The sequence below is a fragment of the Flectobacillus sp. BAB-3569 genome, assembly GCF_002270355.1.
GTDB classification, from domain to species: domain Bacteria; phylum Bacteroidota; class Bacteroidia; order Cytophagales; family Spirosomataceae; genus Flectobacillus; species Flectobacillus roseus.
The window spans coordinates 1-57,671 of the sequence record NZ_NJFZ01000008.1 but is presented as its reverse complement, the minus strand read 5'-3'; the positions used below and the strand labels follow the sequence as shown (position 1 = coordinate 57,671).

The following is a 57,671-nucleotide window of genomic DNA, read 5'->3' as shown; positions in this document are numbered from 1 at the left end:
ACTGAATTTTCCTACTTTCAAATCTACCAAAATATGACATCGTAGGATACGGTGATAAAAAACTAGGTCGATGTAATAATGTTCATTATCAAAAGTGATGCGTTTTTGTCGTGCTTCAAAACAGAAACCTCTTCCCATTTCAATCAAAAAATCTTGTAAATGGTTAATAATAGCTGTTTCCAACTGATTCTCAGAAATCTTTTTAGATTGATTTAACCCCATAAACTCTAAAATAAATGGGCTTCTGATTAAATCTCCTGCTGTCTCTGTCTTGGGATTTTTATGACTTTCAATCATACCTCTCTTATCTGACGACAATCCTGTTCTTTCAAACAGAAGAGTATTGATTGCTCTTTCGAGAGTTCTAACTGACCATGAGTTTTGAATAACTTGTACTTCGTAAAAGCGTCTTTTAATATCAGAATCTAACTGAATTAGTGCTACAAAATGAGAAAAGCTCAAGTGGGAAAGTAACGTTTCTGGAGGATAAGACTCTATGGACTCCAATTGTCCAGACAGTGTCTGGACAATTGGAGGAGTGAATTGAATAGGAGAGTTTTCTAATTGTGCAGATAATATCTGTACAATTTGTGGATAAGTCTGGTAAAAACTTTTAAACATCAGCAAGTTACTTCTTGAAAACCCTTTGATATGCTTCATTTTTTTCACTAATGTCGGAACAGTTTTATTGCCGTAAATAGCCCTATCTTGACCTCTCTGTTCAAATTCTACCAGATAATAGCCAATTAACCAATTCCGAAGACTGAGATTTAAGTCAATTTGCTTACTAGCACGTAATTGAAAGTAATTATGGGTGTTTTCTATATTGAGAACCAGTTGTTCAAAATCAATTATATTCATCATGTTACAGTAAATTTAAAGTAGCCTCATATAGTTCATCATTTTCGAATGAATCGAGGTAAACCTTTGTCACCTTCTCTGATTCATGTCCCATCAGTTCGCTAATCTTACTAATTTCGACCCCACTTCTCTTCAAAACGGTTGCGAACGTGTGTCTCGCTACGTAGGTTGTTAAGTTAGCTTCTATTCCTGCCATTTCTGCTAGCACTTTCAAATCTTGGTTTATCTGTTTTGTGACTTTCTTAATACGATTAGTAATTTGAGGAATTGTTTTATGTTTCGACTTATCAAGATACGGGAATATATAGTCTCCTAAGCTATATTTTTGATAGTATGCGAGTATTTCTTTAGCGGGTGGTAAGAGTTGTACCACTTGACGTTGGTGTGTTTTGTTTCGCTCGTACTCCATCAAACCATCTGGGGATATATTCGTCCATTCGAGCTCGATAATGTCACTAATGTTGATTCCAGAACAATAATAGCTAAAAAGAAAAGTGTTTTGAGAATCATATAGTCTAGTTCCTTTTTCAATTTTGATAGAAGCTATTTTGACAATATCCTCCTTTTTGATAGCTCTTTTCTGCGTTTTAGTGTTGAATTTAGAGATTTTGTAATCAACAAAAGGGTCTGCTTCCTTCTTGGCAAAATCTTCTACTACTGCTCTATTGTACAAGGCTCTCAAAGTACGAAAGTGTACACTCATAGAAACCTCAGAAACACCTCTTTCCCTGAAATCTTGCTCAAACCTTCGCAAAAAAGAACCGTCTAATTCGGAAAAAGTGAAGTCTTTTTGATTTCTAAAGCGCTCAAGTACTTTCTTTAAATTTTTATGAACGTTTGCATTGCCTACCTTATCCGCTTTCATCAGGTCAGTTATTACCTCATCGAGAAACTGAAGTACTGTTATACGTTTACTTTGGTTTTTAAGTTTCTTGGTGAATTCTTCAGCAGTAAAACTTGCCTTTTCATCTTCTAACTGCATCAAAAGTCGTCTTGCATCTGTTTTTGTTTTTTCAATTTTAATAATCATTTCAGTGGCAAGAGGATGTTTTTTAACAGGTAAATTTTTCTTATCATCCCACATTGCTTTGGAGCAACTCATACCCACAGAGATATATTTAGGTTTTCGGTCTTTAATCAATCGAACCATAATAGGATGTTCCCCATTTTTTAATACTTTGGAGGTGTACAAAAGCACATCAATAGAAGCCATTTACAAATTTTGATTTATATGGTTTAAACATAGTTTAAACAAATGTAGCAAAAAAATACAATTAAATACAAATAACCAAAAGAATAAACGCATATAAACGTTTAAAAATCAGATATTTAAAATATATCAATACAAATAAAAAACAAACAATACATGCCTGCCACGCATGGGGTCGCGGGTTCGAGTCCCGTCCAGACCGCAAAAGCTCAGAAAGAAATTTCTGAGCTTTTTTTGTTTTACTTTTTATTGAATATTTTCAACTATAAACACTTATATTCTACGTACTTTATTTTTATTCTATTATTCTTTTTTTTCAAATTAGATTTTAATAATTTTAATCTACACAATACAGTAAAAATCACTTTTTATTCTTGTACTTCATCAAGATAAAACGTCCTTTTGATTCCCTCTTTCAATCAGGACATTGCTATTTCACTTTACACAACATTGATTCATTTGATAAAACAATCGCAATAAACTGCTTATTGTCGTTTGTTGGTATTTTATCTTTCTTCACTTTGGCATAATTTGTACCGCCAGTACACTATGCTTTTATAGTTGTGTAATATATGAATAACAATGCTTACCTCCTCATTAACCCGCTCAAGGAGTCGTCACTTGACCTAGCGAACAAAATCAAAGAACTTACCTCAGGAAAGGTAGTTATGGCGCCAAATATCGCAGTAGCTCAATTGTACCTTCAACAAGAATTGTACAACGCGATTTTTCTTACTTTACAACCAGATCAAGATATTCAATCTTTGATTTATCAGTTGCCGTCCAGTATTCCGATTGTGGTAGTTAGCCCAATCAAAGAATTGGCGTCAATAGCTTATGAGTATGAAAATATCGTCGACTTTATGCTTTACCCTTCTAGCGAAGCGCGTGTATGGAGAGCTTTGAATAGAGCTCAATACACTCCTATTCTTTCAAACACACGTATAGAGGATAGCTATGCTTTCATGAGAGCCGAAGCTCAAATGTTAAAATTCAACTTTAATGAAATTGAATATTTCTCTGCATTTGGTAGCTATTCAAAAATACATACAAAAGACAGTGTTCTGGTTATTAACGAGCCTCTCGATGTCTTGATGAATATTCTGCCTAGTGGTGTGTTTAGACGAGTTCATGATGCTTATCTTATCAATATCTATAAAATAACGGCTGTGGATTCGAAAAGCTTTTTTGTTCATGATAGAGATATTCCCATTGGAAAATCTTATCAAAAATCCATTAATTTCCTTTTTAATGTGAAAGCCCAATTTGTATAAATTACGATTGCGTTATTATACTTTAGGCAGAAAAGCTTCTGTGAATTTATTGGAAATATTTTTACCGAAAGCGCACAACTGAGAGCCGAATGCCATAAGCCAAAAGTATAAAGGTGTGCTTGACTAAGGCCTACGGATTATAGGCTAGAACGTATTAATCGTTAATACTTAAAAATGGTTAGGAGTACTTCGATTTGAAGGTATTCCTAACCATTTTTAGTATTTCACAATTGTATTATTTAATCATAAACACTTTAAGTCAAGGCTTAATTAGCCGTAATTTTAGTTTCTACAATATTGTTATCTACACGACCTTCTCCACCCGAGCCATACAGAATAGTTACTGTGATGTTTTGACTAGTATTGGAAGGAATACCTCCTTTTCGAGTGACAGTAAACCCAATTTTCTTAAAACTATTTTGGGGAATACTAACCCCAGGTTTTGCCATCACGGTGATAAAGTTTGTGTTTTCCGAAAATGTCCAATCACTGTTACTATTGGTGGATCCTCCCAATACATTGGATGTTCCTGTGTTGATAGAATAAGTAATATCAAACCCTGAGATTTTGGTAATTCTAAATCCTGTGATATTGCCTGATACGTTTTGTACATTATTTTTTTCAAAAACATTTACCACAATATCCCTTGCGTTGGAAGCACCTGTGAACTCTAAGCTATTTATTTCGGTAGTTGGGGTCAAATCTGGAATTGGCGCATCCTTCCAGTCGCTCGACGAACCATCAGATACATTTGGCACACCATCACCATCGGTATCACAATTTCCAGTACAATCTATTTTGCCATCCTCGTCCAAATCCCAGTTCGGATTTAGACCAGCCTCCAATATATCCGAAATTCCATTATTATCGCTATCTAGGTCATAAGGATTAGGCTTACCATCAAGATCCGTGTCGGGAGGTGCAAGTCCCAAACCCGCTGCTGCTGCCAGCGGTACACCCTGTAGGTTAACGGGGCCATCAACCATTCCGTCCTCATTCAAATCTATGCCCAAAGTTTCAGCCACATCTCTGATACCGTCATTATCGCTATCCAAATCTATTCTATTGGGAGTTCCATCTCCATCGGTATCAGCACTAAGTTGGGCATTTTCAACAGTATCTAAAATTCCATCATTATCGTCATCCAAATCTGTTACATCCGCCAAGCCATCTTTGTCTGTATCCAAAGGACAACCACTTGGTGCAATACCTGCTACTAATGGGCAAGTATCTATTTTATCGTTATAGGTATCACCATCAGTATCTGGATTTTTGGGGTCTGTGGTAGTCAAGTCTGGAATACCGTCGTTGTTGGGATCTATTTCTTCTTTGTTGGTAAGTCCATCGCCATCACAATCCAAAGCTTTCCACGCCAATGTGGTGGAAGCATATACTTGGTCGACAGTATTGTAGCTACAACCATCTTTCGGATTGGTATTGTCGAGTGGTGTTAATGCATTATTATCTGTACCTGTAAGCTCTTTGTAATTGTTTACACCATCTCCATCACAGTCGGCATTTCGCCATAATGTGGAGGTATTGGCTAATATTTGATTGGTAGCATTGTAGCTACAGCCATCTGTATAGTTTGTTCCATCTGTTATTTCTTGAGAATTTGAAACACCATCACCATCCATATCAGGATTAGATTCACGGTAGTCTGGTGTACCTGAGCTATTGAGGTCTGGAGGAGTTGGACTATTGGCATCACCATAACTGGTGGAACCATCGACGGAGGCAATAATTCCGTCGGCATCGAGGTCGAGGATACTATCTATTTTGCCATCACCATTTATATCCAGAGTTGCAGGATTACTAATGCCACTCTCGAGCAAATCAGATATACCATCATTATCGCTGTCTAAGTCGAGGTAATCTGCTCCTGTTGCGCTGTCGCTATTGAGAGGTACAGGATCGCTAGTATCGCCCCAGTTGGCACTTCCATCGGCGCTACTCATTATACCATCGAGGTCACTGTCGGTTCCATCAACGATTCCGTCACCATTGGCATCAATCAATGCAGCATTCCCACTTTCTATAATATCATTGATTCCATCGTTATCGCTATCTAAGTCATAGGGATTTTTGCGGGTATCTAAATCGGTGTCGGACAATACCAAGCCAGCACCAGCACTTGCGGGTATCCCTGTTCCTCCAATGATACCATCAGCAATTCCATCAAAATCAATATCGATACCACCACCTTCTATTACATCATTGATGCCATCGTTATCACTATCTAAGTCGATACGGTTTGGAACACCATCTCCATCAGTGTCAACACTGGCTTGTGCATTTTCTACAGTATCCAAAATACCATCGTTATCATCATCCAAATCGATACTATCTCCAACTCCATCGTTATCAGTATCAAGAAATACTGTAAGCGAAGTGGTGCTGTTGTCATTCCCAGATAAATTACCTGTCGTTTGTGGACCATTAAATCCTAGTGTACCAGTGATGGTTAGCGGACCACCGACGTTGACACCAGTATAACCAATCTCAATTTGACTACATGTTGCAGGGGCAATCGGTAGCGTATTTTCGAGACGAATATTCGACCCTTCGGTGGAAAGTACTGTCCAACCTACGATATTCACAGGTACGATCGAGGACCCAACCAGTGAGCTTGGAAGGCTAATGAGGGGTCTTAACTTATTGGCCGCAGCCGTTCGGATACCACCATCGTTGTTACAAATATCTATTATGACTCGACCAGTACTAGAGCCTTTGGCTACAGCAGCAGGTTGATTCAAAATATTTATACTAACATCTTGGGCGGCCGCTATCCCAGCAATACAGCTGAAAATAGCACAGAATAATACTACTCTTGGCAAAATGTACATAGTATAGATTGTGTTTGTTAAAAAATAAACGGATGTGAATTTTCCTTTACGAGATAGTTCCAAACAAGGATACTTATGCGGCTAACGTGCGCAGATGATTGCGAGAGAGATTCTAAACAATTGGATAATCCAATAACAATATCTACTTAGTGCGATTCGTGTTTTCTTGTTTTGATACTAGAACATCTATTTATTCAACTGCCATTTCTGATTGTTTTTTATAACTTTCTGTAAATAGCAATAAGCTCAGTAAAATTAATGTGCGGTTAAGTCTACTGAACAGTTTCAAAATTTGATGTAAGGATAAAGGAAGATTACACTAGATATTCTTCATTGATACCAATAAAGAACATGATTATCTATACAATATTCGTGCCGTAGTTATCTGGCTTATTTAAAAACCTTTATAGCTATACGTAATTACCGATACCCTGCATCAAACCTTAGCATTAGTGATTTTTGTCTATATTCATCATTGAGTACTTTTCTAGATTCAACGCGATTCATCTGAGCAATTTTCTATCAATGGAGCATCTGAAGCGTCTTTTATTTCAAACAATTTTCTAATTATTGGCTTACATCATCTATCTTCACGGCAAAAAACGATTAAAATATGTCCGTTAATTCTTTCATTGAAAAAATAAAAACTAATCCCGAGGCTATCGAGTTTCAGGAAGTGATTGCGGTAATTGATGCTTCTTATCAATTTCAACCAACAAAATTTCGTAATGGAAATACCGTTAATGAAGCAGGTCAAAACTCAGGCTCATGCAAGGTATTTTCATTTGCTAAGCTCAATGGTTTGAGCAAAGAAGAAACGTTGGCTTGTTTTGGCGCTTTTTATCGTAACGATGTGTTGCAAAATCCAGAAGGTACAGACCACCAGAATATCCGTAATTTTATCGAGTTCGGTTGGGATGGTATCGAGTTTGAAGGACAAGCCTTGCAATAACTCAGAGCTGTCGGATAGCGACTTTCGCTGCTTCATCTATGAGCACAAAGCTGGTAGCCGACAGCCAAATACATCATGAGCTTTTCGACGAAAATCCTTAAATTTGTGAATTAACGACGACTATAAGAAATGTTTGCAGAATTAGAAAATCCTTTGTTTATCGATCCCCACGAACTTGACCAATATTTGGCCGACGGGTGGTTTAGAATGGGGCAAAGTGTTTTTACGACAAACTTTCTCAAGTTCAACCACGTATTCTACAGTGCACTTTGGCTTAGAATTAATCTTCTTGAAGCTGAATTTCCTACTACCAAAAGTAAACTCCAAAAGCTCAACAGCAAATTTGAAGTAGAAATACAGCCTGCTCAAATCAAACCCATTCAGGAAACTTTATTTGATAAATATCGTAGCCATATTACCTTCGAAACCTCCAATTCGTTGGAGCAATTACTTTTTAACAATACACAAAGAGATATTTTCAATGCCTACGAGGTAAATGTTTATGACAAAGAAAAACTGATCGCTACTGGTTTTTTTGACTTAGGTCATGATAGCGGCGCGGGTATTTCTTGTTTTTATGACCCTGATTACAAAAAACATAGTCTAGGCAAATATTTGATGTTTTTGAAAATGGATTTTTGTATCAAGCGTGGACTAACATTCTTTTACCCAGGCTATTTTGCACCAGGCTATCGCTTATTTGACTATAAACTTGACCTTACCAAATCTGCGATGGAATTTCTTGATTTTCGCGATAATCAGTGGTATCCTATGTCAACATTTTCTGCAGACAATACCCCCTTGATTGAAATTCAAGAACGTTTGAATGAACTACAAATGCTGATTGAAAACGCAGGTCAAATTAGCAAAGTATATCATTATGAGTATTTTGACGCTAATCTTGTCCCTTCGCTTAATGGCTTAGGATTGCTGGACCATCCTGTCATGTTGGTATGTTTTGAAAGACAACCCAATCAAATTAATCCTATTGTACTGTTTGATATTCGCAAAAAACACTATCAACTTTGGCTTTGCAATAGTGTGTATGGTATGACCTATGAGAGCGAATATGATAATTTTTACGGAGAACATTTATTACATCCTTTTCGTCATCTTGTTAGCTGCGATACGGCTGAGGCCATGGCACAGGTAGTGACCACAGCACTAGTCAAGGTCGATGACTAAATCATATTTAACCCAATACAATTCCTTCATTAATATTTTTAAAAAGTATCCTTGTAGATTTATAAAGCCAATTTTAGCCCAAGAGAAATTATTGGCACATAATTAGCTTATTTCAGACAAACGACGTATTTTACAATACAATTGCAGAAATTAAGGGGGCATTTTTACCTATCGATTGACAATTACATTATAAAGCGTATCCCTTAAGACATCGAGAAAACAATCTAACCAAGCGACTATGAGGTTCTTGAGTGGAACAACTAAGCACATCCATCTCTTAAGACGATTGGTGCTTATCATAAGTTTACTGACTACTTTTGATACAGTTTACGCTACTAATTCGGGACAAATAGATTTGAGAAGTGTAAATTTGGAGGAACATGCTCCCATCTCTTTAGATGGAGAGTGGGCCTTTTATTGGAAAAAACTTTTTACACTTCAACAAGTTCAGCAACATCAACCCGACTTCTTTATCCATTTCACCAAAGTTTGGAATAAAGTCCCTCAACTCAAAGAGACTGCCAAAGCATACGGCTATGCAACGTATCATTTGAGATTGCTTATCGATGCAAAAAAGACGCCAGTTTTGGCCTTTTCTATACCCTCCATATATACCAGTTATCGTTTTTGGGTCAATAACACAGAACTAGCCCACAATGGGATAGTTGCCAAAGATAAGGATCATTATAAGCCTCAATGGCTTCCTCTGGTTCAGTCATTGGCTGTACAAAAAGATACCCTAGACTTGGTCATTCAAATCGCTAACTTTGATCATTATAAAGGTGGAGCCTCTCGCTCCATAAAAATAGGAGCGCCTAGTCGTGTATACCACGAGCGTGAGCTAGAATTAGCATCTGATATGTTGCTCACAGGGATTTTGGTGATGGGCGGTCTGCTGTTTTTTGGATTGTATCTGATGGGACAACACGAAAAGGAAGTACTCTATTTTGGCATATTCTGTTTGCTTTTTGTATACCGAGTAATTGGCGTAGACAATCTCTATTTTTTCATTATTTATTTCCTAGTCTTGACTGGCATTTGACCATCCATCTCGAATATGGTGCTATGTTTCTGAGCATATTCATTTACAGTTTATTTTTAAGAAAACTTTATCCATACGAAACCGACGGCCTTTTTATCTATTTTATGGCAGGAGTAAGCTTAGCATTTTTCATTATGATGCTTGCCGCTCCTGTTCATGTGTTTACTTACAGCGCTAACCTTTTCTATTATTTAGTATTAGTTTTTGTTGGATATAATTTCCTTACGGTCATAAGGGCTTATATCAACAAACGCCAAGGCACCCTTTATGCCATGTTGAGTATGGTTTTCTTCGGACTAGCTATCAGCTTGAGTATTCTAGGACATTATCAAATCATAAACTACTATCCTATTTATTTCTCGATGGGATATCTAGGATTTATCTTTTTCCAAAACCTTATTTTAACATATCGCTTTGCCTTTTCATTACGTAACTCCAAAGAATTGGCAGAACAAGGAGCGAGAGCAAAATCTGAGTTTTTGGCCAATATGAGTCATGAAATCAGAACTCCCCTGAATGGTATCATTGGGTTTACAGACTTGTTGATGAAAACCAAACTTGAGGAAACTCAACGCAAGTATATGTCGACAGTTTCGCAATCGGCACATTCGTTATTGGATATTATCAACGATATTCTGGATTTCTCGAAAATAGAAGCTGGTAAATTGGAGCTATCCATTGAAAAAACAGACATTTTCGACTTAGGTAATCAGATTATCAGCATGATAGCGTTTCAGGCAGATAGCAAAAAACTAGAAGTTCTTCTTAATATTTCTCATGATACCCCTAGGTTTGTCTGGACAGACCCTGTTCGTTTAAGGCAAATTTTGGTCAACCTATTGGGCAATGCCGTAAAGTTTACAGCGCAAGGAGAAGTAGAGTTGAAGATTGAGGCCTCTCAGAGCTACAACGAAGGAGAATGGCATTTGAAATTTTCGGTAAGAGATACAGGTATCGGGATTGACGAGGCCAATCAGGCCAAGATTTTTAATGCTTTTTCACAGGAAGACGAATCCACAACACGGAGGTTTGGTGGTACAGGCTTAGGCTTGACTATTTCAAACAAACTTTTGGGCTTGATGAAAAGTACCCTTCAACTCAAGAGTAAAAAAGGTCTTGGTAGTACGTTTTATTTTGAAATCACTGTTAAAGCCGAAGAAGGCGACCCATTGCAATGGGATAATTTGGAAAAATTACAAAAGGTATTAATCGTAGATGACAATGCCAATAACCGACATATTTTGAAAGAAATGTTGGCGATTAAATCTATTGCCTCTGATGAAGCGGAAAATGGCATTCAGGCCTTAGATTTTATGAAGGAAGGCCGTCAATATGATTTGGTGTTGATGGACTACCACATGCCATACATGGATGGTCTCGAAAGTATCAAACACATACGAAAACTACCTGACTATACTCCAGAGAAACAAGATATCCTTTTGTTGTGTAGCTCGTCCGACAATCAAGAAATCATTGATGCATGCCGAACCTATTCGGTGAAGCAAAGATTAATGAAACCAATTGGGTTAAATACGTTATTTAATGCCCTGTCACAGTTGGATTCGCTTCATGCAGGAGAGAATCTAATACTAGAAGCTCCACAATGGCTGAGTGCAGAAAAAGTCAATATCATGATTGTGGAAGACAACCCAGTAAACATGATGCTTGCCCGAACGATTGTAAAAGGTCTTTTGCCACAAGCCAAACTTTTAGAGGCAGAAAATGGCAAAGTTGCTGTAGATTTATTTAAGATTAACTGGGTGGATATTATCTTAATGGATGTTCAAATGCCTATTATGAGTGGTTACGAAGCAACCCGTTTGATTCGTGAGCATGAAAATGGCAAAACGAAGACACCAATTATCGCATTAACTGCTGGAACCGTAAAAGGAGAACGAGATAAATGTTTGGAAGCAGGAATGAATGATTATATCACCAAACCCATTGTGAAAGGAGCTTTGGAAAAAGCCCTTCAAGAATGGCTCAATCTTGAACCCAACTTGGCACCAATAACGGTTGTAGAAGATCGTGTATCTTCTACCAATAAAAAAATACACTTCAATAAAGAGGATTTGTCTCATAGACTAGGTAACGATACTACCTTTATGAGTCAATTACTCGAAATAGCCGATAGACAATTACAAGAGTTTTTGGTAGAGTTACATGAATTATTTGCCAAGCAAAATCTCAATGGTATCAAGTCCCTAGCACACAAACTCAAGGGGACTGCCTTATCGAGTGGGTTTGATGAGTTAGCCCATTTAGCCGAAAAACTAGAGAAACGAGAAGAATTTGACCTTGATTATTTTGAGCAATTAATCAAGGAGTTAGAGCAAGAAGTTCTTATTACAAGAGGGATTATTGCGAAGGAGATGTAGGATGTAAATACTTGGTATTATTCAAGTAAATCAGCCTTTCTAAGTTTAATTACTTCAGAAAGGCTGATTTTTATTTACTATTGAGCTGATAAATCTGACTTGGAGGGAATAATAAACTTAGTGCATTGGGTTTTATTTTAAACAGTGGCCCTTTTTCCACGACCTTACCTGATACAGTTTTTTTTATTAAATGATCAAGAGTTATGATGCCTTGTTCCAATAATATATCAAATTGGGAAACTATTGGTTTTTGTGTATGCTCAACTTTTTTATAGAGAAAATGTTCCCTGCCATCTATCAATATCGAATCTGCACTTATCCAAAAAGTTTCATTATGTTTTTCCAATAAACGAGAATGAAGAGTCTCAAGGCCCCAGACGACGAAGTCCCCAACTGTAACTTTCTCTGAAGTTTCAATTAAGTGTCCAATATCTGTATTTAGCTTCAACTTTAAGCCTTGCGAATTTTTTACTATTGCAGAGACAGTACAATATAGTTTCAAATCTTCTCCACGTTGATAACCAAACTCATTAAGTATCTCCCCAGAGCTCTTAAATTTACTTAGATTCCAATCAGGAACTTGTGCAAAAAGGTTTTTCCGATTTCCTCTTTTGTCTCTAAATGATTTCAATTCAATACCTTTATAATCAGGTTTTTTTGATGAATTAATATCAATTCCCAACAATGTCTCCAATGTTCTACCTACTGCTGTATCAGCTTGAAGCATTGCAGGAATAGCACCTCTTGATGCAACTTTATGCAACAAATCTAGCAACTCGTCTGCAATAAGTCGAGAACTAGCATTTATCTCTTCAATTAACTCTTTAACAGGATTGTTTGAATCGGATTCTATTAGCTGCACTAAATCCAGACTTGTAAGATTCAGGACATATAGTTCCCTTCGAAATGCTATAATTGCCAAAATATCATTAGCATTTGCATAAGTCCCTAACCCTTTAAACCAAACTCTTGGGTCTCCTTTTTTGGTATTCGGTCTGTACAATGAAGCTATCGAATCCGTGATAGAATTATTACCTACCAGATATGATTTTATCTGAATTTTATTTTCAGGGCCTTGTCCTTGAGAATCAAAATCGTGAATCGATTTCCTCTTTAGGTAATTTCTTACAGAACCTGTAGCATCCATAATTGATTTTTCGAGTCCAGTTGCAGTTGGTTCAATTAATGTAATTTCTACAGATTTTTCTGTCAAAATCTCGATATGCTTAATTTCAAATTCGGTTAAAGGCCTCATTTAGTCAATATTTTTCAAGATTTCTAATGCTACAGCTCTCGCCATTAGCGGAGGTACAGCATTACCTACAAGTGTAAATTGTGGCACTTCAAATTTTCGTTTATTTCCCCCAGTTGAACGCTTTCCTTGAAATACAAAACTATCATCAAATGACTGCAATCTAGCCATTTCTCTAACAGTCAAAGCTCTTGGACTTGAAAAGTGTACATAGTCATCAGGAATTGTCATTACTGTCGGGCTTTGGCCTTCTGCTTTTAATACATTATAGTTCCTTTTTTCAGAATCAAGCCCTATCTCCTTTAATTCCTGCTTGGCTTCGTCATAATTACCTGTACTAAGTATTACATCAAGCCTTTTTATTACTTCAGCATTTTGCTTACTCGTTTTATGATTCTGCAACGGAGCAACTACATGTGTTAAAATATTTTCTAATTCTTCAGCATTACGTACGTAAAAAGGGTTTTTAGCATTACTAAATCTCTCACTCAATCTGCCTTTCCTCGACCATTCTGCGTAGGTTAATCCTAACTTATTATTCGGCTTTCCATCCACAGTGCGTTGCTTTAATAAAGCTTTCATTTTTTCAGTTTGACCGTTATATTTTGATTTAAGGTCTACAGGTTCATAGTTAAACTTTTCCTCGTCATTTCCAATAAAATCCAAATCATAAAGTGCTTCAAAAACGGTAACTTTCTCTTCTGCCGATACTGTAGCAGGAATTATTTGAATCATTTTTTGGTCTTTGCGACATCCTATAAAAAGAACTCTTTCTCTATTTTGAGGAACACCATAATCCGAGGCTAATGCCACAAAAGGTTGTTCAATGTTATATAGGCGTATGTGACTCAATATTTCTTGAAACTCCTTTTCTACATTTTGACTTTCTGCTATCTCCGACAAATCTCTTACACATTCATCAAATGAGTAATCATAAATCTCCAAAGCAAGAATAATATCAGATATATCCTTTTTATATTCCTCTTTAGGATTCAATCCTTTAAATGCTTCATGAATACTTGCAATGATTGCACTTGGCTCAATCGAAATTAGAAAATCATCGAATTTTGAAGCGAAAAAGTCGTTATCTAAATCACTATGATTTTTTTCTTGAATTACTTTTTTTCTAATATACGCAAGTTCGTTGGTACGTTTCAACAGATTAAAGCCATGTCTAATGGTATTGAAATTCACGTCTGTCTTACTTGTTTTATAATCTGCGATTTTGGGAGCAAGCACTCTAAATTTGCTTTCTATTGATTGGATATAACTCTCACGGAGCGCATCCAATTCCTTTTCTATTGCTTTCTCAAAATTTAATCTTTGTAAATAGCAGTCTAAAATAAATGTATTATATGTTACGTTCCGCTTCAATGTTGCTACAAAATGTATTAACTGATGAAACTCTTGCAAGTCGATGATTGAACGGATTTCCTGTAATATCATTTCCTTGATTTTACCACCTTCTTTTGTAAGGATGCCTTTTACGTTTTCCATTACAAAATATTTTGGTCGTAGAACCTTGATGACATTTAGATAATTGGCGAATAAATCATCTTTTTTATCAAACTTTTTTCTTTTTCCCGCCAAGCTAAAACTTTGACAAGGAGGGCCTCCACACACTACATCTATTGTTTGACCTTTAAGTTTTTTGTTAAGATTATTTAGAAAATCTGGCTCTGTAATATCCTGTCTTAAAAATTCAGCATCTAAGCCTAGTTGATAATTATAACGGGCTAAATGCGTTAATTCACAATTATCATTAATATCACTTGCTAGACGAAAGTCATATAGTTTATCTCCAAACTCTGCTTGTAAAAAACCTTCGCTAAATCCGCCTGCTCCAGCAAATAAATCAACAAATGTAATTTTCTGTTTATTTTGATATTGTATATCATCTTCGCAAACCATAGTAATATCTGTATTGAATTTTCGACTACTTACCAATGAAGCTATCATTTCTTTTACTTTTTTATCAGTAAAATGAGAATGTGGAGCAGTCTCGAAGTATTTTTCAACCTCTAATTTTAAAAAACTTAAGAATTTGTTGATTGATTTGTATCTAAAATCGGAATTCCTAACCTGTTGATTTACATTATCCCAATCATTTTTAAGTACTTTTTCACCAGTTGCAACTTTAATGTTGACACCTTTTTGTCTCAATACTAGGTGTATTGGATAATAAGTACTTTTATCTGCCTTATCTAAATAAAATTTTACATTAATCATATTGCGGACATTTTTACGGACACGGACAAATTTACGGACATTTATTAAATAAACAACAGGTAATATTCCAAAATACATCCAAACATTTATCAATCCCCCCATAAAACAAATAAGGTTGACGAAAATTTCGTCAACCTTAAACCTCAACTTTATTTTGTAATCAATATTTCTTTTGTAATACCAACAATGGAATTTGCGAACTGAGCGTCAAGTGCTTGATAATGCTTTCGTGGAAAAGTTTTTCGACAAAACCTTTTGGGCGTTGAGCCAAAATCACAGCATCTGGCTTCTGATTTCGAATGTATTTGTCGATACCTACGATGGTGTCGTCTCGATACAAATTACGGAAAATGATTTTTTCGCCTCCGAATTCCTCTTCCAACAAATCAATGATTTCACTTGACGGGAATATCTCTGGACTCAAGTATTCCTTTACATGAATCAATTTGGTATGATCTATTCCCAATAGCGCTCCAATGTTGATAATTTTGTTGATACAGCCCACTTCATCTCCTTCTAAATCACTGGCATATATCACTTCTTTAATAGCCTGAATCGTAGATTGTTGCGGAATAACCCATACAGGAATCTTACTTTTCTGGGCAATACTCAATGCTGTTGACCCAAACAGATTGGCCAATACACCTCCTTCTCCTAAACTTCCTATTACCAAAAAATCTGCTCGAACTTCGGCTGCCGCCTCCAAAATATTGTCAACAGGATTGCCAAAAACCAATTTTGTTTCAAGCTTATTGGCTAGCACATCTCCATATTTTGCCAGCATATCGTCCTTGGTTTGTGCCAACAAAGTACGTGTTTCTTCCAAAGCTTCTTGCATCAAACCTTGCTGAGGCAAAGGCAGTACAAAGGGAGTCGTAGAAACAGGCGATTCGTAAGCATGTAACAAGATAATCTTTGCATCGATAAGCCCCGCCAGCGATACAGCAAAGTCAGCAGCATGTTTGGCATTGAGACTAAAATCTGTTGGCAACAAGATAGTTTTCATAGCTTTATCTGTTTTGTTGAGCACAAATCTCCTTCAAAACTGCTATAACTTATATGAGTTCAGTTAGCTGATTTTGTGACCTTTATCAGTAACTCAGCTACTGATTAAAGTCATTATTTGTACCCTTTAAACTCATTCTATTGGGCTATTTCTTCTTGAATATTTGCTATCAAAACAGGGGATAAAATTTGAAATATTTATGGCAAGTCACACACAAACACCAGTCCTTATGTTGTTCTACGAAACTCATAAGGAAGAGTTGGAGGTTTTTGAGAGACTCAAAAAAAACAATCCAGCTATTGCAAGCTACCTTGCGGTTAGTGTAAAAAACAACCCAGAGGTAGCCAAAACTTTCAAGGTGACTCAATTGCCGACCTATTTAATTTTATACAATGGGAAGGAGTGTTGGCGTCATGTTGGAAATGCAAATATCGATTTACTGAAAAACAATCTAGCCTTGATTGAACCCATCAATCGTGAAGCATTCATATAATACAGTGCCTTTTGTCTATCATGACAAAAGGCCTGTAGCATTTGAACAATTATCAACAAACGACTTGCACTTCTACCATTAAGCACATTGTCCTCAGGCAAACCTACCGAGACCCTTCTACAACTATCGCTATTTTTAGTAATACCCCCTTGATTGAAAGGCTTGGTACAAAAGGCATTTCCAAGCATTTATCCTTTGCCTAACCTAAATCAATAAACAGCATGAAATCGCAATTTTACCTTCAAAAACTATTAACACTTTGTCTCATTATTGGAATCGTATGGAGTAATCCTTCTATTGCTCAATCACAAGAAGATTTAAAATCTTTTATCCAAAAATTACACACTGACCAAGCTTACACGAAAGAGTTACAAATAGAAAATCCTGCCGATGTAGTAGCATTTTACCAAAATTTAGCTTACAAAACGATTTGGCTAGAAGGTACATCAGATTATAAAAAAGAGTATCTTGATGTACTCAAACACGCTTCTGACTATGGACTCAATCGTACCAAATATCATTATAGTTATTTATCCACTAAGCATCTTCCTACGTTAGAGTATGAGCTTATCATGACACACTCCATCATGGAGTTTTATAAAGATATTGCCAACGGCATTACGTCGGTAGATTGGTCCTACAACGGTTTGGGATATAATAATCATTGTCTCAACCCTACTGCAATGCTCCTCAACACTTACGCCAAAGGAAGTGTCAAGGATGTGATCTCTTTTTTGCAACCGCAATCTTTGGGCTATCAGGCAACGCAAAACCTTTTGACTCGCTTGAATACTTTTGTCGAAAATGACAACTTTCAAGAACCTCTTGTCAGTCAGACTGCAACGCTATTAGAAAACAAGGAGCTCATCAAAAAGCTCTATTTTCTAGGCTTTTTACCTACAATGACCGACGCTAGTATTATCAAAGAAGGGATGATTACAAATGCGCTGAAAGGCTTTCAGTCATTATATAACATTGTACCAGACGGTATTCTTGGCCCAATTACCTTGTCAAAATTGTCGATTCCTTTAGTCAAACTACGTGCGCAGCTCATTCTTAATCTCAATCGTTGGCGAGTAATCAATTGCCTTGATAATCAGCGATATATTCAAATCAATATTCCTTCTGCTACTTTGGCGCTCTATGATCGAGATAGCTTGGTGATGCGCATGAAAACGATTGTGGGCAAACCTATTACCCCAACGCCAACGCTTTGTTCTGAAATCAATAAGATTACCTTTTTCCCTTACTACGAAGTTCCTAAAAATGTAGCCATCAACGAGCTATTGCCTGTGCAGCAAAAAGAACCTAGTTTTTTTGAGAACAATGGCTATCAATTAATCGATGAAAAAGGGTTTGTGCTAGAGGCCAATAGTATTGATTGGAGCACGGTGTCGAAAGACTATTTTCCTTACAATGTCCGTCAGGTAGCTGGCTGTGATAATTCATTAGGCTTACTCAAATTTGACTTTGAGAGTCCGTATGCGCTGTATTTGCATGATACCAATCGTAAAGATTTGTTTAGTAAAAATAAGCGCTATCTAAGCAATGCCTGTATTCGTCTTGAAAAACCTTATGAATTAGCAACCATGATTTTTCAAGATAGAAATCTGGTAGATGAGTTTGTCAAAAAGCGCTTTGAGCCACATTTGAGTCCCACAAGCTTTGGTTTAGAGAACCCAGTAAAAGTATTTATCACCTATATCACCGCCGATGTTGACGATTTTGGTAGTTTGGTGATTTATGACGATATCTATAAAAAGGATATTTTAAAATAGGGGAATAGGAATCATCACAATTGCAGATTGAAGATTCCTGATTGCGGAATTTTGTTTCTTACAAAAGGAGGATATATATCCAACATTAGGGTTGTACGAAGGATTTTATTTTGTTCAAAAGAGTTGTTATGACTAGTATTGATGTAGTGGCAACCATTACAATCGCCATTTTGAAGGTGGCAACTGCAAGAGTTGCCACTACATCAATTTTATTTTAGAGGCAACTCTAATCCGACATTGAAAATCATTAGTATCGCCTTGCCTACGTGCTCAACTCTTTCCAACAAAAATCATATATCCTAATGACTTTACTCTTAGTTTAGGGATGTACAATAAACCAAATTTGTACTGTAATCAATTGCTAATCAAGCAAGTCAGATTACATTCTTAGTATAAAACCGACCAAGTCTTTTTTATTTTTCTATAACAAAACAAAACCTTTATCATCATGAGTACTATCGAAAACCTGGAAGTTGATCGTTCATTTAAGTATCAATTCTATCACCGTGAAAACAGCGAATGGCTCAAATCTTTGGATTTTTTCAAAGAAGAAATTAAATATCTAAAAGGGCTTATTGCGAATGTTAACAAGAAAAACACTTCGCATGAAGTACAAAATGAAACCTTTATTTTCAATCGTGAATTAGATAGCCTTGCTGGCGATATTGACGCTGTCAATCAGTCTATCGTTGAAGAAGAATGGGGATTTGACGACGATGCCATGGGAAAAGATTTTTTGCTAGGCGAAGAAATCTATAATCGTCATATTGTTATCCGCGAGAATTTCCAAAAAGCTGAAAAAGCTTTCTATGATATCAAACACCGTTTATACAGATTTTTGTGTAAATCGTTGTAAAACCAACTGTTCGTTTTGTGCAGTAAAAAAAGCACATTTCTTACAAAATATTATTACTTGTTAGTTTGGGATGGCGAACGGTTTTCTTGGTTGAGGAAACCGTTTTTTTAGGTTCTCCGCCATTGTTGGAGTTATCTCCAGCAATCCCACAAGCTGCTTTTTTCACTTTGACTTTTATCAGTATTACTTATGACGAATGTTCTATGATAGGTTCCTAAAATGCAGGAACTTTGACATATCAAAAATGACAAACGCTATGGAAAATGTTCTATTTGAGCCAAAAACAAGTTCGTTAAAGTTTGAACTTTATCACAGAGAAAACCAGCAATGGTTATCTAATTTGAGCTTTATCCGTGACGAAATTCAGTACTTCGAAACTTGGATGGAACATTTGCAAGAATTGAACCTATCAAGAACATTACAAAATGAATGGATTGCTTTGGAGGAACAATTTGCGCAAGAAAGAGTAGAGACTCAAGCCTTGCTCAAAGCCATCGAACATGAAGAATTTCTTTTTGGATTGGAAACTCAACAGAAGGACTTTCAACTAGGCGAAGAACATTATCTAAAGCACCGCAACTTACGAGTTCGCTTTAGGGCTATCGAAAAAGATTTTCATACAAGTAAGCACTCATTTTATGAATTTATGACCGACATAATGAACTAGTTATGGAAACTTTAAAATTTGAGTTATGTCATTTTGAAAACACCAAATGGGCAGAAAGCTTGACTTTTTATGCTGATGAAATTAAGTTTTTTGTCAAGTTGCTCAATGATGTTTTGCAACACAATACGGCTGAAAACATTACCACAAAGGCAGAAGACTTTCTGGCATTATTCAAGCATAGCGAATCAGAGATAGAAGCTCTAGCTATTGCGATTTTGGCACAAGAAAAATCCTTCGCCGAATACGCTCAAGGCAAACAATTTTTGTTTGACCAGCAGGTACAAATGATTCATGAGCGTCGTCGCTCAGCGTTTCAAACACTCGAAAAAGACTTTATTTTACACAAGCATCAATTGTATCAGTTCTTGTCGAATGTGTTGTAATTGAAGTTATTAGTTAATCGTCTATCTGTTATTTGGAGTGTACGAAGGATTCTAAAACTGTCTATTTCAGATATCGGATGTGGGATTTCGGAAATGTAATCTTTTATTTTTTGAAAAAAATAGAGGTATTTTACTTTATTTCCGAAATCAGAAATCCCAAATCCGAAATTATTGGAAATCCTTCGTACAACCCTAATCTGTTATTCGAAAACAGATTCGTCATTAAAAGTAATGATACGGATAAGACGAAAACTTGATAACTTATTTAATGAGAAATAACAAGTGGTTTAGAGATAGATTTGAATGGCTCCCTTCTTTAAAGGAAGCCATTTTTGTTTGTGTAAAGAGCTTTAAAAATCGCTTAATTTAGTGAATTGAGATTGAGTGAATGAGTGATTATTTTTATTTGAAATTTACCAGTAGAGACGCAATGATTGTGTCCTAAGCCGAATAATATCTAGCTATGATAGTATCAAAAAAAGCGGTCGAAAAATAATTCCCGACCGCTTTTTCCGATTAGTGTGCGACTTAAGTCGCACACTAATCGGAGAAGAAATTCGCTACTATTTTAAATTCATCACTCAAAACTCCGCACTCTACACTCCATTATAACTCTACACTCTATTGTAATTCTTCAAGCGGATGTATTTTCCCTACTTTTGCATTACATTCTTCAGGAGTACCCAACTGCCATTCGTCGAGATTTTGAATAGTTTTATCTGCAATATTTGTCAGTGCTTCATTGGTCAAAAATGCTTGGTGTCCTGTGATAATAACGTTGTTGAAATTCAACAAATCAGTTAATAACTCATCACGACCTTCCGTTTCAAAATGATTTTTGAAGAAAATACCTCTTTCATTTTCGTAAACGTCCAACCCTAAATAACCAATTTTCCCCTCACGTAATCCTTGCAAGACATCTTCAGTTTTGATCAAACCTCCACGACTCGTATTAATTAGCATCACTCCCATTTTCATTTTGGCAATTTGCTCTTGGGTAATCATATATTTGGTTTCCTCAGTCAGGGGTGCATGAAGCGTGATAATATCAGACGTTACGAGTAATTCATTGAGTGTCACAAAAGTTACCCCTTCGTAGTCGTCGGCCTCCTCAGCGTATTTATCATACACCAACAACTTACAACCAAAGCCTTTCAGAATATCTGCCACCACTTTTCCAATAGTCCCCAAACCAATAATTCCGACAGTTTTTTGGTACATATCAAACCCAATCAAGCTACTCAAATCGAACTGGTAGTTATGAGCCTTCGTATCGGCCATGATGAGCTTTCTATTCAGCGCCATCATTAATGCCACCGTATGCTCTGCAACAGAATTTGGCGAATAATGCGGAACATTAGCCACTCGAATACCCAACTCGGCTGCTACTTTAAGATTGATATGGTCAACACCCACCGAACGGGTGGCTACATATTTCACGCCCAAATCATTTAAGGCACGAAGTACAGGCTCTGAGGCGTCGTCGTTGGTAAAAAGCACTACCACATCAAAGCCTTCTGCCATTTTCACGGTATCCATATTCAAGGGTTTGCCAGTGATAGTAATATCGTGTTTTTGTTGGTTAGCGTTTTGTAAAGAGGCTTTTTCAAACTCTTTAGTACTATAAATCAGCGCTTTCATACGGGATAGAATTTTGGTTAATAAAAGAAGGTTTAGCCTTTTTGATATTTCAAAATTATCTCCCTATCTCATTTTTACCCATGACATTTATCAGTCTATTAGCTACTTATGCTCATCCACACAACATCATGGCAGCTTTTAAATAAAAAACACATTTCTCTTTTTTCTTTCAAAAACGTCCTTTAAGTTTGTAGCAGACTTTAGGGGTGCCTTAATATACGGGCTGAGATTATACCCTTTGAACCTGAACAGCGTAATGGTTGCGAAGGAAAAAGCAGAGCAAAATACTTTTCGTAGAATAGCCATTGGTGGGCTATCTCCAAAATATTTCAAGCTGAAGTTTTTGATTAATGATGTAGGAAATTGTTGGGATAATTTGTCCTTTACAACTCTATTGTTTTGGGCTGTATCTGATAAATGTCGCTTCAATCCTAAACGGAGCAAAGTAGCATTCGCTCGCAAAATCATTTAAGCAAAAACCGTTCTGTCTAATCCACTCCTAAGGGTCGCGTTGGTATTTAATATTTTACAAACATGACCGTATTTATCAATTCAGAAGCTACAGACGTAGCATCCAGCTTCAAAGTCGAAGACTTACTCGAACAATTTCATTTGGCTCAAGTCAAAGGTTTGGCCATTGCGGTCAATGATATGGTTTTGCCCAAATCCGAATGGCAAAACCATGTTTTCGAAGAAAATGATCATGTAACGCTTATTCGAGCAAGTCAGGGAGGATAAAATTCCTTACTCCAATCCTATTGTAACATCATGTATTTTAACTCATCATTCTCCTATGAAAAAAAGTAATGAGGTAGCGCCTTCGACAGAAGCTATCAGCCGTAGTCCTTTTCCAAATTCTCGTAAGATTTATGTGCCAGGCGCATTGCACAATATTCAGGTGGCTATGCGTGAAATCAGTTTGACGGATACCAAAATTTCTGGTAACATTTTTACTAAAAATCCTTCGGTAGCAGTTTATGATACCTCAGGTCCTTATACCGACCCGAATATTGAAATCGACGTAAGAAAAGGTCTTCCAAAGCTTCGTGAAGAATGGATTATTGCTCGTGGTGATACTGAGCAGTTAGATGCCATTAGTTCAGAATATGGACAAGAGCGCTTGAATATGCAATCTTTAGATGAGCTAAGATTCAACTATTTGGCTAAACCAAGAAGAGCAAAAGCTGGACAAAATGTAACGCAATTGCACTATGCCAAGAAGGGCATTATTACTCCAGAAATGGAATACATTGCGATTCGTGAAAATCAAAAAATAGAATCTTTACAAAGCTTAGGTCATCAGCACGAAGGCTACAGCTTTGGAGCTAATACACCAAAAGGCGCAATTACGCCTGAGTTTGTACGTGAAGAAATCGCTGCTGGACGTGCCATTATTCCTGCCAATATCAATCACCCAGAGAGTGAGCCAATGATTATTGGACGTAATTTCTTGGTAAAAATCAATGCTAATATTGGTAACTCAGCCGTAAGCTCAAGTATCGAGGAAGAAGTAGAAAAAGCCGTTTGGGCTTGTCGTTGGGGCGCAGATACTATCATGGATTTATCGACAGGTAAGAACATCCATGAAACCCGTGAGTGGATTATCCGAAATTCTCCAGTACCGATTGGCACAGTACCAATTTATCAAGCACTCGAAAAAGTTGGTGGAAAAGCCGAAGATTTGACTTGGGAGCTATTTAGAGATACGCTTATCGAACAAGCTGAGCAAGGAGTTGACTATTTTACAATACACGCAGGCGTACTTTTACGCTATGTGCCACTTACCGCCAAACGTGTGACAGGAATTGTGTCTCGTGGAGGCAGTATCATGGCAAAATGGTGTTTGGCGCATCACAAAGAAAACTTCTTGTACACCCATTTTGAGGAAATCTGTGAAATTATGAAAGCGTACGACGTGAGCTTCTCATTGGGCGACGGACTTCGTCCGGGAAGTATTGCCGATGCTAATGATGCTGCACAATTTGCCGAACTTGAAACACTTGGCGAGTTGACAAAAATCGCTTGGAAACATGATATTCAGGTCATGATTGAAGGGCCTGGGCACGTACCAATGCACATGATTAAAGAAAATATGGACAAGCAATTGAAAGAATGTCATGAAGCCCCATTCTACACGCTTGGCCCATTGACGACCGACATTGCCCCGGGCTATGATCATATTACCTCAGGTATTGGCGCCGCAATGATTGGTTGGTTTGGTTGTGCCATGTTATGTTATGTAACACCAAAAGAACACTTGGGTTTACCTAACAAAAAGGATGTGAAAGACGGAGTAATTACCTATAAAATTGCAGCCCATGCCGCCGACTTGGCGAAAGGACATCCAGGAGCACAAGTGCGTGACAATGCCCTGAGCAAGGCACGTTTTGAATTCCGTTGGGAAGACCAGTTTAACCTTTCGCTCGACCCAGATACAGCACGTGAATTTCATGACGAAACCTTGCCTGCTGATGGCGCTAAAATTGCCCATTTCTGTTCAATGTGTGGACCAAGTTTTTGTTCTATGAAAATCACACAAGAAGTTCGTGATTATGCCGAAGCTCAGGGTATTTCCGAAGCAGAAGCTATTGACTTAGGCATGCAAGCACAAGCCAAACAATTCGTTGAAAAAGGCGCAGAGGTATATTTGTAAGTGATGTGTTGGGAGTTGTTCTTGCCTAAAATAGGTTGCCCTCAAGTTGACAAAAGAAAGGAGAACATGCTTTTGATTTTCTATGGTTGAAATACCAGTAAAAGTCGACGATAGAAATGAGATTTTATCTTTAAGGAAACAATAAAAGGCTTATTTTGACGATTTTAGGACAATAAAAACTTCATAATAATTCCATTAATCGGAAACATTTTTTTCTGAAAAGTATTGTATATTTTGAAGTTATCAATCATTGCTTTGCCTCGGTGTACTGCTATCTGAGGGCAACGTATTTTAGGCATTGATACAAAAATCTTATTGCTCAAAACTTATCACCCAACACTTAACATCATGTTTATACTCCTGCTCACACCCCCAGAATTTATCCCTGATGAAGTACAGCTATTAGAACAACTTTTTGAAGCTGGTCTATCGACTTTACATGTGCGTAAGCCCAATGCCTCTTTGGAACAAATTGAAGATTTTATTCGACAATTTAAACCCCAGTATATGAAGCGATTGGTGCTACATAGTCAATATCAATTGATGGCAAAATACAATATCAAGGGGATTCATCTTACTACGCACGTTTGGGAGGAATTACAAGAGCAGGGGCAAATGAAAGAATATATCCGACCTATACAGCGAAGAGGCCTAACGGTGAGCGCTTCGGTACATAAGTTTGAAGAAATACTGAAAATGCCTTCAAAACTCGACTATGTATTTCTCAGTCCCTTTTTTGACAGTATTTCAAAGCCGGGCTACAAAGCTGCTATTTCGCCAGAAGCGGTGGAGGATTTTGTATTTAACAATAGTAAAGTCCCTCCTATTGTAGCCTTAGGTGGTATTGAGTTAAACAATATTCATTTGCTAAAAAATAAAAATATCACTGGAGTAGCCTTATTGGGTAGCGTGTGGCAAGCACCCTCACCCATAGAGGCTTTTTCCGAAATACAAACAGCTTTGAGTTCTTAGAACCAAAGCTCAAAATTTAACAACACGATGATTTCAAGACTTCATTATATAACCCAAGATCTCACCCATATTCCTCACTGGGAGCAAGCACAACGTGCCTGTGAAGGTAGTGCAGACTGGGTGCAGTTGAGAGTAAAAACTCAAGAAGAATCACAATGGCTCGAAACAGCTTTACGCACCCAAGAAGTATGTAAAAGTTTTGGGGCAAAATTGATTGTAAATGACAATCCTCATATAGCAGCGAAAATACAATCGGAAGGTTTGCATTTGGGCAAACAAGATATGTCGCCTTTAGAAGCTCGCCAGATTGTAGGTGAAAAAATGATTATTGGTGGAACAGCCAATACACTCCAAGATATGCTTAAGCATGTGGCTAGTGGGACAGTGCAATACATTGGATTAGGACCTTTGAGATTTACGGATACCAAGAAAAACCTAAGTCCCATCGTAGGATTAGAGGGATATAAGCGTATTCTTTCTCAATTTAGAACTTTAGGCCACAATCTACCTGTAGTTGGTATTGGTGGCGTAAAAGCAGACGATATTGAAGCTTTATTGGAAGTAGGTTTACACGGTGTAGCGGTATCTTCCTTGGTAAATCTTGCCGAAAATCCTTCAGCAGTCACACAAGAGTTATTGAGTTTGTTAAACTTAGCGGTGAGCGAGAAATGAGCAGATTTGGAATTTCTGATTTCGACAATGTAATTAAAAAGTAGATTATACGTCCGAAATCCAACATCCGATATCCGAAACACGGCTAGTTTAATATCTAATATCTGAAATCCTCTTTCTCATTACTCAGCTATGTCTTTACAAATTGCAGATAAAACCTTTCAGTCAAGGTTATTTACGGGAACTGGAAAATTTAGTAGTGCTTCTCTTATGGAAGAAAGCATTTTGGCATCAGGTTCAGAATTGGTAACTGTTGCCCTCAAACGAGTTAGTCTGACAGAAAAGGAAGATGATATTCTGTCATATCTTCAGCACGATTGCATCAATTTACTGCCCAATACCTCTGGCGTCCGCAATGCCAAAGAAGCCATTTTTGCGGCGCAAGTTGCCCGTGAAGCCTTGGAAACCAACTGGCTTAAACTCGAAATTCATCCTGACCCAAAATACCTCATGCCCGACCCTATCGAGACGCTAAAAGCGGCCGAGGAATTGGTCAAACTGGGTTTTGTGGTATTACCCTATATTCATGCCGATCCTGTTTTGTGTAAAAGACTCGAAGAGGTTGGCGTAGCCGCAGTTATGCCTTTAGGATCGCCGATTGGCAGTAATAAAGGCTTGAAAACGATTGATTTTCTAGAAATTATTATCGAGCAAAGCCGCGTACCTGTAGTCGTGGATGCTGGAATTGGAGCACCTTCGGATGCAGCCAAGGCGATGGAATTAGGTGCTGATGCGGTCTTGGTCAACACAGCTATTGCCGTTTCTGAAAATCCTGTTCAAATGGGCTTGGCATTCAAATATGCAGTTGAAGCTGGACGCATGGCGTATGAGGCCAAATTGGCGCCTATGCAACAACAAGCGGTGTCAAGTAGCCCATTAACGACATTTTTGAATTAGTGGAAAATATGGACTTTTATCAAGTTTTTCAACAATATACTTGGGACGAAATTCGTGAGAGTATTTATCAAAAAACACCTCAGGATGTCATACGAGCACTCCAAAAATCAGGCAAACGAGATTTGGAAGACTTCAAGGCTTTGATTTCACCCGCTGCTACAGGTTTTCTGGAAGAAATGGCTCAACTAAGCCATAGGCTGACTCAAAAGCGTTTTGGCAAAACTATTCAGATGTATGTTCCGCTATATCTCTCAAATGAGTGTCAGAATATCTGTACCTATTGTGGGTTTAGTTTTGACAACAAAATCAGAAGAAAAACGCTCACCGAAGAAGAGATTTTACAAGAAGTTGCCGTGCTCAAACACATGGGTTATGAGCATGTTCTTTTGGTCACTGGTGAGGCTAATCAGACAGTTGGTGTGCCCTATTTGCAAAAAGTAATTCGATTGATAAAGCCTTACTTTTCGCAAATATCTATCGAAATACAGCCCCTCGACCAAGACGAATATGAAATTTTGGTCGCTGAAGGTGTACATGCAGTTTTGGTATATCAAGAAACCTATCATGAGGAGGATTACAAAAAACATCATCCCAAAGGTAAAAAATCGAATTTTCAGTACAGAATCCAAACCCCTGACAGATTAGGTAAAGCAGGGATTCACAAAATGGGTCTGGGAGTACTTATAGGCTTGGAAGATTGGCGGGTTGACTGCTTTTTCACGGCTTTGCACTTACGCTATCTAGAAAAACGCTATTGGCAAAGTACTTATTCGATTTCTTTTCCACGACTTCGACCATTTTCGGGTGGTTTAGAACCCAAAGTCGAAATGTCAGATAAAGAGTTAGTGCAGCTGATTTGTGCCTATCGTATTTTTGATGAAGAGGTAGAACTCTCTATTTCTACCCGAGAAAATGAGATTTTTAGAGACAATATTATCAAACTAGGTATTACGTCGATGAGCGCTGGCTCTAAAACCAATCCGGGTGGCTATGTCGTCGAACCCGAATCTTTGGAACAATTTGAAATCAGTGATGAGCGCTCACCACAAGCAATTGCCTCTGTTATTCAGGCTCAGGGGTATGAAGCCGTTTGGAAGAATTGGGATAGACTTTTGCAATGAGATAAATGTTGAATTGTGAGTTTGAATATGTCCTTGCCTAAAATAGGTTGCCTTATCTTCAGTAAATTTTCAACATTATTCAATTCTTTTGAAGAGAAAGATGTATTGACTCAGAAAATCGTAAGGAAAACTAACACCATTTACTTTAGCTCCGTAGGAGCGACAGTTTGGTAGTTGAGTAATACTTCATGAACCAAGAAAAAGAGCGCCGTAGGTGCAAAAGAACACCAACTATCGTGAAGTCTTTCGCACCTACGGCGCTCTAAAGGAACTTTTATTTCTATATATTCTACCAAACTGTCGCTCCTACGGAGCTTTTCTCAGCAATAATAATACTATTCACTAAATCTAAAAAGCAACCTATTTTAGGCAAGGACAAAGGACAAAGCACAACTCAAAACTCTCAACTTATAATTCAGCATTTATACTTACTTATCATTCATCAAAACCAAAAAAGCTTAAGGCAGAACCTTAAGCTTTTCTTCATTACACCAATATAAAAAATCCTAACGGACTTCTTGTCTTTTAGTACTCAGTAGTTTGAGGATTGAAATTCGTCCATTTTTGAGTCCAATCATTTGAGCCATCAAATGCACCTCTGAAACTCGCTGAATCGAAACCTGTTGGCAATACTACGCCATCAGCTAATATTCTTGAACCTTTTTGTGGGCTGAATTTTGGAGCACCCAAAAGGTTGAAATCTGCTTGTAAACCCAAATCAGTTAATGACCAGCTAATAGCATTTTTGCGATTAGCATCATTAAACATGGTTGTCTCCACATTCAAAATTGGAGTAGTTGCACCTGTAATTACAACACCTCTATAATCTGACTTACCATTTTTGAAATTCTCTTGCGACAACGTTCCTTCCAATTCTAATCCAGCTTTAGGGAAAGCACCGTTTACCACTGAATTGTAGATACTCAAAGCGGAGTTACGTCTGATACGGAAAGCTGAACGGTATTTTTTGTCAACTGTGCCGTTGGCGATATAGATACTCACGTTTGCAAATTTGGCAGAAGTTTGTGGCAATGCCGTCGAACCTGAACCGTCGTTATCTGATTCAAAACCGTTTGAGTCAGAACAACTACACTGGTCAGCTACTAATGGGTCACGAAGTGCTACTGCATATTGCACATTTCCTGAGAATCCATTATCTGTATCAAAATCATCATCCAACGTACGGTACGAAATCAAGTGTTTTGCATTTACAGCACCACCAAACCATTCGTAAGCGTCATCGCCAGAATGAGAAACTTGAACATAGTCGATTTTGGTTCCGTAACCTACACCACCCAATGTCAAACCATTAATTTCTTTATCAGTTTCGAAAGCAACACCTGCAAATTCGATACGTACATATTTCAAAATACCTGAGTTATCAGCATCGTTGGTGCCACCAAAAGTTGTTACGTTTTCACCTTCAATGGTGATAGGCGTCTTATTTACTTTAGCTTTACCTAAAATAATTACACCACCCCAGTCACCTGCTTTACGTTGTCCGATTGCTTGGTTAGAGGTAAAAACGATGGGTTTATCTTCTGTACCTTCAGCCAAAATTTTGGCACCAGGTTTGATAATCAAAGTACCTTTTGTTGGCAAATCACCCTTGATAATTGTTCCTGGCTGAATCGTTAGGGTTACGCCTTCTTCTACATACACAAAACCATTTAAAAGGTATTTCTTATCGGCAGTCCAAGTGGTATTTGATGTAATAGAACCTCTTACTACCACCATTTCGCGACTTGCTACTGGTGTTGGTTCCTGAAAATCGTTTTCCAATTTACCACATGAAGTAGTTGCTAAAGCAATGGCAGCAATGTAAAGAAGTTTATGTATATTTTTCATGATTTCTGATATTGGCTTTTGACAAAATAGTTAAGCTATGGCTTCTGTTTATTCTGTTAAAAAAGTTTGTGTACGGTTTTACAAAACTGAGTTTAGTTTCACTCCTGAAGCTATCACTCAACTAATGGATTTTGATAATTTACTGATAACTGATATACAATTAACCAATCTTCTTACTGGATTAGAACTTGTAGCTGATACCGATAGTTGATGTTGTACCACGTTTGTATGTTCTAAACACATCATCTTTACCAGTTTCAATTTTCTTATCGTTGTTGGTATCATTGTAGAATCTAAATGGTTGATTCAACAAATCTTGGATACCTACTTTCACTTCGATATGCTTTCCAAAACCTTTTGTAAGGTTTAAGTCAATTACATTTCTTGGCATTTCGTATACAGTTGGGAATACTACGCCATCACCTACCAAGAAAATACGCGAACCTACTACGTTGTAAAGAATGTTGGCAGATAAATTACTTTCGTTATCGTTGTAATAAACCCCAGCGTTAATCAAGTACGGAGACTGACCTTGTAAGAAGCGACTGTCTGAAGATTGTCCGCTAAAGCCTGTTTTTACATCAGAATCAATAATTGAAGCGTTCAATAAAAGTGTTAGGTTATCTACAAACTTTGAACTTGCTAAGCCTTTCAATGATTTACGCATTTCTAATTCCAAACCTCTACTGAATGCTTTTTCTGCATTTCCAACACCGAAGGCAATACCCGAACCTGCGTTCAAAATTCTTGCTTCGATTGGGTTAGTAAATTGCTTGTAGAATGCAGCAAGTGAGATTACTTCACCTTCAGACGGATAGAATTCGTAACGTAAATCGTAGTTTGCAATAGTTGCTGTTTTCAACTCAGAGTTACCTACACGTGTTACGTCATAGTTAAAGTCATAATAAGGGAATGGCGCTAACTCACGGAACTCAGGACGGTTTACTGTTTGACTATAGGCTGCACGAATCTGGTTTTTCTCGTTCAATACATAAGAAAGTGTTACAGAAGGCAACCAGCTTAATAATGGTCTGTCAACATTTAATTTTTCACCACTACCACGTTTCAGCGTTACTAACTGCTGACGGTTTTGTTCTACTCTTACTCCAAACGAAGCATTGAATTTGCTTGAGAAAGGAACATAAGCGTTTACATAACCAGCATACAATTCGTTACGAGCTTTGTAAGCATCTTCGTATCCAGTTCCTTCGTTATAAAACAATCCAGTTGTAGACAAGTTAGCTGGGTCGAAGAATTTTTCAGGTGATTGTGTCAAAATTGCATCACCAACATTGTTAGCATTTACGATACCAAACCAACGAGCAGCGAAATTACGGTCTTTCTTCTCCAAATATGTACCAGCACGAAGCTTAATCAATTCTTTTTCAGTGGCATCTGCTTTACCAATACGATGCTCTAAATCGATACGTCCAGATACTACATTTTCAGTTAATGCTGAGTAAAAACGTGCCGCTTGTTGCAAGGTTGGACTTTGCGATTGTTGAATATTGATGGTAAATGGATCGTTGCTACCCAATGTACGGCTCGAGGTAAAACGACGGTTGTCTGGTTCTTGACGGTTTGTGTATCCGTAACCACCTGTCCAAGTCAACTTAGTCATATCCGACAATTCATGCGTACCGCTCAACTGACCTGAATAGATACTCTTTTGTTCGTAAGTCATCGAGTAGTTTTTCAACTCAATATTATTGTTGTTATAACCATTTCTCAAAACAGTTTCTTTTGAACCTAATTGGTTAAACAAATTACGGAATTCGATTTTGTTGGCAGGATTAATAATCAACGCCCAGTTTGACATTACGCCTACTCTAACGTTTTCAGCATAAGCATTATCGTTGTAAGCAAACTCCTTTTCACTAGTAGTATTACCCGCATCAGCATTGTAAGCGTAACGATAAAATTCAACATTTGGCGTTCTTTGATGCGTTAAGCTGTAGTTGATGGCATTGATAGTCGCTAATTCAAAATTTCCTACATTAAAACGACGTGTCATTCCTAAGTTACCTCTAAAGTCTGGCAATACCGACAGTGAGCTTTGGTTGAAATAACTTGGCAAAGATTTGAACGCATTTACAACAGCAGGAGTATTAGCACCCGATAGGATAGTACTTGTGCTAGGGATAGACGAAGGCAAACCTCTTAAACCATTATCAAAACCTAAAAAGTCAGTACCGCTTCCTTTATACGAAGTAGCTGTTTGAAAAGTAGTATTGCTACGATGTCCTAATGAAAAACCAGCTGTGAAAGAATTTCCATCAGGGATAGTTTTAGTATAAATCTTGATTACACCACCACCAAATTCACCAGGAAGGTCAGCCGAACCCGATTTGAAAATCAACATACGGTCGATAGCAGAAGAAGGAATCAAGTCGAAAGAGAAAGCTTTTGTATCTACTTCAGTAGAAGGCGTAATGGCATCGTTGAGCAATACTGTATTGTAACGTTCGTTCAAACCACGCACAATCACAAAACGGTCATCTTGAATAGATACCCCAGGCACACGACGTACAACCGCCGAAGCGTCACGGTCTTGTGTTTTTTGGATTTGCTGTGCAGAAATACCAACGGCAATTTGTTCTACTTTTTTAATTTCTGTAATAACTGAAACCTCAGTTCCTTTATTTTTAGTACCACGTACTACAACAGCATCGAGTGTAGTGTTGGCCTCAGCAATCGTTGTGTTGATTAGGGTTGTTTTTCCTGCTTCAACTCTTACATTTGAAATTACTTTGTTTTCGTAACCTACAAATGAAAAAACTACAGTGTGAACTCCAGCAGGTACACGCGATAATTCAAATTCGCCTTGCATATTTGTTTGTGTACCGATTTGCGTACCATCAATTCTTACCGCAGTTCCTAACATAGGCTCGTTAGATTTTGCATCTTTAAGGCTACCCTTGATACTACCCGTCTGAGCGTAAGACGCAATGGTTATGAATAAAAGTACGATTGTGCTGAGTAAAAATTTGCGTTGCATGTGTATGTGTATTAAATAGAAATATCTCTATGTTTTCGACGCAACAAAATTATTACTTGAATATTACCTCTGTGTTTGTGAATTTTAAACAAACTGTTAAGGATAATATCCATTTGATAACATTCTATTAACATTGGAAATATTGGCTTAACAAAAGGTACTATATGAGTATTTTATTTAACTATTTATAGCAAAAAGTACTTAGGTGCTCTATTAATGAAAAATTAACTGTGTTAAGTTGGTGGGTAAAATAAAATTTAAGATTGAGCTTTGGGCTTTCGGCTCTGGGCATTCGGCAAAATATATCTATCGTTACTGAAAAACATTTTAACACTCTTTGCCTCTTGCCTAGTGCCTCTTGCCTAGTGCCTCTTCCAGATAAGCTAAAGTCGGTAGGTTTGTATCAGACAAAATATGATGCAATCAAATCTTGTCCAATACCATTTGCTTTAGCATGGTTCTTGCTCAAATATTTTACTATTATTATATCGTAGTAAAAGTTAAATTTGTAAGAACAAAGAGGGGCATAACCTCAGCATTAGCCTGCCTTTTTACCTTTTTCAAAAAATGTCAAAGAAAAATAAATCGCCAAAAGTAGAAACACAGTCACCCAAAGAGACTTCAGAAACGGTTATAACAACTCCTTCGGGTACTTCAAAAAATACCATTTTAACCATCATCGTATTTGCAGTTGTTGTATTGCTTGGATTTAGCGGTGGTTTTAGCAATCAATTTGTAGATTGGGACGACCACGTATATGTAGTCGAAAATATCCTAGTTACCCATCCATCAGGACATTGGCTCGAAGCTTGGCAAAGCCATGTAGCCAGTAATTATCATCCTTTAACGATGTGGTCATTAATGCTCAATGCCGCTATGTCAGGAGCAGAATCGGCACGGGCATTTATCGTAACCAACACTTTTATTCATTTTCTAAATGTAATTCTTGTCTGGGTGTTGGCTCAGAAGCTTCTTGAAAGTTATGAGACAGGCGAACGTCAAAAGAAATTTATTGCCATTCTTACCGCTCTACTTTTTGCCATTCATCCCATGCGTGTCGAGTCGGTTATTTGGGTGTCGGAACGCAAAGACGTTTTATATGTATTTTTCTTATTGTTGGGTAGCTTGCAGTATTTTAAATATGTGGATAAAGGTCAAAAATTGATTCATTTGATATTTTCATTCTTACTATATCTAGCTTCATGTTTGTCGAAAGGACAAGCTGTTATTTTTCCATTAGTCCTCTTACTTTTTGATTATTGGCGAAATAGAGAGTTTTCGTTAAAAGTTTTTGTGGAAAAAATCCCGTTTTTCGTGGTATCGGTTGTATTCGGTCTAATAGCCATCAATATACAAGGAGGAGGAAATTTGGGAGGAATGATTCACCCAATTGCGGCAACAGGCGTGGCTTTCAAACCAGAAGATATTAGCTATTTCAAAACGATTACCTACGCAGGATACGGTTTTATGATGTATTGGGTGCACTTAGTGGCACCAATTGGTTTGCGCTCGATGTATATGTACGAAGACCCAACACTTTTTCATTCTGAATATTATTTGGGATTGGTCGTAATGCTTGGCATTTTGGGCTGGGGAATATTTAATATCAAGCGAAATAAACTCATCGCCTTTGGGATTGGCTTTTTTACGGTAACTATCATTCTAGTACTTCAAATTTTGCAAGTGGGTGGTGCTATTATGGCCGACCGATATACTTATTTGCCCTATATAGGTTTGTTTTTTATGCTAGCAGTAGGTATTTCAAAACTAATAGAAAATCCCAAAATGCAGCAGGCTGTATGGGCAGGCTGTATCGTTTGGTTAGGAATTTTGCTTGTCATTACTAGAAAACAAGTAGGAACATGGCGAAACTCAGGAACATTATTTTCTCGTAGAATAGAACTCGCACCAGAAAAAGACGACAGAGCCTACAGTGCCGCAGGACAATATTATGGTGCAAAAGAGAACAATTTAGACTTGGCGATTGCCTACAGCGAAAAGGCCATTCAGTTGGGTTACAAAATTGATGTTACACCATTGGGCAATCTAGCTTCGGCTTATGAACGTAAAGGCGACTATCCTAAAGCAATCGAATATTTGACCAAAGCTATTCAGCAATTTCCATCAGCGGATACCTATCTGAATCGAGGAAATACGTATCTCAATGCCCAGATGCCAGACAAGGCACTTCCTGATTTAGAAAAAGCACTCACGATGCCCGAAAACAAGCGTATTGGTGTAAACTACGGTTCTTTGGCGACCGCACAACTTAATACCAACAGAACAGAAGAAGCCCTCAAAAACTTCAACATAGCCATAGACCAATACGGAAGTCAAAACCCTGAGCATTTTTATAATAGAGGTGTAACTCATCATAAATTAGGTCATTTAGAGGCGGCAATTATTGACATTAAAAGATGTTTACAATTAAAACCAGACCATCCACAAGCTACTCAAGCATTGAGTCTTTTGGGAGTGAAGCGTTAGACTTTAGTTTAGTGAATGTTGACATTGGGGTGATTCCCTAACTATTCATCAAACATGAGTCATCCCGAATTTAGCGATTTAGTGAATGAGTGGTTGAGTGATTATGTAAAAATTTGTTTTCCATCAGTAGAGACGCAATGATTGCGTCTTAGGTCATATCTAGCATAGTAGCATCAAAAAAGCGGTCGAAAACATATTTTTCGACCGCTTTTTTGATAAAAATTTGGAGAATAATCCTAATCCTAAAAATTAGGGATGACTCATGTTTGATACTATATTTCAAAATGACACCTCTTTGGACGCAAAGCATTGCGTCTCTACTAGTTAAAAATAATCACTCATTCGCTAAATTTATACAATCTCAACCCTCTCAATCTTCGGAATCAGCAATTTCAATAGCGTGAAGGCTATCATATAGGCACTGGCGGCGTAGGCAAATAGAGGGGTGTAACTACCTGTTTTTTCTAATACCCAACCTATAACCATCGAAAATAAGACGCCTCCTAAAGCGCCTGCCATACTGCCAAATCCTACTACCGTAGCTACGGCATTGCTCGGAAATATATCTGACACAAGGGTATAGGCATTGGAAGACCATGCTTGTTGTGCTGCCAAGGCAATTCCTACCATGATGACTGCAAACCATAAATTGGTAAAATAACTTCCGAAAAACATGGGCAATACTGCACATGCACATACCAAAAATGCAGTTTTGCGGGCGCTGTCGATACTATATGATTTCTTCTGAATCAGCCATGTCGGGAACCAGCCCCCTATTACACTACCCGCATCGGATAATAGATAAACGGTCATCAATGGCAAACTGAGTTTGCCAAGGGGAATACCAAAGGTTTTGTCCAAAAATTTAGGTAACCAATACAGATAAAAATACCATACTGGGTCAATCAAAAACTTCATGATAGTAAAAGTCCAAAGGGCTTTATAATTCAAAAGTTCTCGCCAAGCAATGGGCTTTACGGCTTGTTGTTCTGACTGAATATACTTGAGCTCCTCCTCGCTTACACTTGCGTGCTGGTCGGGCGTGCGATAATAGCTCCACATCCAAATGACTACCAAAAACCCCAATGCACCTGTCATAATAAAGGTGGCTTGCCAACCAAACTGTATGGTCAATAAAGGAACCAATAAAGCTGCTACGATTACGCCCATGTTCGAGCCAGCATTGATAATACCTGCCACAATCGAGCGCTCATGTGCAGGAAACCATTCCGAAGTAGCCTTGATGGCCGCAGGAAAATTTCCCGATTCTGATAAGCCTAAAAATACTCTAGCTAGACCAAATCCCATGGGTGTGCCCACAAAAGCATGTGCCATCGATGCCAAACTCCACAACAAAATGGTAAGTGTGTAGCCCAATCGTGTGCCTATGCTATCCAAAATACGCCCTACAACGGCCATTCCAATCGCATAAGATAACTGAAATGCACTCACGATATAGCCGTACTGAATTTCGTTCCAGCCAATCTTTTTTTGTAAGTCACTTGCCAAAATACCCAATACCTGTCGGTCAAGTAAATTGATAGTGGTAGCAGCAAAAATCATCGCACAGATTGTCCAACGTATTTTACCTTGTGGTTTGGTATTCATAGTTTTAGTTTAGGAATATAAGAATTAAGGCTGAATGACGAGTTAGGGTTGTGAATTGTGAGTACTTTCAAATAACAGATATACCATTAACTGATAACCTATTCTCCCATTTCACTAAGGTATTTGCTGTACCAATTCAAGCACTACACTTGGGTCGTGTTCAATACCAAAATAATCTAAATATAGCGAAACTTGGTAGTCAAGTGTATGATGTCCGTGATGGATTTGATAGCCCATAGATGCTGCTTTTTGTAGAAGAGCGGTCTCTTTAGGTTTCATGATAATGTCTGCAATGACGGTATGTTTCCCAAACGATTCTGGTTCGAATGGCAAAGGGTCATTAGGTTGTAATCCGCTATTACTAGCATTAATCGCCAAATCTATATCACTTGGAGGGGTATGCTGTGCCAGTATTTTGACTTCGGGATAATAAGAACGTAATCTTTCGGCAAGTGCTTCTGCTTTTTCAGGAAAAATATCATTCAAATACAAAGTCGAAATTCCAGCATCGCAAAGCGCCACCGCCAAAGCACAACCTGCTCCTCCTGTACCCACCAAATACACGCTTTTACCTTTACAAATAACTCCTTTGGCTTCAAGGCCAACTACAAAGCCTAGACCGTCGACGGTATCGCCGTATGAGCGACCTTTTTCGTCAAATCGAATCAGATTGACACTTCCCGAACGTTTTGCTCGTTCGGTAGCTTCATCGACCAAATCTACCAAAGGATTTTTATATGGAATCGCAATCGTCATTCCTTTGAAATTATTAAAATGTCTAAAAGCCGTAAAAATGCTAGAAAGATTGGCAGGTTCAACTTCTATAGGAATCCAGATGGCGTTGATACCTAAGGCAGGAAAAACCTGATTCATCAAAATAGGTAAGCGAATCTGTTTGACAGGGAAACCTGGCGTCGCAAATACCAAAGTTTTACCGTCTATTTCGGGGGTAAATATTGTTGTATTCATAAGTAATTTAGTAGAAAAACGCCAAAGTTTTTCGCCTATCCTTTATTCAAAGGATTAATTGCTAGTTGAGATGGATAACAGTTTTACCGCTAAAATTACAAGATAATCCCTTCTTGATAGAATCTTTTCCACAAATAATATCATGAAATCGATTTAATAAATCAAAATGATACATTATGAGGTTTGGAAGGATGAGCTACTAGTGAGGAGTTTTGGGATGTCTTTATAAAATACTTTGGAGATAAAATAAGTTTTTAAAAAGTCCAAAATCAATTATCCAACCTTCTTGCAGACAATCGCATGAGTGATTTCAAAGGCCGCATAGGTTGGGTTATCACTAAATGTAAGTTCTTTTAATACTACCGAATCGTCAATAATCGGTAAAGACGAACTGACCAAAGCTACGCCCATTCCCATGCCTACCAAACCTACAAGTAGCTCAATACTAGACACTTCTTGAACAATTTGTGGCTCACGATGAAAGCCCGCAGTCTTGCAACGGCGTTCAATTTCGTCATAAAGCGTATATAAATTGCGCTGAACTTCTATCCAACGTTCGTTACGTAACTGTCCGATTTTGATTTTCTTGTAGTTGGCTAAGGGATGTTTGCTCGATAAGAGCACTTTCAAACAATTTGACTCGGTATATCTAGGAAAAAGATTTGGGAAAAGAAGAGGAAAATGAGTCATTCCCAAGGTTATATCATCACGTATCAATCCTTCTTGTACAGCCTCAGCCGTAGAATACTCCACCAATTTTATGAGAGAATCGGGATACCATTCTTGTACTTTTTGGGTAAACTCAATGACTTTCGTTTTTGGGAAAAGTCGGTAATATCCTAAGCTAATATGCTTTGCTTTTGTACCCAACTTTTTGGTATTCTCTAACATACGGTCAAATTGCTCCGTAAATCTTGAGGCATCTTTTAGGAGAAAAAATCCTGCTTCGGTTAATTCTACTTTTTTATGTAGTTGTCTTTTGTTTTTATCAAACAACTCAATACCTAGTTCTTGCTCAATAAGATTGATTTGTTTGGTCAATGCAGGTTGTGAAATACAAAGGTTTTCAGCTGCTCGACCAAAATGCAACTCTCGTGCTACCTCAAGAAAATATTTGAGTTGTCGTAACTCCATGTGGATGCTTATTGAGTGATAGGAAGGGACACTTCTATTTTGGATTGCGGATTTGAGATTGCGGATTTCGGAGTTAGAAATGCACCTCTATCTTGTATAAAAAACAGGATAAAATCCGAAATCAAATATCCGAAATCCAAAATCATAATGAGCCTCTCATATTCAAGTAAAAAGGATTTTCGATATGTTCTTTTGAAGAGTTAAGTACCAATTTGGCAGCGGTCACACCCATAGCCTCAAAGTCAGTAGAAATGGTTGTTAAGCCTTTCATAATAAACTTTTTGAGTGGTGTTTCGTTGTAAGAAATTATCCCTACATGCTCGCCAACAGTCAGATTTAATACGATAATTTTTTCCAATAACTGCACCAAATCATCTTCCATTAAACTAATGAAAACCTCTCCTTCGTTGACAGGTTCCTCAGCCAAATCATGCACAATGTGATGGTTGAAGGCATAATTGCTACAAAAAGTTTTGAAGCCTTTCAAGATTTCCTGAGGATAATAACTATGCTCAGGAAAGACTAATTTAATGGTATGATATTTACTCAAAGCATCCAAAGCTTGACTCAATGAGTTAAAAATATCTTTTTCAAAGTTTTCATACACAGCCCCATAATTCCCCTGAATCTCTTTGACTTTTTTATCAATAATTATCAGTTTGTCTTTGGGGAGCTGATCTAGCAATTTATACGCTTTTTCTTCCTCATCAATAAAATGCGGAATCACAACATAATGTGTATAATTGCTTTTTTGTTGTCCCAGTAGTTTACTAAAAAGTACGTAATCGTTGTTGTAAATATAAAAGTCAATAGCCGCTTTGTCGCCCAATGTTTTGACAAAAGCATCATAAATAATTTTCTTGTGTGGACTCAACTTATTGAATACCAAGAAAATCTTGAGTTCTTGTGACAAAAAAGTACTTGCCACAAAATAGCCTTTTCCTGGCGACGACGTCAATACGCCCAACTTACGAAGTTCGTTATAGCCTTTTTCGACAGTAATACGTGAAATATCGAACTCGATACTTAGTTCGTTTATCGAGGGCAATAAATCCCCAGTAGTGAGGATACCCTGTCTAATAGCACTAAGTACCGAGTTGACAAGTTGCTGATATTTCGGAGTTGCCGAAAATTCATCAATATTCAAATGTTCTAAAAAACGCTCTTTTTTCATAGAGAATTACCAATACCGACAATAATCACCGATAAAAGGATAATACCAATACCTGTTAAAATAGTACGGAAAATTGATTTTGAAACACCTTTCCATTCACCCAATACGATACCCCAGCAGTTAGAAGTTAGGATAATAGTTGCCATGTGCAAAATCCATGAACTAGCGCCATTACCTAATTTGCTTTCGCCCATTCCATAGAAGAAAAACTGCAAAAACCATGTTGTACCAGCAACCGCTGCAAAAGCATAGTTTTTCTTCAAAGGAGCTTTTGAGTTTAAATAGTCACCAAATGTTTTGTTACGTGTGTTAAGATACATACACCATACAAAATTGGTTACAAATCCGCCCCAGAGTACCACTACAAAGATAACATTGTTTTGGAATAATGGATTACAGCCTTTTGCTACTGCTGTTTCAGCCATGGCCTTTCCCGCTTCAATACCAAAGTTAAAACAAGCACTCATCATACCAGAAATCGTAGCTACGATAAGTCCTTTGGTAAGGTTAAATTCTTTAATCGTTTCTGTTTTTTGTTCTTCGGTAAGTTCTCTTTCTTTCATCATTCCAGCCTTACCACAAACCATGATACCGCCCAAACAAACCAAAATACCTAATAATACGACCTGCCCACCAGTATGACTGATCATGTATGAGAAAGTTCCCTCAACATCATTGGTAAATACATCACGATAGACAGCAGGCAGTAAAGAACCAAATGTAGAACATAAACTCAAGGCGATAGACATACCCAAAGACATACCCAAATAACGCATAGCTAAACCGAAGGTCAAACCACCGATACCCCAAAGTAAGCCCATCAAAAATGTCCAAAAAATCACACCTTGATCAGTAGTTTTGATAATCGTCATAAAATCAGGAATAGTAAGATAGGCAGCCAAGTATGGTACTAATAGCCACGATACCACACCACCCACAATCCAAGCACTCTCCCATGCCCATGATTTAACACGATTATAAGGGATATAAAAACTCCCAGAAGCAAAACCACCTACCGAGTGGAAAATAACGCCAAGAATAGATTCCATAAAAAGGTCTTTTTACATAGTCTAAGATTTACATGTATGTGGAACAATCCGTAAACCTTAAAATTGTGATTATATGAAGTTTGATTATTGAAAAACAAATATTACCCTACAAATATAACCCTTTATACACCTTATAACTGTCCTAAGGCATCTTTGAATATTGCAGTTTTTCAATTACCAAAAATTATATATAAAATAACTATGGGTTATTTTTCTACTCGAGATTTATTCTATTTTTTTGTCTTCTATCAAAACAATATATCACTGTGACTACAAGAGAGTTGTACTTTAATAAGTATTTAGTTTTTAATCAATAGTTGCTACTCATTTGAAAAACAATTTTTTGTATATTCCATTAAGTGTAGTCGACACTTCAATAAATATCATTATTCAAGGGAAGTAGTCGGGTAGTTATAACAAAAATAAAAGTTAGCACAGCGATAAAAAACATGTTGTTATCGTTGTTCATAAGATTGTTGACTTTATTGTGAAGCAGTTTATTTTTGATAAAAACCTTCTCTTTCTCCTCAATTGTATTTAATCTCCAATCTATATATGATTAAACTTATGGAAAAACAACCTCTTTTTATTGAGAAACAACGCTTTAACCAATGGTGGATGTGGTTGATTTTATTTGGCACCAATGGTATTTTCATCTATGGATGGATTCAGCAAATCTATTTAAAAATTCCTTTTGGGGACCACCCCATGAGTAATACAGGATTATGGATTGCCGTATTAGCGATGTTAGCGTTTACGCTATTTATGCGCTCTTTTTGTCTAGAAACAAGCATATATGAGGATGGTATTTATGTACGATTTGTTCCACTTCAAAAAAGCTTCAGAATCTATCAATGGGATATGCTTGAGGACGTTTATGTACGAAAATATGCTCCACTATCAGAATATGGTGGCTGGGGTTATCGAGTAGGATTTGGAAATGCAGGTGGCGCTTTGAATATAGCTGGAGATATGGGAATTCAATTGGTTTTTAAAGATAAAATGTCTTTACTCATTGGGACGCAAAAACCAGAAGAAGCCCAAAAAGCTTTAACATTAATCAATTTGTCGCAAGTAGAATAATTGAGTGGTTGAGTGATTACTTTAATTGAATTTTAAAGTAATCACTCAACCACTCAGTCACTCAATAAGTAAACTCCATCCAGTAACCGTCAGGGTCTTGGATAAAAATTTGGGGGACACCATCTGGGCGCATTTTGGGTCCTACCATGGGTATTTTTTTAGCCTTCAAAAAGGCTTCGCACTCTTCAATATCTTCTACTTCTAAAGCAAAATGATTACGTCTTGTACCTCCAACGATAATGTCATCGGTACGCCCTGCAATCAGATGTAAAGTATGCGTACCCAATGCATACCAAGCTCCCTCAAAATCAAAAGCTGGACGAGCTACTTCTGGCAATTCTAATACATTTCCATAAAACTCTTTCGACGCCTCTAGGTCCTTGACAAAAAGGGCGATATGATTAATCTCTTTGATTTTCATAGTGTTGTAAAAACAAATGCACACACGCCAAAACGTATGTGCATTTGTTCAAAAACTGATACTAAAGTTTAATACCTATCTTTTAGGGAAATTAGGCAATTTCATTTTACCATCTTGTACACGATTCATCATACGCATCATTTTGCGCATTTCTTCAAACTGCTTCAACAAGTTGTTGATTTGTTGAACCGAAGTACCCGAACCAGCAGCAATACGTTTCTTACGAGACATATCCAATAACTCAGGTTTCTGACGCTCTTTTGGAGTCATTGACTGAATAATTGCCTCAATTGGTGTGAAAGAATCATTCGAAATATCAACGTCTTTGATAGCCTGCCCCATCCCTGGAATCATACCCATCAAATCTTTGATATTACCCATTTTCTTGATTTGTTGCAATTGAGAGTAGAAGTCCTCAAAACTAAATTGGTTTTGACGGATTTTCTTATTGATACGCTCTGCTTCTTCTTCGTCAAAGGCATTTTGAGCTCTTTCAACCAAGGAAAGCACGTCACCCATACCCAAAATACGGCTAGCCATACGATCTGGGTAGAATTGGTCAAGGGCATCCATTTTCTCACCTGTCGAGATAAACTTGATTGGTTTCTCAACTACGTGACGAATAGAAAGCGCCGCACCACCACGAGCATCACCATCCAACTTAGTTAAAACTACCCCGTCAAAATTCAAACGGTCGTTGAATGCCTTTGCAGTATTTACTGCATCCTGACCTGTCATAGAGTCTACTACAAACAAGGTTTCAGATGGTTTGATAGCTTCTTTTACTGCTGCAATCTCATTCATCATAGCCTCATCTACAGCCAAACGACCCGCAGTATCGACAATGATTACTTTTTTACCCATTTTGCGAGCATACTCCAATGCATTTTGGGCAATTTGTACAGCATTTTTGTTTTCTGGTTCAGAATAAACCTCTACTTCTACTTGCTCACCTAATACCTTCAACTGGTCAATCGCCGCAGGACGGTAAATATCACAGGCTACCAAGAGTACGTTACGACCCGATTTTTTGAGGTATTGAGCTAACTTACCAGAGAATGTAGTTTTACCAGAACCTTGCAAACCAGCAATCAAGATAACAGAAGGGTCTGATTTGAGGTTGATACCTTGTACCTGAGAACCCATCAATTTTACGAGCTCATCATGTACAATTTTTACCAACATCTGACCTGGGTCAACTGCAATAACGATTTTTTGACCCATCGCTTCATCCTTGATGCGGTCGGTAATTTCTTTCGCTACTTTGTAGTTAACATCGGCATCCATCAAAGCGCGACGGATTTCTTTCACTGTAGCGGCTACGTTAACGTCCGTGATACGTCCCTTACCTTTAAGGGTACGCATTGCGGTATTAAGTTTATTACTTAAATTCTCAAACATTGTCGGTTATAGCTAAAAATCTTATAGTTCATTCTATAGAACCGCAAAGGTACAAAAAAAATTAAGCATTAGTAGTTTCATAAATTGCTAATTATTATCTTGTAATAGATATACCTACCTCCAATTTATACTTACAAACTTTATATCCTTCCCATCAGATTTACAGTGGCTTGCAGACAAACAATGAGTTTGACTTGCTACAATCCTTGATAATTATTGTTTTTGTTCACCTTTTATTGTCATTGATATACCTATCTCCCTAAAATAATTTTGTGCACTCAATTTATTGTATTACAAGTATTTATAGCACCAATAAAACTTTTTTGTTTCACCAAATACATACAATACTAATATGAAAGCACCTCAATTCATCCTTTACGTAGTTTTCCTAATCTGTTCAAGCTTTCTATCAAAAGCACAATTTATCAGCATCGACGAAGCTCGCCATAAAGAAGTAAAAAAAGCTGAAAAAGCAGGGCTTTTAGTGGATATTCATCAGGACGAAAAAATCCTTTGATTTATAAAATTCTCATAAATCATACACAGTCTGAGTCAATTATGACTTACTTACGGCCACGTAATTCTGCAGATTTCATTGAACAAAAAGAAGCCAATTTAAAAGATTCTCATGTGATGCTCAATTTGCACCTAGCAGGGCTTGAGGACGGAGAATATACTTTTGTGGTAAAAACGAATAATCAATTTTTCATTAAACATTTTCTTATTACCAGTGGAGATTTGGTGTGTGAAAAGGTTGGAGGCAAAGAGGTGTTGTCAATTAATCGACAAATTCAGACGGTAGATTAAATAAAGGGACAAAGCGTTATAGTAAAAAAGGCACAAAGTGTATCATAATCACTTTGTGCCTTTTTTACTATAACGCTGTTTACTTTTTGATTTTATTCAAAAATAATCGTTCTGTTTCCTGCAATAAATACCCGATCTTCTAATACTAGCTTAAGCGCTTTGGCAAGAACAATTTTTTCAACATCACGACCAGCAGCAGCCATTTCGGTAGCCGTTTTGGTATGGTTTACGGAAATCACATCTTGGAAAATAATTGGTCCTTCATCCAGATCGTCGGTCACAAAGTGTGCCGTTGCACCAATAATCTTTACCCCACGTTCATACGCCTGACGATATGGATTAGCACCAATAAACGCTGGTAAAAATGAGTGGTGAATATTGATGACTTTTCCTGTATAACGTTCAGTAAAAGATGGTGTTAACACACGCATAAATTTGGCTAACACCAAATAATCAAAACTGTAGGTAGCTAACAATTCATGGATTTGGTTTTCATGATCCAATCTCGACGCTTCGTCGGTTCCTTTGGCTGGAATATAATGGAACGGAATACCAAAACGCTCAGTTAAGGAACGTAATACTTCATGATTGCCGATTACTGCTAAAATATTGATTGGCAAATCTTTAAACTCATTTCTAATCAATAAATCACTGATGCAATGATGCTCTTTAGTTACCAAAATCACTACATCTTTGATTTCTTTTTTGGAAAGGTCAATATTAGCGCCATTGGGCAAAATACCTCTTAATCCGTCCTCAATTTTTTCGGGGTCGCAATTCCCAGAAAAGGCCACACGCATAAAAAACTGATTGGTATCTCTTTCGACAAATTCGTCGGTTCTTTCTACATTGAGGTTATTAAAAAATAGTACTCCTGTGATTTTATGCACAAGCCCTTTTTCATCGGGGCAATCAATTCTTAGAATATAATCTGTCATTTCAAAATTTTTATAATGGCTAACAGTAAACTATGCTGCTTTCACAAAATAGCATTTAACAGCCCGCAAAATTACTTATTCGTTTTACTAAATCGCTAATTATTACAGAATTAAAATACAAAAACTATAGCCTAGAATGATTTGAGTCCTACGAAAAGTTGAGATACTTAACAGACAGCCTCAGCCCATCTTCAAATTGCCAAATCTTCAAATCTATCCTGCATTTACAGTTGTATTTCCATTTTTACATATTCGATACCTTCTTTTACAAATGTATCTCCAACGGCATCGAGTCCAAATTTTTGATAGAATGGTAATGCTGACGTGCGGGCATGACACCAAAGTAATTGTACTTTATGTTTTTTCGAAAAATCAATCAAATGACCTATCAGCGCCGAGCCAAAACCTCTTCCTTGTAAATGTTCGAGTGTAGCAAATTTCCGAAATTGTGCTTCTTGACCTTCAATAAATAAAGAAATCACAGATACTAATTCAGCATCAAGCCACAAGCCAAAGTGAATTCCATCTTCATCATTTTTGATTTTGACAAAGTCTAAAGGGTAATCTGGCCACATAACTTTATGACGAATTGGCCAAGTTTGAGCTGCTGATATTTGATGGACTATATGGGTCATAATGGATATTTAAAATTGATAAGCCCCAAAGCTACAAGACAATAGTTACCCTCTATTTTAGCATTTTAGGATATTTGAAAAAGCTCAAACCTAAAGAAAAAAATGCTAACTATATATTTTTTAGCAATGCTTTTCTGAAAAAACTATTGATTCTCACCTAATAATGTTCCCTACGTATCATAACATTCCGTACATTTGCAGTCGAAATGCGCAAACTATTCACGCATCATTAATAACGCATAACGTTTTCATACAAAAATGGGAAAAATTAAAGTTGAAAATCCTGTCGTTGAGCTTGATGGCGACGAAATGACTAGAATTATCTGGAAATTCATCAAGGATAAGTTAATCATTCCTTACTTGGATTTGGATATCAAATATTATGACTTGGGCATGGAGTACCGTGACGAAACCAATGACCAAGTTACTGTTGATGCAGCTGAGGCTATCAAAAAATACGGTGTAGGTATCAAATGTGCTACTATCACACCAGACGAAGCTCGTGTAAAAGAATTCAACTTGAAACAAATGTGGAAATCACCAAACGGTACAATCCGTAACATCTTGGATGGTACTGTGTTCCGTGAGCCTATCGTTTGTTCAAATGTTCCTAGATTAGTTCCAAACTGGACTGCTCCAATCATGATTGGTCGTCACGCTTTTGGTGATCAATACAGAGCAACTGACTTCTTGACAAAAGGTAAAGGTAAATTAACAGTTACTTTCACACCAGAAGACGGTTCTGAACCACAAACTTTTGAGGTATTCAACTTCAAAAACGACGGTGTAGCATTAACAATGTACAACACTGACGAATCTATTCGTGGTTTTGCTCACTCATGTTTCAACATGGCATTGAGCAAAGGATGGCCTTTATATTTATCTACAAAAAACACCATCTTGAAAAAATACGATGGTCGTTTCAAAGATATTTTTGAAGAAATCTATCAAGCAGATTACAAAGCAGCTTTCGCTGAAAAAGGAATCGTTTACGAACACCGTTTGATCGATGACATGGTAGCTTCTGCCTTGAAATGGAATGGTAACTTCGTATGGGCTTGTAAAAACTACGATGGTGACGTTCAGTCAGATACAGTAGCGCAAGGTTTTGGTTCATTAGGTTTGATGACTTCAGTATTGGTAACTCCAGACGGTAAAACAATGGAAGCTGAGGCAGCTCACGGAACTGTAACTCGTCACTACCGTGACCACCAAGCTGGAAAACCTACTTCTACTAACCCAATTGCATCTATCTTTGCTTGGACTCGTGGTTTGGAATTCCGTGGTAAATTAGACGGTAACCAAGAGTTGATCAACTTTAGCCAAACTTTGGAAAAAGTATGTATCGAAACAGTTGAGTCAGGTAAAATGACTAAAGACTTAGCAGTGTGTATCCACGGAAACAAAGTTTCTCATGGAGAACACTACTTATATACTGAAGAATTCTTGGCAGCAATCGACGAGAATTTGAAAGCTGCTTTGGCAAAATAATTTTTGTTAAAATAGTTTTGAAAGGCCAGCCTATTCGTATGATTAGGCTGGCTTTTTACTTTATACCTATTCACCTTCTAGTTTACTAATAGTCTTTTTCAAACATCTACAAGTTGTCAACCGTTATCTCTATACCATAGCCATATATCTCTAACAGACAGATTTTTTAGAGAAAAGTGCTATCTTGGAATTTTCATTCATTAAAATGCTTCATCATTCATGAAAAAACACTACCTCCCGCTAATTTTATCCTTTGCACTTTTTACAGAAGCTAACGCTCAAAAAATCGTTCAGCGTGATCCAGCCATCGAACAACTCGTTGCTGAAGTAAATGCTGATAGTTTGCAATCACATATCAAGAAATTGGTAAGTTTTGACACTCGTCATACCATGAGTACCACTACTGAAGAGAAACGTGGGATTGGGGCTGCAAGACGTTGGGTATTAAGCCGATTCCAAGAATACGCCAAACAATCAGGTGGTCGCATGACAGCCATGATTGATTCGTGGGTGCTCAAACCAGATGGCAAACGTGTCGACAAAGACCAAGATATGGGCAACGTCATGGGAATTTTGAAAGGAACAGACCCGAACGACGACCGTATTTTTATCGTTTCGGGGCATATTGATAGCCGTGTAACCAATGTCATGAATCGAGAAGCTACCGCCCCAGGAGCCAACGACGACGGTTCAGGAACAGCTACAGTGATTGAACTAGCTCGTGTGATGGCCAAAGCACAATTTCCTGCTACGGTAATTTTCTTGGTAGTGAGTGGTGAAGAACAAGGACTTCTTGGCGCTGATTATTTAGCACAAAAAGCGGTCAACGAAAAATGGAATATCGAGGCCATTATGAACAATGATATTGTGGGTTCGAATAATAGCAATGAGACTAGAATTATCGACAATACTCGTGTTCGTATTTTTAGCGAAGGAATTCCTGCTTTTGAACTTGACAAAAAAGCAACAGGTATTCGCAATATGGGACAAGAAAACGATGGAAAAGCTCGTCAGTTAGCACGTTATGCGAAGGAAATTGGAGAAAGATATGTCGATAATTTGGAGGTAGTAATGGTATATCGCAACGACCGTTTTTTACGAGGTGGCGACCATACACCATTTGTAAATCGTGGTTTTGCAGCAGTTCGTGTCACTGAAATGAACGAAAACTTTGATCATCAGCACCAAGATTTACGCACTGAAAAAGGTACTCAATATGGCGATTTACCAGAGTTTATGGATTTTGAGTATTTAAGAAAAAATACGGCTATGAATTTAGCAACGTTGGCTAACCTAGCAAAAGCTCCAGCCACACCTCAGAATGTTACCATTGATACCAAATCATTGACCAACAGTACTACGTTATTTTGGCAAACACCAAAATCAGGTAAGGTAAAAGGATATTATGTATTAGTACGTGAGACCTATCAGCCTTTCTGGCAAAAGAAAATTTTTACCACTAAAAATGGCATTAATATTCCTTACTCAAAAGACCATTATTTCTTTGCTGTACAAGCTGTGGGCGAAGATGGTAACGAGAGTTTACCTATATTGCCAAAAGTGGGAATGTAAGATTGAGTCAACGTATTAATGTCAAAAAGCCAAGAATTTCAGTACTAAAACTGATTCTCTTGGCTTTTTGGTTTAAACTATAAATTCGTAATTTCTTCTTCTGAAAGACCCGTTAATTTTTGAATACTCAATGTATCTAGACCCATCATTTTAGCTTGGCGAGCAACATTTCGTTGTCCCTCTTTCAATCCTTCTTGAATACCTTTTTGAATTCCTTTTTGAATTCCTTTTTGAATTCCCTCTTTCAAACCTTCTTTCAACCCTTCCTGCATACCTTTTAAGAGTCCTTCCTCACGTGCTGTTTCGACAGCATAATCGTAGGTGGCTTTATTGTCTCTAAATACTTTAAGACTGTATTCGTATCGTTCCCAATCTTCCCTATCCATTTTGGCTAGTTCAGCGACTTGAAAAGCGTGAGTAAATACTTCATCTTTAAACAACTCTGGGATGTTCTGAAAGTCTTCGAGATTTTTGATAAAATACAACCATTTATCTAGTCTAGTAGTCAACTCTTGCTCTTCCTTTTTGAAGTTAGGCATTTCAAGATAGATATAAGTCAATTTATCATAAAAGACCTTTCCATGCTGATTTTTGAGATTGATGGTATGAACGACTTCTGATTTTTCAGGTTCAGATTCGTAATCATCAAAGGTGAAATCTAGTACTCCGATGCAGTACACCGCTTTTAGATTGTAGTTCCAAATACCTTTTTCTGCTTGTTCTCGAATCGGGAAAGTGGAATAGTAAATGGTTCTTTCTCTGAAATAATTCTGTTTGGCTTTTTGCAACTCAACGATAAACTTTTCACCATTTTGATTTTCACAATAGATATCATAAATGGCTTTTCGGTCGTAGGGTGTAAAGCCTAATTGCTCATTGTTTTTGAAGGTGAGTTCTACGATTTGGTCTCTTTCGGGCAAAAGGGAGTTCAGGAAGTCAATAAGTTGTGGCTTACTGGCTTCTTCACCAAAGATTTTCTTGAACCCGAAGTCCGTAAATGGATTAAGATATTTTGCTTTCATGTTTGTAAAGGAGTAGTTCTAAAATCCAAAGTTAGACAATTTTCAGGACTAAACATTTGTTAGCATACAAGTTTGATTTCCAATTGCTTGAGCAATTTAGACTTATTCTCTTGAACAGCTCGCATTTCCTTTTTTAGCAATAGACCTTTTCGTAAAATCCTACTCTTTTTACTTGGTCTCCTTTTGCTATAACTTCTTTCGAAGAATCAAATAATACTTTTTCAATAAAAAATTATGAATTTCCGCCAAAATATTCAACTATTCAAAGAATACTCCTAAATTCAAGTGTTAATTCTGAAACAAAATGCCAGTTGTAAAACACTCTGATTACCAGCCTCCTCTATGGCTGCCAAATGGTCATTTCCAAACCATTTATCCTTCCTTGTTTCGTAAAGTAGATGGGATAAGTTATCAGCGTGTGCGTTTATCAACTCCAGACCATGATTTTTTGGACTTGGATTGGTCAAAAGTAAATCCTAACGAAACTCATTCACAGCGTCCACTTTTGATTTTATCCCATGGTCTCGAAGGCGATTCTACTCGACAATATATCACGGGCATGGTCAGGTTGTTTAACCAACATCAGTTTGACTGTTTGGCTTGGAATTTTCGTAGCTGTTCGGGAGAAATCAACAAGCAAGTTCGTTTTTATCATAGCGGCGCCACTGATGATTTAGACTTGGTAATCAAATACGCTGCACAAAATTATAAGGAAATATACCTGATGGGCTTCAGCTTAGGAGGCAATCTTACACTGAAGTATTTGGGTGAAAATGGCGAAAATCTTCGTCCTGAAATCAAAAAGGCTGTAACATTTTCCGTACCTTTGCACCTTTCTGGAAGTAGCTCCAAAATGGAAAGTTGGCAAGACTGGGTATATACCCGCCGTTTTAATAAAACTCTTACCAAAAAAATCCAAGAAAAGGCTGTTTACTTTCCTGAAAACATCAACACTACAAACTTGTCAAAAATACGCACTCTGCGTGATTTTGACAACTATTACACTTCACAACTTCACGGATTTAAAGATGCAGAAGACTATTATCAAAGAAATAGTTCCCTGTATTTTATTGAAAAAATCCAAATACCCACGTTAATAATTAATGCCCAAAATGACCCTTTTTATCGAAAGAATGTTTTCCTTTCGATAAAGTCAGTCGCTTAGAAAAGGTATTTTTTCAAGCTCCTGAAAAAGGTGGACATTGCGGATTTATGCAAAAAGGCTATGAGGAAACCCTCTGGTCGGAATATCAAGCATTAAGCTTTTTATCCAAAAACTAGCAACGAGTACCAAATAGGTTAACCAATATATAAATAACTAGAGTTTCAAATCCGTAGGAAAAGGCTTTGACCCCTGACTTGCGACATACAGTAAGAACATGTTGACTAAAACAGCAGAACATCAAGTAAATTTCGTCATTGATTTTGACAGCACTTTCACGCAGGTAGAAGGTCTTGACGAATTAGCGGCCATTGCATTGGCAGGAAACAAAGACAGCGAAAAAATTGTCGGTGAAATCAAAGCGATTACAGACAAAGGTATGTTGGGTGAAATTGGTTTTGCTGATTCCTTGAAGGCGAGAGTTGCCTTATTGCCAGCACACCGCGACCATGTAAATACTTTGATTGAGTTTTTGATGGGTAAAATTTCCGACTCATTTGCACGTAACAGAGAGTTTATCTCGATGTATCGTGAAAATATCTACATTGTGTCGAGTGGTTTCAAGGATTTCATTGTTCCTGTAGCTGTGTCAATGGGCGTAAAAGAAGAAAATGTTTTTGCTAATACATTTACTTACGATGCCGAAGGAAACATCACGGGTTATGACGAAAGCAACTTACTTTCTCAAGATAAAGGTAAAGTAAAATTACTTCAAGCCCTTCAATTAGAAGGCGATGTATATGCAATCGGTGATGGCTATACCGACTATGAACTTCGTGAGTCTGGTTTGGCTAATAAGTTCTTCGCTTTCATCGAAAACGTTGAGCGTCAAAAAGTTGTAGAAAAAGCTGATGAGGTTGTAGCTTCATTAGACGAATTCCTATATATCAATGGCTTGAGCCGTTCACAATCTTATCCAAAATCAAAAATCAAGGTTTTATTATTAGAAAACGTTCACCCAAAAGCTGTTGCGGCTTTCAAAAATGAAGGTTTTCAAGTAGAACTATTGAAGGGTGCTTTGGACGAAGAAGAACTAATCGAGCGAATCAAAGGTGTTTCTATTTTAGGTTTACGTTCTAAAACCAACCTTACCAAACGTGTGCTTGAGCATCCAAATGCTAGTCGCTTGATGGCCGTTGGGGCATTCTGTATTGGTACCAACCAAATCGATTTAGCTGAATGTGAAAAACGTGGTATCGCCGTATTCAATGCACCATATTCAAACACTCGTTCGGTGGTAGAATTGGCCATTGGGGAAATGATTATGTTGACTCGTGACATTTTTACGAAGTCAAATAAAATGCACCAAGGTGTTTGGGACAAATCTGCGACTAACTCTTACGAAATTCGTGGTAAGAAGCTCGGCTTGGTAGGTTATGGTAGCATTGGTACTCAACTTTCGGTTATTGCCGAAGCAATGGGTATGGAAGTTTACTTCTACGATGCTGTTGATAAATTGGCTTTGGGTAATGCCAAAAAATGTAAAACTCTTGAAGAACTATTGAGCATTTCTGACTTTATCTCTATGCACGTTGATGGTCGTAAGACTAACTCAAACATTATTGGAGAAAAAGAATTTGCTATGATGAAAGACAATGTCATCTTCATCAACCTTTCAAGAGGTCATGTAGTAGATATTCCAGCTTTAGTAAATGCCTTGAAATCGGGTAAAGTTTGGGGAGCGGCTGTTGACGTGTTCCCTTACGAACCAAAAACCAACGACGAGGAGTTTATGAACGAATTGCGTAGTTTGCCAAGAGTCATTTTGACTCCACACATTGGTGGCTCTACGGAAGAAGCTCAAGCAAATATCGGTGAATTTGTACCAAGCAAATTGTTGCAGTTCATGAACAACGGTAGCACTTACGGTTCGGTAAACTTCCCAGAATTGCAATTACCAGCATTGGAAGATGCACACCGTTTGTTGCACGTTCACCAAAACGTACCAGGTATTTTGGCTAAAATCAACGGTATTTTTGCCAAATACAATGTTAACATCAAAGGTCAGTATCTTAAAACAACCAACAACATCGGTTATGTAATCACTGACGTAGCAAAAGAGTATGCAGACGAGATTGTAGAAGAGCTAAAAGGCTTGGATAATACCATCAAATTTAGAATGTTGTATTAAAATCTTGTATTCTTATATCTTTGTGCCACGTATTTCGTGGCACAAGTTTTTTATCCCCATTTAAAAAGCATGATAAAAAAAATAACGATTCAAAATTTCTTCAGCTTTGGCAATGAACAAACCATCGAATTGAATGCTGATACCAATGTTCTGGTAGGAATTAACGGAACAGGAAAATCAAATTTCATCAAGGCGATACGTTTGTTGAAAGCTTATATAAGTGCGAATGAATTTGAAAAGCTATTTATGCAAAAGTGGGGAGGCTTTTCTGGTGCTTGTAATTTTATACATCCTGATGCTTCTATAATTTACCTACGCTATGAGTTTGATAAAAATGTTGTAAGTAATTTTGACGATACTTTTAATAAAGATGATTACCATATTGATTTCTCAATAAGAAAAATTGGAAACTCTTACGATATTCTAGCGAGAGATACTACTTTGGAGGTTACAGAGAAATTACTCAAAGGCATCGAAATATACGATAATTTCGATACTACTTTTGAAAGCCCCATCCGACAACTTTCGCCTTATTATTCGGAAGAAAACCTTTTAAGCGATGGTAAAAATCTGACAGGACTATTGAGTTATTTGAATGGAAATTCAGTTAAAGCTTTTGATAAACTGGTAGAAGAGTTTAAAAAGATAAATCCAAATTTCCGAGAACTTGTTTTTACGACTCCTATTGCTGGTAAAAGCTTACTCTCATTAAAGGAAAAAAACTTAGATAGAGCCATTACTATTGAACATATTTCGGATGGTACACTAAGATACTTGCTTTTGCTTTCAATTTTCTATAATCCTAAAAGAGGAAGTATAGTTTGTCTTGATGAACCAGAAATGGGCTTACATCCAGATATGATTAATGGTGTTGCAAGGGGTATCAAATACGCTGCACAAAATGGCACACAAATGATTATTGCGACACATTCGCCCTTATTATTAAATGCTTTTGAATTAGAAGATTTAATAATTTTTGAGAAAAATGAAAGTAATGAAACTATCGTAAAAAAAGTATCCGAAGAAGATTTCCCTGATTGGGAAGGTGAGTTTTTGGCAGGACAAATGTGGCTTAGAGGTCAAATTGGAGGAACGCGATGGTAGAGGTCAGTATTTTAGTAGAAGGGGGTGTTCATCCAAATAGTAATGCCAGTGCTGATACATTTGATAATAGTGAAAAACTTCGTGAGAGTTTTCAGTCACTACTTTCCAAAGGCGTTCAAGATGACCGTATTCAAATAAAAATTGATACAAAAGGCTCATACGCCTCTATTATCAAAATGCCCTTGCATTCAAATCAATTAGCATTATTAGATTTGGATGGGGATCAATCACAAAAAACGGTGCGTCTGAAAGAGTATCAGCTAGAACAACACCAAGATTTTGTGTTTTTTATGATACAAGCCATGGAAAGCTGGATACTTTCTCAGCCAGATAAGATTGAAACAACTTTTGAAGCATATACTAAAATAATAGACGGTTCACTAGCCGAATTCCAAGCTTTGAAGGATATGTCACCAGAAGATATCTCCAACCCTAGTGGAGTTCTCAACTCATTACTACAATCCTATTTTGAGTCTGAAAAAGCAGGTAAGATAAAAAAGCTGAAATACGGTAAGTTAAAAAACTCTCATTTACTGATTCAGCAACTCGACCCTGAAAAACTCAAGTACCAATTTGAAGATTTCCATTATTTACTGAACAAGATTAAAGAACTATTAATTCATGCGTAAAACGTACTTTACCCCAGGTCCAGCCGAACTTTTTCCAACTGTTGAACAACACTATCGCGATGCGTTTGACCTTCAATTAGGGTCTATCTCGCACCGTTCTGCTCAGTTTCGTAAGATTTATCAGCATACGGTAGAGCAACTTCGTACGCTAATGAATATCCCTGAATCATCGGGCATTTTCTTTACTGGCTCTGCCACAGAAATTTGGGAGAGAATCATCCAAAACACCGTAGAGTTTGAAAGCTTCCACTTGGTAAATGGCTCTTTTTCAAAGAAATTTTACGACTTCTCAGGAGAACTAGGCAAATTTGCTCACAAATACGAAAAACCATTTGGCGAGGGATTTGACTATGCGGAAATCGAAGTACCACAATATTCAGAATTAATTTGTACTACTGCCAACGAAACGTCTTCGGGTGTACAAATGCGCCCTTCTGAGATTCATAAACTCAAACGTGGCAATAAAGATAAATTTGTTGCTGTAGATATGGTATCGTCGGCTCCATATCCTGATTTAGACTTTGAATTGATAGATACAGCGTTTTTCTCTGTACAAAAATCATTTGGGATGCCTGCTGGTTTGGGCTGCTGGGTTGCCAATCAAAGTATGCTCGATAAAGCTAAATCATTAAAGAAAAACGATGGTATCATCGGTACTTATCATACTTTACCTTCGCTTTGGAAAAACTTCGAGAAATTCGAAACACCAGAAACACCAAACGTAGTGGGGATTTATGTATTAGGAAAAGTAGCCGAAGACATGAATAAAATTGGTATCGAAACAATTCGTAAAGAAACCGAGCGCAAAGCGAAAATGCTTTACGATTTTGCTACAAAATGTGATTACCTAGACATTTTCGTACAAAATCCTGAACACCGTTCGCAAACAGTAGTAGTAGTAAATACCGTAGGAAAATCTGCTGCTGACATTATCGATGCTGTCAAAACTTCTGATAATATGGTAATTGGCTCTGGTTATGGCGATTTTAAGGCTACCCAACTTCGTATTGCCAACTTTGCTGCTGTCAATATCGAGCAAGTAGAAAACTTAATCGAGGTAATGAAAAAACTATAGCTTTTTATACCAAAGTCAAGGTATTCAAGCTATTATGAATTTGGGAATTTTGATTTCGGAACAAGAGTCTATTCCTTGATTTTTCGCAAAATATCAATCAAAAATTAAGCTATACTTCTGAAATCTAACAGCAGATATCCCCATACTGATGCATCATCTTGAATTTTAGGATAAAACATGAGTCATCCCGAATTTTGTTGTGCGAAGTAGCACCATAGCATGTTTTGGATGGCCGTTCTCAATCGATAAATCGGTGTCAAAGCATTTTGGCACCGATTTCCTGTTCTATGAGCAAATTGATTGATGATTATCTTGATAATAGATGGCCAATTCCTGATGAGTTTCATCAAGAAGTCGTAAATGAGCGTGACGATGGCTAATAGTTTGAGGGTATTTTCGAAGAACCATAACCTAGGAGATTCAATAGCTAGCTCAGTTTTGGCGAATCTAAACGCCTGTTCGATATTCCATCGGTGCATGTAGCTATGACATATTTCCCAAGCATCCTTAGCTGATTCTACAGGCAATGAGGTTAATAAATAGAGTGGTGACTGATAGTTTTTGG

The 57,671-nt window shown here is 37.4% G+C and carries 47 protein-coding genes, 1 pseudogene and 1 riboswitch (1 of these 49 running past the window's edge); of the genes and pseudogenes, 27 read left to right on the top strand and 21 right to left on the bottom strand.

What is annotated here, in order from left to right; all coding sequences use genetic code 11:
* Together BWI92_RS08980 and BWI92_RS08975 are read right to left on the bottom strand one after the other, a co-directional pair.
* A protein-coding gene (locus BWI92_RS08980) for a YhcG family protein (RefSeq protein WP_095162118.1) crosses the window boundary here: on the bottom strand, positions 1 to 864 show its 5' portion. It extends 231 nt beyond the left edge of the window; the window shows 864 of its 1,095 coding nt (coding positions 1-864); it begins with the start codon at positions 862 to 864; its stop codon lies beyond the left edge, outside the window.
* A gap of 1 nt (position 865) precedes the next feature.
* Positions 866 to 2,074 (bottom strand): site-specific integrase, encoded by a 1,209-nt coding sequence (locus BWI92_RS08975; RefSeq protein ID WP_095162116.1) that lies wholly within the window; start codon positions 2,072 to 2,074, stop codon positions 866 to 868.
* Positions 2,075 to 2,643: 569 nt separating this feature from the next.
* Here BWI92_RS08975 and BWI92_RS08965 point away from each other — a divergent pair.
* Positions 2,644 to 3,345 carry a LytTR family DNA-binding domain-containing protein gene (locus BWI92_RS08965; protein ID WP_095162112.1) on the top strand — a complete coding sequence of 234 codons (702 nt, stop codon included), beginning with the start codon at positions 2,644 to 2,646 and terminating at the stop codon, positions 3,343 to 3,345.
* A 266-nt stretch (positions 3,346 to 3,611) separates the two neighbouring features.
* Here BWI92_RS08965 and BWI92_RS08960 read toward each other — a convergent pair whose 3' ends face one another.
* Complete coding sequence (locus BWI92_RS08960; RefSeq protein ID WP_095162110.1) at positions 3,612 to 6,191, bottom strand: hypothetical protein; 2,580 nt, start codon at positions 6,189 to 6,191, stop codon at positions 3,612 to 3,614.
* A 613-nt stretch (positions 6,192 to 6,804) separates the two neighbouring features.
* Here BWI92_RS08960 and BWI92_RS08955 point away from each other — a divergent pair.
* From BWI92_RS08955 to BWI92_RS08940, 4 genes are all read left to right on the top strand, one after another.
* Positions 6,805 to 7,143, top strand: a complete 339-nt coding sequence (locus BWI92_RS08955) for a HopJ type III effector protein (protein ID WP_095162108.1) — start codon at positions 6,805 to 6,807, stop codon at positions 7,141 to 7,143.
* Between the two features lie 129 nt (positions 7,144 to 7,272).
* The gene (locus BWI92_RS08950) at positions 7,273 to 8,328 is read left to right on the top strand and encodes an arginyl-tRNA--protein arginylyltransferase (RefSeq protein WP_095162106.1); all 1,056 of its coding nucleotides are present in this window, start codon (positions 7,273 to 7,275) and stop codon (positions 8,326 to 8,328) included.
* A gap of 238 nt (positions 8,329 to 8,566) precedes the next feature.
* A complete protein-coding gene (locus tag BWI92_RS08945; protein WP_141234729.1) occupies positions 8,567 to 9,370 on the top strand; it encodes a hypothetical protein in 804 nt (267 codons plus the stop codon).
* A complete protein-coding gene (locus BWI92_RS08940; protein WP_310588887.1) occupies positions 9,283 to 11,748 on the top strand; it encodes a response regulator in 2,466 nt (821 codons plus the stop codon). The genes BWI92_RS08945 and BWI92_RS08940 overlap by 88 nt, the downstream gene beginning before the upstream one ends.
* A 70-nt stretch (positions 11,749 to 11,818) precedes the next feature.
* On the opposite strand, the gene BWI92_RS08935 is transcribed toward BWI92_RS08940, so the two are convergent.
* The 3 genes from BWI92_RS08935 to BWI92_RS08925 are packed head-to-tail and all read right to left on the bottom strand — an operon-like array spanning position 11,819 to position 16,235.
* Positions 11,819 to 13,003, bottom strand: coding sequence for an MvaI/BcnI family restriction endonuclease (locus tag BWI92_RS08935; protein WP_095162100.1), 1,185 nt, complete (start codon positions 13,001 to 13,003; stop codon positions 11,819 to 11,821).
* Complete coding sequence (locus BWI92_RS08930; RefSeq protein ID WP_229362881.1) at positions 13,004 to 15,331, bottom strand: DNA cytosine methyltransferase; 2,328 nt, start codon at positions 15,329 to 15,331, stop codon at positions 13,004 to 13,006.
* 58 nt (positions 15,332 to 15,389) lie between these two features.
* Complete coding sequence (locus BWI92_RS08925; RefSeq protein ID WP_095162098.1) at positions 15,390 to 16,235, bottom strand: universal stress protein; 846 nt, start codon at positions 16,233 to 16,235, stop codon at positions 15,390 to 15,392.
* 199 nt (positions 16,236 to 16,434) lie between these two features.
* On the opposite strand from BWI92_RS08925, the gene BWI92_RS08920 reads away from it, so the two are divergent.
* The 3 genes from BWI92_RS08920 (at position 16,435) to BWI92_RS08910 (ending at position 19,362) form a co-directional block, all read left to right on the top strand.
* The gene (locus BWI92_RS08920; protein ID WP_095162096.1) at positions 16,435 to 16,728 is read left to right on the top strand and encodes a thioredoxin family protein; all 294 of its coding nucleotides are present in this window, start codon (positions 16,435 to 16,437) and stop codon (positions 16,726 to 16,728) included.
* A 221-nt stretch (positions 16,729 to 16,949) separates the two neighbouring features.
* On the top strand, positions 16,950 to 18,506 hold the full coding sequence (locus BWI92_RS08915) for a L,D-transpeptidase family protein (protein ID WP_095162094.1): 1,557 nt from the start codon (positions 16,950 to 16,952) through the stop codon (positions 18,504 to 18,506).
* A 448-nt stretch (positions 18,507 to 18,954) separates the two neighbouring features.
* Positions 18,955 to 19,362 (top strand): hypothetical protein, encoded by a 408-nt coding sequence (locus tag BWI92_RS08910; RefSeq protein WP_095162092.1) that lies wholly within the window; start codon positions 18,955 to 18,957, stop codon positions 19,360 to 19,362.
* A gap of 40 nt (positions 19,363 to 19,402) precedes the next feature.
* On the opposite strand, the gene BWI92_RS28470 is transcribed toward BWI92_RS08910, so the two are convergent.
* Positions 19,403 to 19,528 (bottom strand): hypothetical protein, encoded by a 126-nt coding sequence (locus BWI92_RS28470; protein ID WP_255406683.1) that lies wholly within the window; start codon positions 19,526 to 19,528, stop codon positions 19,403 to 19,405.
* A 90-nt stretch (positions 19,529 to 19,618) separates the two neighbouring features.
* Between BWI92_RS28470 and BWI92_RS08905 the strand changes: the two genes are divergently transcribed.
* On the top strand, positions 19,619 to 20,029 hold the full coding sequence (locus BWI92_RS08905) for a hypothetical protein (protein ID WP_095162090.1): 411 nt from the start codon (positions 19,619 to 19,621) through the stop codon (positions 20,027 to 20,029).
* Positions 20,030 to 20,031: 2 nt separating this feature from the next.
* Positions 20,032 to 20,412, top strand: a complete 381-nt coding sequence (locus BWI92_RS08900) for a hypothetical protein (RefSeq protein WP_095162088.1) — start codon at positions 20,032 to 20,034, stop codon at positions 20,410 to 20,412.
* Positions 20,413 to 21,033: 621 nt separating this feature from the next.
* Here the strand turns inward: BWI92_RS08900 and BWI92_RS08890 are convergent.
* Complete coding sequence (locus tag BWI92_RS08890; protein WP_095162085.1) at positions 21,034 to 22,053, bottom strand: 2-hydroxyacid dehydrogenase; 1,020 nt, start codon at positions 22,051 to 22,053, stop codon at positions 21,034 to 21,036.
* A gap of 192 nt (positions 22,054 to 22,245) precedes the next feature.
* Positions 22,246 to 22,341: riboswitch (TPP riboswitch) on the top strand.
* A 246-nt stretch (positions 22,342 to 22,587) separates the two neighbouring features.
* Here BWI92_RS08890 and thiS point away from each other — a divergent pair.
* The 6 genes from thiS to thiH all read left to right on the top strand — a co-directional run bounded on the left by thiS (position 22,588) and on the right by thiH (position 28,368).
* Complete coding sequence (gene thiS, locus BWI92_RS08885) at positions 22,588 to 22,791, top strand: sulfur carrier protein ThiS (protein ID WP_095162083.1); 204 nt, start codon at positions 22,588 to 22,590, stop codon at positions 22,789 to 22,791.
* 55 nt (positions 22,792 to 22,846) lie between these two features.
* On the top strand, positions 22,847 to 24,706 hold the full coding sequence (thiC, locus tag BWI92_RS08880; RefSeq protein ID WP_095162082.1) for a phosphomethylpyrimidine synthase ThiC: 1,860 nt from the start codon (positions 22,847 to 22,849) through the stop codon (positions 24,704 to 24,706).
* 348 nt (positions 24,707 to 25,054) lie between these two features.
* Positions 25,055 to 25,678 (top strand): thiamine phosphate synthase, encoded by a 624-nt coding sequence (locus tag BWI92_RS08875; RefSeq protein WP_095162080.1) that lies wholly within the window; start codon positions 25,055 to 25,057, stop codon positions 25,676 to 25,678.
* Between the two features lie 27 nt (positions 25,679 to 25,705).
* Positions 25,706 to 26,350, top strand: a complete 645-nt coding sequence (locus tag BWI92_RS08870) for a thiamine phosphate synthase (protein ID WP_095162078.1) — start codon at positions 25,706 to 25,708, stop codon at positions 26,348 to 26,350.
* Positions 26,351 to 26,482: 132 nt separating this feature from the next.
* Positions 26,483 to 27,247, top strand: coding sequence for a thiazole synthase (locus tag BWI92_RS08865; RefSeq protein WP_095162076.1), 765 nt, complete (start codon positions 26,483 to 26,485; stop codon positions 27,245 to 27,247).
* Positions 27,248 to 27,255: 8 nt separating this feature from the next.
* On the top strand, positions 27,256 to 28,368 hold the full coding sequence (thiH, locus tag BWI92_RS08860; protein WP_095162074.1) for a 2-iminoacetate synthase ThiH: 1,113 nt from the start codon (positions 27,256 to 27,258) through the stop codon (positions 28,366 to 28,368).
* Between the two features lie 525 nt (positions 28,369 to 28,893).
* Here the strand turns inward: thiH and BWI92_RS08855 are convergent.
* Both BWI92_RS08855 and BWI92_RS08850 read right to left on the bottom strand, forming a co-directional pair.
* On the bottom strand, positions 28,894 to 30,216 hold the full coding sequence (locus tag BWI92_RS08855) for a hypothetical protein (RefSeq protein ID WP_095162072.1): 1,323 nt from the start codon (positions 30,214 to 30,216) through the stop codon (positions 28,894 to 28,896).
* A gap of 181 nt (positions 30,217 to 30,397) precedes the next feature.
* On the bottom strand, positions 30,398 to 33,214 hold the full coding sequence (locus BWI92_RS08850) for a TonB-dependent receptor (protein WP_095162070.1): 2,817 nt from the start codon (positions 33,212 to 33,214) through the stop codon (positions 30,398 to 30,400).
* 567 nt (positions 33,215 to 33,781) lie between these two features.
* On the opposite strand from BWI92_RS08850, the gene BWI92_RS08845 reads away from it, so the two are divergent.
* Positions 33,782 to 35,701: a tetratricopeptide repeat protein gene (locus BWI92_RS08845; RefSeq protein ID WP_095162067.1), complete on the top strand. Its 1,920-nt coding sequence runs from the start codon at positions 33,782 to 33,784 to the stop codon at positions 35,699 to 35,701.
* Between the two features lie 351 nt (positions 35,702 to 36,052).
* Here BWI92_RS08845 and BWI92_RS08840 read toward each other — a convergent pair whose 3' ends face one another.
* From BWI92_RS08840 to rhaT, 5 genes are all read right to left on the bottom strand, one after another.
* Entirely contained in the window at positions 36,053 to 37,309 is a 1,257-nt protein-coding gene (locus BWI92_RS08840) for an MFS transporter (RefSeq protein ID WP_095162065.1), read from the bottom strand.
* Positions 37,310 to 37,423: 114 nt separating this feature from the next.
* On the bottom strand, positions 37,424 to 38,278 hold the full coding sequence (locus tag BWI92_RS08835) for a shikimate dehydrogenase (RefSeq protein WP_095162064.1): 855 nt from the start codon (positions 38,276 to 38,278) through the stop codon (positions 37,424 to 37,426).
* 273 nt (positions 38,279 to 38,551) lie between these two features.
* Positions 38,552 to 39,412, bottom strand: a complete 861-nt coding sequence (locus BWI92_RS08830) for a LysR family transcriptional regulator (protein WP_095162062.1) — start codon at positions 39,410 to 39,412, stop codon at positions 38,552 to 38,554.
* A gap of 142 nt (positions 39,413 to 39,554) precedes the next feature.
* Positions 39,555 to 40,586, bottom strand: a complete 1,032-nt coding sequence (locus BWI92_RS08825) for a GntR family transcriptional regulator (RefSeq protein ID WP_095162060.1) — start codon at positions 40,584 to 40,586, stop codon at positions 39,555 to 39,557.
* Positions 40,583 to 41,635, bottom strand: a complete 1,053-nt coding sequence (gene rhaT, locus BWI92_RS08820) for an L-rhamnose/proton symporter RhaT (protein WP_095162058.1) — start codon at positions 41,633 to 41,635, stop codon at positions 40,583 to 40,585. The genes BWI92_RS08825 and rhaT overlap by 4 nt, the downstream gene beginning before the upstream one ends.
* Before the next feature lie 567 nt (positions 41,636 to 42,202).
* On the opposite strand from rhaT, the gene BWI92_RS08815 reads away from it, so the two are divergent.
* Entirely contained in the window at positions 42,203 to 42,718 is a 516-nt protein-coding gene (locus BWI92_RS08815) for a hypothetical protein (RefSeq protein WP_095162054.1), read from the top strand.
* A gap of 61 nt (positions 42,719 to 42,779) precedes the next feature.
* Here BWI92_RS08815 and BWI92_RS08810 read toward each other — a convergent pair whose 3' ends face one another.
* Together BWI92_RS08810 and ffh are read right to left on the bottom strand one after the other, a co-directional pair.
* Entirely contained in the window at positions 42,780 to 43,139 is a 360-nt protein-coding gene (locus BWI92_RS08810; protein WP_095162051.1) for a VOC family protein, read from the bottom strand.
* Between the two features lie 75 nt (positions 43,140 to 43,214).
* Positions 43,215 to 44,540, bottom strand: a complete 1,326-nt coding sequence (gene ffh, locus BWI92_RS08805) for a signal recognition particle protein (RefSeq protein ID WP_095162049.1) — start codon at positions 44,538 to 44,540, stop codon at positions 43,215 to 43,217.
* 352 nt (positions 44,541 to 44,892) lie between these two features.
* On the opposite strand from ffh, the gene BWI92_RS27265 reads away from it, so the two are divergent.
* Together BWI92_RS27265 and BWI92_RS08800 are read left to right on the top strand one after the other, a co-directional pair.
* Positions 44,893 to 45,057, top strand: a complete 165-nt coding sequence (locus tag BWI92_RS27265) for a hypothetical protein (RefSeq protein ID WP_176464381.1) — start codon at positions 44,893 to 44,895, stop codon at positions 45,055 to 45,057.
* A 41-nt stretch (positions 45,058 to 45,098) separates the two neighbouring features.
* Entirely contained in the window at positions 45,099 to 45,347 is a 249-nt protein-coding gene (locus BWI92_RS08800) for a hypothetical protein (protein ID WP_095162047.1), read from the top strand.
* A 92-nt stretch (positions 45,348 to 45,439) separates the two neighbouring features.
* Here the strand turns inward: BWI92_RS08800 and purU are convergent, their stop codons facing one another.
* Positions 45,440 to 46,285 carry a formyltetrahydrofolate deformylase gene (purU, locus tag BWI92_RS08795; protein WP_095162045.1) on the bottom strand — a complete coding sequence of 282 codons (846 nt, stop codon included), beginning with the start codon at positions 46,283 to 46,285 and terminating at the stop codon, positions 45,440 to 45,442.
* 224 nt (positions 46,286 to 46,509) lie between these two features.
* Positions 46,510 to 46,920, bottom strand: coding sequence for a GNAT family N-acetyltransferase (locus BWI92_RS08790; protein ID WP_095162043.1), 411 nt, complete (start codon positions 46,918 to 46,920; stop codon positions 46,510 to 46,512).
* A 258-nt stretch (positions 46,921 to 47,178) separates the two neighbouring features.
* On the opposite strand from BWI92_RS08790, the gene BWI92_RS08785 reads away from it, so the two are divergent.
* Positions 47,179 to 48,411: an isocitrate dehydrogenase (NADP(+)) gene (locus BWI92_RS08785; protein ID WP_095162041.1), complete on the top strand. Its 1,233-nt coding sequence runs from the start codon at positions 47,179 to 47,181 to the stop codon at positions 48,409 to 48,411.
* A gap of 219 nt (positions 48,412 to 48,630) precedes the next feature.
* The gene (locus BWI92_RS08780) at positions 48,631 to 49,983 is read left to right on the top strand and encodes a M20/M25/M40 family metallo-hydrolase (protein WP_095162039.1); all 1,353 of its coding nucleotides are present in this window, start codon (positions 48,631 to 48,633) and stop codon (positions 49,981 to 49,983) included.
* Between the two features lie 77 nt (positions 49,984 to 50,060).
* Here BWI92_RS08780 and BWI92_RS08775 read toward each other — a convergent pair whose 3' ends face one another.
* A complete protein-coding gene (locus tag BWI92_RS08775) occupies positions 50,061 to 51,005 on the bottom strand; it encodes an Rpn family recombination-promoting nuclease/putative transposase (RefSeq protein ID WP_095162037.1) in 945 nt (314 codons plus the stop codon).
* Between the two features lie 304 nt (positions 51,006 to 51,309).
* On the opposite strand from BWI92_RS08775, the gene BWI92_RS08770 reads away from it, so the two are divergent.
* The 5 genes from BWI92_RS08770 to BWI92_RS08750 all read left to right on the top strand — a co-directional run bounded on the left by BWI92_RS08770 (position 51,310) and on the right by BWI92_RS08750 (position 57,106).
* Positions 51,310 to 52,170, top strand: a complete 861-nt coding sequence (locus tag BWI92_RS08770) for an alpha/beta fold hydrolase (protein WP_310588884.1) — start codon at positions 51,310 to 51,312, stop codon at positions 52,168 to 52,170.
* 214 nt (positions 52,171 to 52,384) lie between these two features.
* On the top strand, positions 52,385 to 54,298 hold the full coding sequence (gene serA / locus BWI92_RS08765) for a phosphoglycerate dehydrogenase (RefSeq protein WP_095162035.1): 1,914 nt from the start codon (positions 52,385 to 52,387) through the stop codon (positions 54,296 to 54,298).
* A 69-nt stretch (positions 54,299 to 54,367) separates the two neighbouring features.
* A complete protein-coding gene (locus tag BWI92_RS08760; RefSeq protein WP_095162033.1) occupies positions 54,368 to 55,402 on the top strand; it encodes an AAA family ATPase in 1,035 nt (344 codons plus the stop codon).
* Complete coding sequence (locus BWI92_RS08755; RefSeq protein ID WP_095162032.1) at positions 55,396 to 56,031, top strand: DUF4276 family protein; 636 nt, start codon at positions 55,396 to 55,398, stop codon at positions 56,029 to 56,031. The genes BWI92_RS08760 and BWI92_RS08755 overlap by 7 nt, the downstream gene beginning before the upstream one ends.
* Positions 56,024 to 57,106: an aminotransferase class V-fold PLP-dependent enzyme gene (locus BWI92_RS08750; RefSeq protein ID WP_095162029.1), complete on the top strand. Its 1,083-nt coding sequence runs from the start codon at positions 56,024 to 56,026 to the stop codon at positions 57,104 to 57,106. The genes BWI92_RS08755 and BWI92_RS08750 overlap by 8 nt, the downstream gene beginning before the upstream one ends.
* A gap of 182 nt (positions 57,107 to 57,288) precedes the next feature.
* Here BWI92_RS08750 and BWI92_RS27260 read toward each other — a convergent pair.
* Positions 57,289 to 57,671 (bottom strand): annotated as a pseudogene (locus tag BWI92_RS27260) (hypothetical protein); the annotation flags it as partial.

What these genes read in the sequence shown, in the direction of transcription:
- BWI92_RS08870 (WP_095162078.1), top strand. Translation starts at nt 25,706, where the DNA reads ATGATTTCAAGACTTCATTATATAACCCAAGATCTCACCCATATTCCT.
- BWI92_RS08920 (WP_095162096.1), top strand. Translation starts at nt 16,435, where the DNA reads ATGGCAAGTCACACACAAACACCAGTCCTTATGTTGTTCTACGAAACT.
- BWI92_RS08930 (WP_229362881.1), bottom strand. Translation starts at nt 15,331, where the DNA reads ATGGGGGGATTGATAAATGTTTGGATGTATTTTGGAATATTACCTGTT.
- BWI92_RS08960 (WP_095162110.1), bottom strand. Translation starts at nt 6,191, where the DNA reads ATGTACATTTTGCCAAGAGTAGTATTATTCTGTGCTATTTTCAGCTGT.
- BWI92_RS08935 (WP_095162100.1), bottom strand. Translation starts at nt 13,003, where the DNA reads ATGAGGCCTTTAACCGAATTTGAAATTAAGCATATCGAGATTTTGACA.
- BWI92_RS08845 (WP_095162067.1), top strand. Translation starts at nt 33,782, where the DNA reads ATGTCAAAGAAAAATAAATCGCCAAAAGTAGAAACACAGTCACCCAAA.
- BWI92_RS08775 (WP_095162037.1), bottom strand. Translation starts at nt 51,005, where the DNA reads ATGAAAGCAAAATATCTTAATCCATTTACGGACTTCGGGTTCAAGAAA.
- purU (WP_095162045.1), bottom strand. Translation starts at nt 46,285, where the DNA reads ATGACAGATTATATTCTAAGAATTGATTGCCCCGATGAAAAAGGGCTT.
- BWI92_RS08815 (WP_095162054.1), top strand. Translation starts at nt 42,203, where the DNA reads ATGGAAAAACAACCTCTTTTTATTGAGAAACAACGCTTTAACCAATGG.
- BWI92_RS08755 (WP_095162032.1), top strand. Translation starts at nt 55,396, where the DNA reads ATGGTAGAGGTCAGTATTTTAGTAGAAGGGGGTGTTCATCCAAATAGT.
- BWI92_RS08945 (WP_141234729.1), top strand. Translation starts at nt 8,567, where the DNA reads ATGAGGTTCTTGAGTGGAACAACTAAGCACATCCATCTCTTAAGACGA.
- BWI92_RS08770 (WP_310588884.1), top strand. Translation starts at nt 51,310, where the DNA reads ATGCCAGTTGTAAAACACTCTGATTACCAGCCTCCTCTATGGCTGCCA.
- BWI92_RS08750 (WP_095162029.1), top strand. Translation starts at nt 56,024, where the DNA reads ATGCGTAAAACGTACTTTACCCCAGGTCCAGCCGAACTTTTTCCAACT.
- BWI92_RS08855 (WP_095162072.1), bottom strand. Translation starts at nt 30,216, where the DNA reads ATGAAAAATATACATAAACTTCTTTACATTGCTGCCATTGCTTTAGCA.
- rhaT (WP_095162058.1), bottom strand. Translation starts at nt 41,635, where the DNA reads ATGGAATCTATTCTTGGCGTTATTTTCCACTCGGTAGGTGGTTTTGCT.
- serA (WP_095162035.1), top strand. Translation starts at nt 52,385, where the DNA reads ATGTTGACTAAAACAGCAGAACATCAAGTAAATTTCGTCATTGATTTT.
- BWI92_RS08905 (WP_095162090.1), top strand. Translation starts at nt 19,619, where the DNA reads ATGGAAAATGTTCTATTTGAGCCAAAAACAAGTTCGTTAAAGTTTGAA.
- BWI92_RS08790 (WP_095162043.1), bottom strand. Translation starts at nt 46,920, where the DNA reads ATGACCCATATAGTCCATCAAATATCAGCAGCTCAAACTTGGCCAATT.
- BWI92_RS08825 (WP_095162060.1), bottom strand. Translation starts at nt 40,586, where the DNA reads ATGAAAAAAGAGCGTTTTTTAGAACATTTGAATATTGATGAATTTTCG.
- BWI92_RS08840 (WP_095162065.1), bottom strand. Translation starts at nt 37,309, where the DNA reads ATGAATACCAAACCACAAGGTAAAATACGTTGGACAATCTGTGCGATG.
- thiS (WP_095162083.1), top strand. Translation starts at nt 22,588, where the DNA reads ATGACCGTATTTATCAATTCAGAAGCTACAGACGTAGCATCCAGCTTC.
- BWI92_RS08900 (WP_095162088.1), top strand. Translation starts at nt 20,032, where the DNA reads ATGGAAACTTTAAAATTTGAGTTATGTCATTTTGAAAACACCAAATGG.
- BWI92_RS08875 (WP_095162080.1), top strand. Translation starts at nt 25,055, where the DNA reads ATGTTTATACTCCTGCTCACACCCCCAGAATTTATCCCTGATGAAGTA.
- BWI92_RS08890 (WP_095162085.1), bottom strand. Translation starts at nt 22,053, where the DNA reads ATGAAAGCGCTGATTTATAGTACTAAAGAGTTTGAAAAAGCCTCTTTA.
- thiH (WP_095162074.1), top strand. Translation starts at nt 27,256, where the DNA reads ATGGACTTTTATCAAGTTTTTCAACAATATACTTGGGACGAAATTCGT.
- BWI92_RS08950 (WP_095162106.1), top strand. Translation starts at nt 7,273, where the DNA reads ATGTTTGCAGAATTAGAAAATCCTTTGTTTATCGATCCCCACGAACTT.
- BWI92_RS08760 (WP_095162033.1), top strand. Translation starts at nt 54,368, where the DNA reads ATGATAAAAAAAATAACGATTCAAAATTTCTTCAGCTTTGGCAATGAA.
- BWI92_RS08810 (WP_095162051.1), bottom strand. Translation starts at nt 43,139, where the DNA reads ATGAAAATCAAAGAGATTAATCATATCGCCCTTTTTGTCAAGGACCTA.
- BWI92_RS08975 (WP_095162116.1), bottom strand. Translation starts at nt 2,074, where the DNA reads ATGGCTTCTATTGATGTGCTTTTGTACACCTCCAAAGTATTAAAAAAT.
- BWI92_RS08780 (WP_095162039.1), top strand. Translation starts at nt 48,631, where the DNA reads ATGAAAAAACACTACCTCCCGCTAATTTTATCCTTTGCACTTTTTACA.
- BWI92_RS08955 (WP_095162108.1), top strand. Translation starts at nt 6,805, where the DNA reads ATGTCCGTTAATTCTTTCATTGAAAAAATAAAAACTAATCCCGAGGCT.
- BWI92_RS08850 (WP_095162070.1), bottom strand. Translation starts at nt 33,214, where the DNA reads ATGCAACGCAAATTTTTACTCAGCACAATCGTACTTTTATTCATAACC.
- BWI92_RS08800 (WP_095162047.1), top strand. Translation starts at nt 45,099, where the DNA reads ATGACTTACTTACGGCCACGTAATTCTGCAGATTTCATTGAACAAAAA.
- BWI92_RS08785 (WP_095162041.1), top strand. Translation starts at nt 47,179, where the DNA reads ATGGGAAAAATTAAAGTTGAAAATCCTGTCGTTGAGCTTGATGGCGAC.
- BWI92_RS08830 (WP_095162062.1), bottom strand. Translation starts at nt 39,412, where the DNA reads ATGGAGTTACGACAACTCAAATATTTTCTTGAGGTAGCACGAGAGTTG.
- BWI92_RS08910 (WP_095162092.1), top strand. Translation starts at nt 18,955, where the DNA reads ATGAGTACTATCGAAAACCTGGAAGTTGATCGTTCATTTAAGTATCAA.
- BWI92_RS08925 (WP_095162098.1), bottom strand. Translation starts at nt 16,235, where the DNA reads ATGAAAACTATCTTGTTGCCAACAGATTTTAGTCTCAATGCCAAACAT.
- BWI92_RS08835 (WP_095162064.1), bottom strand. Translation starts at nt 38,278, where the DNA reads ATGAATACAACAATATTTACCCCCGAAATAGACGGTAAAACTTTGGTA.
- BWI92_RS27265 (WP_176464381.1), top strand. Translation starts at nt 44,893, where the DNA reads ATGAAAGCACCTCAATTCATCCTTTACGTAGTTTTCCTAATCTGTTCA.
- BWI92_RS08915 (WP_095162094.1), top strand. Translation starts at nt 16,950, where the DNA reads ATGAAATCGCAATTTTACCTTCAAAAACTATTAACACTTTGTCTCATT.
- ffh (WP_095162049.1), bottom strand. Translation starts at nt 44,540, where the DNA reads ATGTTTGAGAATTTAAGTAATAAACTTAATACCGCAATGCGTACCCTT.
- BWI92_RS08965 (WP_095162112.1), top strand. Translation starts at nt 2,644, where the DNA reads ATGAATAACAATGCTTACCTCCTCATTAACCCGCTCAAGGAGTCGTCA.
- BWI92_RS08865 (WP_095162076.1), top strand. Translation starts at nt 26,483, where the DNA reads ATGTCTTTACAAATTGCAGATAAAACCTTTCAGTCAAGGTTATTTACG.
- thiC (WP_095162082.1), top strand. Translation starts at nt 22,847, where the DNA reads ATGAAAAAAAGTAATGAGGTAGCGCCTTCGACAGAAGCTATCAGCCGT.